Source organism: Blautia sp. AM28-27 (genome assembly GCF_003480905.1).
In the GTDB taxonomy this organism is placed as follows: Bacteria; Bacillota; Clostridia; order Lachnospirales; family Lachnospiraceae; genus Fusicatenibacter; species Fusicatenibacter saccharivorans.
The window spans coordinates 115,344-173,014 of the sequence record NZ_QUJK01000006.1 but is presented as its reverse complement, the minus strand read 5'-3'; the positions used below and the strand labels follow the sequence as shown (position 1 = coordinate 173,014).

General features: G+C 48.5%; 45 protein-coding genes, 1 pseudogene and 1 riboswitch (2 of these 47 cut by a window edge). Of the genes and pseudogenes, 35 read left to right on the top strand and 11 right to left on the bottom strand.

Annotated features, from left to right (window positions below; translation table 11 throughout):
* The 3 genes from DW743_RS10660 to DW743_RS10650 all read left to right on the top strand — a co-directional run.
* Positions 1-283 carry the 3' portion of a peptide ABC transporter substrate-binding protein gene (locus DW743_RS10660; protein WP_117761472.1) on the top strand. The gene continues 1,382 nt to the left of window position 1, outside the view, so only the last 283 of its 1,665 coding nucleotides appear in the window; its start codon lies off the left edge, out of view; the stop codon is at positions 281-283.
* A 122-nt stretch (positions 284-405) separates the two neighbouring features.
* The gene (hisC, locus tag DW743_RS10655) at positions 406-1,488 is read left to right on the top strand and encodes a histidinol-phosphate transaminase (RefSeq protein WP_158565853.1); all 1,083 of its coding nucleotides are present in this window, start codon (positions 406-408) and stop codon (positions 1,486-1,488) included.
* Positions 1,489-1,766: 278 nt separating this feature from the next.
* Positions 1,767-2,372 (top strand): type IV toxin-antitoxin system AbiEi family antitoxin domain-containing protein, encoded by a 606-nt coding sequence (locus tag DW743_RS10650; protein WP_117761470.1) that lies wholly within the window; start codon positions 1,767-1,769, stop codon positions 2,370-2,372.
* A 91-nt stretch (positions 2,373-2,463) separates the two neighbouring features.
* On the opposite strand, the gene DW743_RS10645 is transcribed toward DW743_RS10650, so the two are convergent.
* The 3 genes from DW743_RS10645 to DW743_RS10635 all read right to left on the bottom strand — a co-directional run bounded on the left by DW743_RS10645 (position 2,464) and on the right by DW743_RS10635 (position 4,486).
* Positions 2,464-3,585, bottom strand: coding sequence for a radical SAM/SPASM domain-containing protein (locus DW743_RS10645; RefSeq protein WP_117761469.1), 1,122 nt, complete (start codon positions 3,583-3,585; stop codon positions 2,464-2,466).
* A 176-nt stretch (positions 3,586-3,761) separates the two neighbouring features.
* The gene (locus DW743_RS10640; RefSeq protein WP_117761468.1) at positions 3,762-4,151 is read right to left on the bottom strand and encodes a hypothetical protein; all 390 of its coding nucleotides are present in this window, start codon (positions 4,149-4,151) and stop codon (positions 3,762-3,764) included.
* Positions 4,148-4,486 carry a PqqD family protein gene (locus DW743_RS10635; RefSeq protein ID WP_117761467.1) on the bottom strand — a complete coding sequence of 113 codons (339 nt, stop codon included), beginning with the start codon at positions 4,484-4,486 and terminating at the stop codon, positions 4,148-4,150. Before DW743_RS10635 ends, DW743_RS10640 begins: the two co-directional genes overlap by 4 nt.
* 309 nt (positions 4,487-4,795) lie before the next feature.
* Here DW743_RS10635 and DW743_RS10630 point away from each other — a divergent pair, with 309 nt between their 5' ends.
* The 14 genes from DW743_RS10630 to DW743_RS10565 all read left to right on the top strand — a co-directional run bounded on the left by DW743_RS10630 (position 4,796) and on the right by DW743_RS10565 (position 24,618).
* Positions 4,796-5,719: a hypothetical protein gene (locus DW743_RS10630; RefSeq protein ID WP_117761466.1), complete on the top strand. Its 924-nt coding sequence runs from the start codon at positions 4,796-4,798 to the stop codon at positions 5,717-5,719.
* Positions 5,716-6,207, top strand: a complete 492-nt coding sequence (locus DW743_RS10625; protein ID WP_117761465.1) for a S24/S26 family peptidase — start codon at positions 5,716-5,718, stop codon at positions 6,205-6,207. The genes DW743_RS10630 and DW743_RS10625 overlap by 4 nt, the downstream gene beginning before the upstream one ends.
* Positions 6,204-7,520, top strand: coding sequence for a nucleotidyltransferase domain-containing protein (locus DW743_RS10620; RefSeq protein WP_117761464.1), 1,317 nt, complete (start codon positions 6,204-6,206; stop codon positions 7,518-7,520). Before DW743_RS10625 ends, DW743_RS10620 begins: the two co-directional genes overlap by 4 nt.
* Positions 7,492-9,282: an ABC transporter ATP-binding protein gene (locus tag DW743_RS10615; RefSeq protein ID WP_117761463.1), complete on the top strand. Its 1,791-nt coding sequence runs from the start codon at positions 7,492-7,494 to the stop codon at positions 9,280-9,282. Before DW743_RS10620 ends, DW743_RS10615 begins: the two co-directional genes overlap by 29 nt.
* Before the next feature lie 142 nt (positions 9,283-9,424).
* A complete protein-coding gene (locus DW743_RS10610; RefSeq protein WP_117761462.1) occupies positions 9,425-10,951 on the top strand; it encodes an ABC transporter substrate-binding protein in 1,527 nt (508 codons plus the stop codon).
* 150 nt (positions 10,952-11,101) lie between these two features.
* Positions 11,102-12,040: an ABC transporter permease gene (locus DW743_RS10605; protein WP_117761461.1), complete on the top strand. Its 939-nt coding sequence runs from the start codon at positions 11,102-11,104 to the stop codon at positions 12,038-12,040.
* A gap of 12 nt (positions 12,041-12,052) precedes the next feature.
* Entirely contained in the window at positions 12,053-12,955 is a 903-nt protein-coding gene (locus tag DW743_RS10600) for a carbohydrate ABC transporter permease (protein ID WP_117510373.1), read from the top strand.
* 195 nt (positions 12,956-13,150) lie between these two features.
* Complete coding sequence (locus DW743_RS10595) at positions 13,151-14,893, top strand: sensor histidine kinase (protein ID WP_117761478.1); 1,743 nt, start codon at positions 13,151-13,153, stop codon at positions 14,891-14,893.
* Positions 14,871-16,466, top strand: a complete 1,596-nt coding sequence (locus DW743_RS10590) for a response regulator transcription factor (protein ID WP_117761460.1) — start codon at positions 14,871-14,873, stop codon at positions 16,464-16,466. Before DW743_RS10595 ends, DW743_RS10590 begins: the two co-directional genes overlap by 23 nt.
* Before the next feature lie 188 nt (positions 16,467-16,654).
* Positions 16,655-18,874 carry a beta-glucosidase BglX gene (gene bglX, locus DW743_RS10585; protein WP_117761459.1) on the top strand — a complete coding sequence of 740 codons (2,220 nt, stop codon included), beginning with the start codon at positions 16,655-16,657 and terminating at the stop codon, positions 18,872-18,874.
* 200 nt (positions 18,875-19,074) lie between these two features.
* On the top strand, positions 19,075-20,445 hold the full coding sequence (locus DW743_RS10580) for an MATE family efflux transporter (RefSeq protein WP_117761458.1): 1,371 nt from the start codon (positions 19,075-19,077) through the stop codon (positions 20,443-20,445).
* 45 nt (positions 20,446-20,490) lie between these two features.
* Positions 20,491-21,798: an alpha-L-fucosidase gene (locus tag DW743_RS10575; RefSeq protein ID WP_117510370.1), complete on the top strand. Its 1,308-nt coding sequence runs from the start codon at positions 20,491-20,493 to the stop codon at positions 21,796-21,798.
* A gap of 380 nt (positions 21,799-22,178) precedes the next feature.
* Positions 22,179-22,904, top strand: coding sequence for an ABC transporter ATP-binding protein (locus tag DW743_RS10570; protein WP_055221955.1), 726 nt, complete (start codon positions 22,179-22,181; stop codon positions 22,902-22,904).
* Positions 22,897-24,618, top strand: coding sequence for a putative ABC transporter permease subunit (locus DW743_RS10565; RefSeq protein ID WP_117761457.1), 1,722 nt, complete (start codon positions 22,897-22,899; stop codon positions 24,616-24,618). Before DW743_RS10570 ends, DW743_RS10565 begins: the two co-directional genes overlap by 8 nt.
* A gap of 288 nt (positions 24,619-24,906) precedes the next feature.
* Here the strand turns inward: DW743_RS10565 and DW743_RS10555 are convergent, their stop codons facing one another.
* The 5 genes from DW743_RS10555 to DW743_RS10535 form a co-directional block, all read right to left on the bottom strand.
* A complete protein-coding gene (locus DW743_RS10555; RefSeq protein WP_022461231.1) occupies positions 24,907-25,548 on the bottom strand; it encodes an ECF transporter S component in 642 nt (213 codons plus the stop codon).
* Positions 25,549-25,762: 214 nt separating this feature from the next.
* Positions 25,763-25,891, bottom strand: a riboswitch (FMN riboswitch).
* A gap of 78 nt (positions 25,892-25,969) precedes the next feature.
* Entirely contained in the window at positions 25,970-28,933 is a 2,964-nt protein-coding gene (locus DW743_RS10550; protein ID WP_117761456.1) for a beta-glucosidase, read from the bottom strand.
* A gap of 195 nt (positions 28,934-29,128) precedes the next feature.
* Positions 29,129-30,847: an extracellular solute-binding protein gene (locus DW743_RS10545; protein ID WP_117761455.1), complete on the bottom strand. Its 1,719-nt coding sequence runs from the start codon at positions 30,845-30,847 to the stop codon at positions 29,129-29,131.
* A 102-nt stretch (positions 30,848-30,949) separates the two neighbouring features.
* The gene (locus DW743_RS10540; RefSeq protein WP_117510366.1) at positions 30,950-31,813 is read right to left on the bottom strand and encodes a carbohydrate ABC transporter permease; all 864 of its coding nucleotides are present in this window, start codon (positions 31,811-31,813) and stop codon (positions 30,950-30,952) included.
* Positions 31,814-31,825: 12 nt separating this feature from the next.
* Positions 31,826-32,761 (bottom strand): ABC transporter permease, encoded by a 936-nt coding sequence (locus tag DW743_RS10535; RefSeq protein WP_173841824.1) that lies wholly within the window; start codon positions 32,759-32,761, stop codon positions 31,826-31,828.
* A gap of 363 nt (positions 32,762-33,124) precedes the next feature.
* On the opposite strand from DW743_RS10535, the gene DW743_RS10530 reads away from it, so the two are divergent.
* The 4 genes from DW743_RS10530 to DW743_RS10515 all read left to right on the top strand — a co-directional run bounded on the left by DW743_RS10530 (position 33,125) and on the right by DW743_RS10515 (position 39,763).
* Positions 33,125-33,838, top strand: coding sequence for a response regulator transcription factor (locus tag DW743_RS10530; RefSeq protein ID WP_055266899.1), 714 nt, complete (start codon positions 33,125-33,127; stop codon positions 33,836-33,838).
* The gene (locus tag DW743_RS10525) at positions 33,804-35,564 is read left to right on the top strand and encodes a sensor histidine kinase (RefSeq protein ID WP_117510364.1); all 1,761 of its coding nucleotides are present in this window, start codon (positions 33,804-33,806) and stop codon (positions 35,562-35,564) included. Before DW743_RS10530 ends, DW743_RS10525 begins: the two co-directional genes overlap by 35 nt.
* Before the next feature lie 90 nt (positions 35,565-35,654).
* Positions 35,655-36,746: a glycosyltransferase family 2 protein gene (locus DW743_RS10520; RefSeq protein ID WP_070103713.1), complete on the top strand. Its 1,092-nt coding sequence runs from the start codon at positions 35,655-35,657 to the stop codon at positions 36,744-36,746.
* Positions 36,743-39,763: a YfhO family protein gene (locus DW743_RS10515; protein WP_117761454.1), complete on the top strand. Its 3,021-nt coding sequence runs from the start codon at positions 36,743-36,745 to the stop codon at positions 39,761-39,763. The genes DW743_RS10520 and DW743_RS10515 overlap by 4 nt, the downstream gene beginning before the upstream one ends.
* 39 nt (positions 39,764-39,802) lie before the next feature.
* Here the strand turns inward: DW743_RS10515 and DW743_RS18950 are convergent.
* A pseudogene (locus DW743_RS18950) lies at positions 39,803-39,964 on the bottom strand (DUF6783 domain-containing protein); the annotation flags it as partial.
* On the opposite strand from DW743_RS18950, the gene DW743_RS19075 reads away from it, so the two are divergent.
* The 4 genes from DW743_RS19075 to DW743_RS10495 all read left to right on the top strand — a co-directional run bounded on the left by DW743_RS19075 (position 39,914) and on the right by DW743_RS10495 (position 41,918).
* The gene (locus tag DW743_RS19075) at positions 39,914-40,027 is read left to right on the top strand and encodes a DUF6783 domain-containing protein (protein WP_416388108.1); all 114 of its coding nucleotides are present in this window, start codon (positions 39,914-39,916) and stop codon (positions 40,025-40,027) included. The pseudogene DW743_RS18950 and the gene DW743_RS19075 overlap by 51 nt on opposite strands.
* Positions 40,024-40,155, top strand: coding sequence for a hypothetical protein (locus DW743_RS19070; protein WP_334295184.1), 132 nt, complete (start codon positions 40,024-40,026; stop codon positions 40,153-40,155). Before DW743_RS19075 ends, DW743_RS19070 begins: the two co-directional genes overlap by 4 nt.
* Before the next feature lie 358 nt (positions 40,156-40,513).
* On the top strand, positions 40,514-40,792 hold the full coding sequence (locus DW743_RS10500; protein WP_055227803.1) for a helix-turn-helix domain-containing protein: 279 nt from the start codon (positions 40,514-40,516) through the stop codon (positions 40,790-40,792).
* Positions 40,779-41,918, top strand: coding sequence for a type II toxin-antitoxin system HipA family toxin (locus DW743_RS10495; RefSeq protein WP_055227801.1), 1,140 nt, complete (start codon positions 40,779-40,781; stop codon positions 41,916-41,918). Before DW743_RS10500 ends, DW743_RS10495 begins: the two co-directional genes overlap by 14 nt.
* A gap of 209 nt (positions 41,919-42,127) precedes the next feature.
* Here the strand turns inward: DW743_RS10495 and DW743_RS10490 are convergent, their stop codons facing one another.
* The gene (locus DW743_RS10490; protein ID WP_055220843.1) at positions 42,128-43,951 is read right to left on the bottom strand and encodes a S8 family peptidase; all 1,824 of its coding nucleotides are present in this window, start codon (positions 43,949-43,951) and stop codon (positions 42,128-42,130) included.
* Between the two features lie 114 nt (positions 43,952-44,065).
* Between DW743_RS10490 and trkA the strand changes: the two genes are divergently transcribed.
* The 7 genes from trkA (at position 44,066) to DW743_RS10455 (ending at position 51,525) form a co-directional block, all read left to right on the top strand.
* Positions 44,066-45,496: a Trk system potassium transporter TrkA gene (gene trkA, locus DW743_RS10485; RefSeq protein ID WP_264466079.1), complete on the top strand. Its 1,431-nt coding sequence runs from the start codon at positions 44,066-44,068 to the stop codon at positions 45,494-45,496.
* A 15-nt stretch (positions 45,497-45,511) separates the two neighbouring features.
* Positions 45,512-46,954 carry a TrkH family potassium uptake protein gene (locus DW743_RS10480; RefSeq protein ID WP_117761452.1) on the top strand — a complete coding sequence of 481 codons (1,443 nt, stop codon included), beginning with the start codon at positions 45,512-45,514 and terminating at the stop codon, positions 46,952-46,954.
* A gap of 163 nt (positions 46,955-47,117) precedes the next feature.
* Entirely contained in the window at positions 47,118-48,197 is a 1,080-nt protein-coding gene (gene hisC, locus DW743_RS10475) for a histidinol-phosphate transaminase (RefSeq protein WP_055220840.1), read from the top strand.
* Between the two features lie 160 nt (positions 48,198-48,357).
* Positions 48,358-49,734 carry an MATE family efflux transporter gene (locus DW743_RS10470; RefSeq protein ID WP_117761451.1) on the top strand — a complete coding sequence of 459 codons (1,377 nt, stop codon included), beginning with the start codon at positions 48,358-48,360 and terminating at the stop codon, positions 49,732-49,734.
* A 136-nt stretch (positions 49,735-49,870) separates the two neighbouring features.
* Positions 49,871-50,155: an HPr family phosphocarrier protein gene (locus DW743_RS10465; RefSeq protein WP_117761450.1), complete on the top strand. Its 285-nt coding sequence runs from the start codon at positions 49,871-49,873 to the stop codon at positions 50,153-50,155.
* Between the two features lie 240 nt (positions 50,156-50,395).
* Positions 50,396-50,608 carry a small, acid-soluble spore protein, alpha/beta type gene (locus DW743_RS10460; protein WP_117761476.1) on the top strand — a complete coding sequence of 71 codons (213 nt, stop codon included), beginning with the start codon at positions 50,396-50,398 and terminating at the stop codon, positions 50,606-50,608.
* Between the two features lie 113 nt (positions 50,609-50,721).
* A complete protein-coding gene (locus DW743_RS10455) occupies positions 50,722-51,525 on the top strand; it encodes an alpha/beta hydrolase (protein WP_117761449.1) in 804 nt (267 codons plus the stop codon).
* Positions 51,526-51,641: 116 nt separating this feature from the next.
* Here the strand turns inward: DW743_RS10455 and DW743_RS10450 are convergent, their stop codons facing one another.
* Positions 51,642-52,913, bottom strand: coding sequence for a prolyl oligopeptidase family serine peptidase (locus DW743_RS10450; protein WP_117761448.1), 1,272 nt, complete (start codon positions 52,911-52,913; stop codon positions 51,642-51,644).
* Between the two features lie 369 nt (positions 52,914-53,282).
* Here DW743_RS10450 and DW743_RS10445 point away from each other — a divergent pair, with 369 nt between their 5' ends.
* The 3 genes from DW743_RS10445 to DW743_RS10435 form a co-directional block, all read left to right on the top strand.
* Positions 53,283-54,746 (top strand): alpha/beta hydrolase domain-containing protein, encoded by a 1,464-nt coding sequence (locus DW743_RS10445; RefSeq protein ID WP_117761447.1) that lies wholly within the window; start codon positions 53,283-53,285, stop codon positions 54,744-54,746.
* A 146-nt stretch (positions 54,747-54,892) separates the two neighbouring features.
* On the top strand, positions 54,893-56,506 hold the full coding sequence (locus DW743_RS10440) for an apiosidase-like domain-containing protein (protein WP_117761446.1): 1,614 nt from the start codon (positions 54,893-54,895) through the stop codon (positions 56,504-56,506).
* Positions 56,507-56,681: 175 nt separating this feature from the next.
* A protein-coding gene (locus DW743_RS10435; RefSeq protein ID WP_117761445.1) for an ABC transporter substrate-binding protein crosses the window boundary here: on the top strand, positions 56,682-57,671 show its 5' portion. 564 nt of this gene lie beyond the right edge of the window; the window shows 990 of its 1,554 coding nt (coding positions 1-990); its start codon is at positions 56,682-56,684; its stop codon lies beyond the right edge, outside the window.

Sequence of the window (57,671 nt, the reverse complement as noted above, 5' to 3'; positions counted from 1 at the left end):
GTACCGTTCCAACGACAGCTACAACGATAACAAGACCAATTGCCCGGAGTATGACGAACTGATGGCACAGTCGAATGAGGAAAGCGATCCGACCGCCAGATTTGAGCTGCTGCACCAGGCTGAGAGCGTACTGGTAAACGACTACTGCTTCGGCGTACCGGTACTGAACTCTTCCAATATTTATCTGGTAAGCACCGATATCACAAACTTTGAGATTGACCCGTCCAGAAACATGATCCGTACCAAATATCTGGTATTGGGAGACAGCTCTTCTGAGTCTTAAGCAAAAAATCGGAAAACGGGAAGGCTCCGCAGATGGCTTAGCAGCTGTTTCGAGGGGAGCCGTAAAACGGTAATTTTCCGGAAAAAAAACAATAGAAGCCGTGGAAACAGGAGGAAATGAATATGGAAGTAAATAAAATCATCAGCCACGCATTACAGAGTATGCCGCCGAGCAAACGTCAGAAAGCATTTGCGAAGGACACCTCAAAACTGATCCATATGGGATTAAACGAAAACAATTACGGAATGTCACCGAAGGCAGTGGCGGCACTGGAGGACTCCATGGCGGGAAGCCATTTTTATCCTGACTTTGCGGCAGTACTGCTGAAACAGAAGGTGGCAGAACAGTACGGATTAAAAGCAGAAAATGTACTGACCGGAGCCGGATCGAGTGCGATGATCGATATGATCGGACTGACCTTTCTGGACGAGGGAGATGAGGTACTGTTTTCCGCTCCGACCTACGGGGCATTTGCCGACATGGCGTATTTAAATGGCGGTGTGCCGGTTTCCGTACCGGTAACCGAGGAGCAGAAATTTAATCTGCCTGCCATGAAAGAAAAAATCGGTGAAAAAACAAAAATTGTGGTGATCTGCAATCCGAATAACCCGACCGGAACGTATGTGCCGATCGGGGAGCTGGAGGCATTCGCAGATACCCTTCCGGAGGACGTGCTGCTGGTGATGGATGAGGCATACATGGAGTTTGCTACCGAGCCGGACTGCTGCAGTATGGTTGATTATATGAAAGCGCATCCGGAAAAACCGATTCTGGTTCTCCGCACCTTTTCCAAATATTATGCGATGGCAGGCCTTCGTGTCGGCTATGCGCTGGGATCCGAAGAGCTGATTGGAATCATGCGGAAATGTTCCGCTTCCTGGAACCTGAATGTCTGTGCCCAGAAAGCGGCAGTGGCAGGCCTGGCAGACCAGGAATATTATCAGGAGCAGAAAGCCAAAATCGTGGAGGGAAGAGAATATCTGGAAAAAGAGATGGCAGCGCTTGGCTGCAGGGTTTATCCGTCCCAGTCGAATTTCATCTACTTCGATACCGGAAAAGATCCTGCCTGGATTCAGGAACAGCTGATGGAAAAGGGCATCCGTATCGGCGCTTTTGAGATGAGCCGTGTGAGCGTGGGAACGATGGAAGAATGTCAGCTGTTTCTTCAGTACCTGAAAGAGATTCTGGAAACGGCAAAGGAATAAAAAGCCGGTCGGATGCGGCATGGCATGAAGAGAGACTCTGAATGGTTACAGAGACCGTACAGAGAAAGAAACAGTACCTAAAAAAGAGAGAAGAGACCGGGTTTTCATAGTGAAAAATCCGGTCTCTTCTCTCTTCTTTTGCAGGAATGACAAAAATACAGAGAAAAAACAATCTTTCGGAAATTAAGGCTTGCCATTCGATGAAAATTGGAATATTATATGTGCAAACGCCTATAGATGAAAAACGATGTTACACATCCTGAAAGGGGAAAAAAGATATGCTTTTTAAAACATACCAGAAGATTACGACTTTATTTAAACAACATCATGGCTATATGAGCTTTTCAGACCTCCGCGATCATCAGGTGACCGTACTGCAGCTTGCAGAAATGGAAGAGGAAGGAAGTCTTGAACGTTTTGCACGCGGATGGTATTGGTGCAAAGAGTGCGGCTATGAAAAGCCAAAAGACTATCAATATATAGAAATTGCAAAGGTAAACCCGCGCGCGGTGATCTGTATGGACAGCGCTGCATGGCTTGCCGGAATGCTGGAAAAAGAGCCGGAAACCATTGCGGTTGCCACATCCCGCACAGACCGGAAAAAGATGGAGCTGGAAAATTTTGAAATCAGACGTTTTTATTTCCAAAATGCAGGTCTTCCGGGCGAAATCTGTGAGAAAGAAACAGAGTTCGGATCTTACCGCTATTATGCACCGAAAAGAACCTTCTGCGACTGTCTCCGCATGAACAACAAAATGCCGGAAGAGGTAAAAGAAGAAATCTTAACCTGGTGTCGGAAACAGAATTATCCGAAGGAAGAGATCCTTGCCTATGCAAACAAGCTTCGCGCTGTAAAAAATATTGAGGAAGAGTACCGGGAATAAGAAAAAGGATACGAAACCGCAAAGAGGCTCCCGCCGGAAAACCACCAAATGGATTCCGGCGGGAGTTTTTGTTTTTTTGCTCAGATACAACTTATGACGGATCGGAAGAAAAGGAAGCGAGCTCGGCGAGCAGCAGATCATAATAATGTTCAGCATAGCGGCAGAGATAATCGGGCGCGCCCTGATACGAACCGGTCTCTAAAAAGGAAGCTGCTGCGCAGGTGCGGCAGATCGGCCGGAAACGGCATTGCCGGCATTTTGTGCTAAGCGAAAGATTCCGGGCTTTTGCGGAAACCGTTTCCCAGGCTGCCAAAAAGCCGAGATCAAAGACCGGCGCCGACAGCTCTGAAAGCATCACACAGGGGAAAAGCCGGCCCTGCCAGTTGATAAAGAAGGAGCAGTTCCCGGCAAGACAGGAAATGTGGCCGTCCCCCCGCGGGAAAGCCGGGTCGCTGACACGACGGACGGATTCCCGGACATATTGCCGGAAAATATCGGCGTCCAGCTGCAGCTTCAGCGCCTGAAAGGCCAGCGCGGCAGCGTCCCCTGGGTGCAGGCGTACCTGCGCATCGAAGGGGAGGGAGCGTTCCCGGACGGCGGGCATCATATAGTGATCGGCGTGAACAGGGACACCGAGCTCTTTTCCGAGGGCAAAAATCCTGGAAAAATCCTGCGGATTCTTTTTGGTTACAGAGCAGCTGATCTTCACATCCACGTTTCGCGCGCGGAGCAGCCGGACTGCGCGAAGGGTCTGATCGAAGCCCTGCGGAAAATGACACAGACGGTCGTAGGAAGCGGCATCGGCACCATAGAGCGTGATGTTGATGCGGCGCGGCGGGTATGTGGCAAAAAAATCAGCCCAGGCTTCGTCCAGCAGAGTTCCGTTTGTATTGATAGTAAGAATCATGCCCAGATTTCGAAGCCTGCGATACAGCGTTTTAAAATCCGGAAAGAGCAGCGGCTCCCCACCGGTCAGAAGAAGAAAAACGGTACCGGCCTTCTGCATCTGTTCTGCAAGGCGAACCCATTCCTCCACCGTGCGAAGCCGTCCCTGCCGTTCCATTTCTGAACGGGACAGACGGACATAGCACATGTCGCAGTTCATATTGCAAAGCGGCAGAAGCTCAAGCGCGCCGGTAACGGGAATGTGCTTCTGGCGGGCTTTCTGGAGAAGGGAATGCTCAAAGGTCGAAGCGTCGTCCATATAGTTCATAAAAATTCCTCCGAAAAAACAAAAACCGGTCCAGAGGACCAGGGATGAACTGAATCAAGCAAGTAGCGAAGCGGATTGCGAATATCCGCTTTGCCTGGGAACAGAAAGAAAAGGATCGAAACGGTTGGTTCGATCCTTTTACAGTCGTTTGAAAAAATATGATGTTGTGGGAACAATCAGGATTTTGCGGTCGCCCAGGAATTCATGTTTAATTCGATGGTTGCATGTCCGTTATTATTGTTTGGACCGCGCCATACAATGACTCCTTCGTTAGGATCCTGCCGTCTGTTATGATTGTAATCAACAAATCCATCGTAAAAGTCACTTGTTACACTGGCTTCGTGTTTAGCATCGCATGGGTGATAGAAGAGACCTAACAATTCTGCAGATCCATGGCCAGTGTATTCTCCATTAATTTTACCATCACCCTCAGGATAATAATACAACGGTCCTCCAGGAGCATCACAGGTAAATTTATAAACCATTCCGCTTTCACAAGCCGCCACATACTCATTTGCAACAAATTCCTGAACCTCAATGACAGGTTCCATCCACTCTTTTCTCATAATGAAACAACCTCCTCTAATAATTGATATTTTAAAGTATCATGCACAAAGTTTAATACGGAATCTTGAATTTTTTTCTCCGGAGCCTCATACTCTTCTGCAGCCTGTGCAACGACCTCCGAAATGGTATGCGGCTGCAAAAATGTATTCCAGAGGAATACGGCGGTATCGTTTGGAACCATTACAGCATTCGAAATCTGAGACGCTGCCCCGACGGGAATGATCGCGTATTCTCCTGCGATTTCACGCAGCAGATAATCGGCGCTGACACGATATTTCTTTTCTCTTATCGTTTGTAACAGATCCGACCGGGTCGGAGAAGCCATTGGTTCCATCAAAACCTCCTCTTGCAAAGTGCCGTGCCTTTTCGGGCGAACACCATTTCTGCCGTCAAACCGGTAAAATAGGAGAAAGCGCGCAGAAATGCAATTACAGTTATCATTACAAGTAATTATAAGAGAAAAAGGTGGAAAAGTCAAGGAAAAGCAGGAAAGAAAAGGAAGTAAAAAAATTACAAGTTACATTACATAACAGGAGTAAACAATTGACTGAGCATCTTTTTTTTGCTATCATAAATGCGGAAAAAGGGATCGTGACACGATGTGTGGAAAATGGAAGATCACAGAGAAAAAAGAGGAGTTTTTATGGAAAAAACATTTCAGACAGGAAGCTTTTCCTTCCGGCTGCGCTTTCCGGAGGAGCTGGTCCTTCCGGCGGATATGGAAAAGTTTGCGGTGGAAAAGGAGTCGACAGACTATACCTATACCATTACTATTGTCGATATACTTCCGGAGGCGGAGGGTGAGTTACTTGTAAACCGGGTCGATTTGCAGGTGTTTCGTAACGGGGAAGGGCTGGAGAGCCGCCTGATCGGTGTGAAAGGAGAAGAGCGTCCCTATGCACTGTATCGTGAGACGGCACAAAAGCATGCACAGGTGTTTGTCGGGAGATGGTATCTGGATGGAGTTGCAAAATATGAGGTTGTATTTCTGTCTCTTCTTGCACTGGAACGCCGCCTGTCGGAGCGGCCATGCCTGATTCTGCACTGTGCATACCTGGAGTATCAGGGGAAGGCCATGCTCTTTTCAGCACCATCTGGAACGGGCAAAACTACGCAGGCGGGCCTTTGGGAGCAGTACCGGGGAAGCCGCACCGTAAACGGTGATAAGGCATTGCTTGAATACGATGGCAAAATGTGGACAGCAAACGGCTGGCCGGTCTGCGGAACGTCGGAGGTCTGCGAAAACAAAAAACTGCCAGTCGGATGCATCGTGATGCTGAGCCAGGCGAAGCTGAACCAGGCGTGGCGGCTTCGCCCGGCAGAGGCATTTACAAACCTGTACGGACAGATCACCATGAACCGCTGGGACAGGGAGGGAATGGTGCACAGTCTCGACCTTCTCGAACAGCTTGCTGGAAAAGTTCCGGTGTATCATCTGGCGTGCGACATTTCAGAAGATGCGGTGAAAACGCTGGAGCAGGAGATCGGGGCCGGTTCGTTCGAAAGTGAAACATATGCAGCTGCACTGCACAAAAACATGATTCAGAAAAGGGAGAAACATGCATGAAAATGATGGATACACGTGCCTATGTCGGAATGCTGAAAGAACTTGTAGAGCAGGGCAGAGAAGTGCGTATGGTGATTTCCGGGAGCAGCATGGCGCCGTTTCTGATTCATGGACGCGACAGTATTTTCTTCCGAGCGCCGGAGCGGGAACTTTGGAAAGGTGATATCGTATTTTACGAGCGGCCGGGCGGACAGTTTGTCGTGCATCGGATCTGCCGCGTTCATGCAGACGGTTATGACATAATCGGGGATGCACAGACGGAAATCGAGCATCATGTGCAACGGAAGCAGATCTTTGCACGGGTGACAAAAGTGGAGCGAAAAGGAAAAATACTTGTACCGGGAACGTTCTGGTGGGAGTTTTTTGCACAGGTCTGGATTCGCATCATCCCGCTTCGCCCGATTCTGATGCATGGATATGCCCGGTTATTCGGTGTGGATAAAAAGAAAAATGATGCGTGCAGAGAAAATGAAAGGAAAAGAAGATGATTACAGAAACAGAAACCGCATTCCTTGCGGTGATTTGTGCGTTTTTGACAGAAGAAAAAGCATCGCCGGCGGAAATTCAGGCGCTGACAGAAAAACAATGGAATCATCTGTTTGTCCTCGCGGCACAGCATTCGCTGCTGTCAGCGGTCTACGATGTTGTGGGCAAAACACCGGAATTTGCAGAGCTTTCGGACGAGCTTCGCAGACAGGTAAAAACGCAGGCGATGCAGAGTATTTTGCAGCAGGTTTCGCGTACAGCGCGGTTTCTTTCCGATGAAAAGGAGCTGACGCAGCTGGGCGTGCAGCCGCTGGTGATGAAAGGAATTGTGTGCAGAAATCTCTATCCGAAGCCGGATCTGCGCCCGTCCGGGGATGAGGATCTGCTGATTCCGGAAAAGGATTTTGCAGCAGTGGATGCCTATTTTATGCGGAAGGGCTTTGTGCGGGACAAAGAAACCGCAATGCCGGATGGCATCAAAGACGGTGATGTCCCGGAAGAGATGGGCTATATTCATCCGAAAACAGGAGCCTTTTATGAAATACATACCAGGCTGTTCAGCACAGAATCCTCTGCCTATAGTTATCTGAATCGTGCATTTTCCGATGTTTTTGCGCATCCATCCAAAGTGGAAGTGCGGGGGCAGAGCATCTTTACCTTAGAAGAAACGCATCATCTTTTCTATCTTCTCTGTCACAGCTTCAAGCACTTTCTTCACGGCGGCGTCGGGATCCGTCAGATCTGTGACATGGTACAGATGATTCGTGTATATGGAAGAAAAATAGACTGGGAAATGTTCTGGCAGCTGTGCGAAGAGTATCATATGACGTGCTTCTGTATCAATCTGCTGGATATCGGCGAGCGGTATCTGGGCTTTTCTTATGAAGCAAGTGGGGCAGTCCGTGCCGCAAAGAAGCTTCACCCGGATTCCGAAGCGCTTCTGATCGATATTCTCGATGCCGGTTCGTTCGGAAAATCGAGCGCGGGGCGGATCCACAGCGCAAACATTACCCTGTATGCGGCAGAGAACGGGGCGGAAAAGCACACGGCGGGGGGAATCTGGAAATCGCTGGTTCCGGAAGCTTCCTATATGAAAAACAAGTATCCCTATGCGGCGAGGTATCCGTTTCTGCTTCCGGCTGCATATGTGCAGCGGATCCTGAAATGGCTGGGACAGGGAGAAAAAGAACAGAAATCGAGCATTGAAGTGGGCGCGGGACGTGTCGAGCTGCTGAAAAAATACGATATGATCCGCACCGCAGACTGGAAAAAGAGAGGAGACGCGCATGCAGGAAGAATCCAAAGAGAAAAGTAAAGACGCTTCCTTTGAGTCTCTCCGTATCCTGTCGGAGCGATGGAAAAACGGAACGTTCTCGGAAATCATCGATGACTGGAAATGGATTTTTGGCTACAGCGCGCGCTATAAGGGTGCGATTGTTTTTTATACGATTCTCGGTATCTTAAGCACTTCGCTTGGGCTTGTCGGCAGCGTGGCAGGAAAATACCTGATCGATATCATTACCGGATACCAGATACAGAAGCTCCCGCTGCTGCTTTGCATCATGATCGGAAGCACCGTGTTCAGTCTTGGATTTGAGAGTGTCATCAACCGTATTTCAACGAAGCTTGGCATCGCGATCAACAACGACATCCAGGCGGATATTTTCGACAAAATCGTCGATGCGGACTGGCTGGAAATCAGCAAATACGCAAACGGTGACGTACTCAACCGGTTTAACGGCGACATTGGAACGGTCAGCGGCAACGCAATCAGCTGGCTCCCGACGATTATCATTGCCGTGTATCGGTTTATTGCCACCTTCTTCGTGATCCTGCATTATGACTGGGTCATGGCGCTGATTGCCTTTTTAAGCGCACCGTTTCTGCTTCTGATGTCCCGTTTTATGATCCGCCGTCAGCGGGAATACAGCAAAAAAGTGCGCGAGATGAGCAGCAACCTGATGAGCTTTGAGGTAGAAGCATTCTACAATTTTGATACCATCAAATCGTTTGGCATTGCGCCGTATTACAGCAAAAAGATGCGCTGGTGGCAGGGACTTTTCAAAGACATCAGCCTAAAATATAATCTGTTTACGATTAAAACCAATATCGTAATGTCTATTCTCGGGAGTGCGGTGGAGTTTACGGCGTTCGGATACTGCCTGTTCCGTCTGTGGACGCACGACATTACCTATGGAACCATGACACTGTTCCTGCAGCAGCGGAGTAACCTTTCCGGCGCATTTGGAAACGTGATTTCGATTATTCCGTCCTTCCTCAACAGCTCCGTCTCGGCGCACCGGATCCGTGAGCTCGTAGAGCTGCCAAAAGAAGTCCATATCCCGGAGAGTGCCGCGCTTGATCCGCTGGCAAAGGATGGTTTCCGGGTACAGATGCACGGGGTAGAATTTTCCTATATAGAAGGAAACAAAGTAATCACCAGATCGGAGTTTCAGGCCGCCCCCGGCGAGATTGTAGCGTTGGTTGGCCCGTCCGGCGAGGGAAAAACAACGATGATTCGCCTGATTCTCGGCCTTATCCGCCCGCAGGAGGGGGAAACCGTGATCATTGCCTCAAACGGAAAAACGGTTCCCATGAACGCCGAAACGCGTCATCTCTTCGCCTATGTTCCACAGGGAAATACGATCCTTTCCGGCACAATCGCCGAAAATATGCGCATGGTAAAAGAGGATGCGACCGACGAGGAGATCATTGAAGCGCTCAAAATCTCCTGCGCCTGGGATTTTGTTCAGCATCTGCCGGACACCATCAACAGCCGCGTCGGGGAACGTGGCCGCGGTTTCTCCGAAGGTCAGTCCCAGCGGCTTGCTATCGCCCGCGCCGTTCTCCGTGATGCTCCGGTGCTGCTTCTAGATGAAGCCACCTCGGCACTGGATGTCACGACGGAACGAAACGTCCTCCGAAACATCATCCGTCAGCGTCCCAACAAAACCTGTATCGTTACGACGCACCGTCCGAGTGTCCTCAGCCTCTGCCAGAGAGTTTACCGTGTCATGAATGGAACCGTGACCGAACTCGATGGGGCAGAAGGGGCAAAGATGGTGGAAGATTTTTGACAGAAAAAAGACACAAAAAAGACACAAAGGTCGGAAGAGTGATACTTCAAAGTCAAATCAGTTATAGAGTTGCAAGTCAAAATCCTGCTATAATACAACCATCAAAGGTCACACAACACGATACGTGAAAAGGAGAAAAAGTATGAAGAAAAAAGTGTTAGCAGGCATTCTTGCGGCAACCATGGCATTTTCCATGGCAGCATGCGGAAGCACAGGATCCAGTTCTGATTCCGGTTCCTCCGCAGCTTCCGGAAGTACGGCAAAGACAGAGGAAAAAGGCGAGCCGTACACCGTAACTATGGTACTGCAGGGAACTACACAGCCGGATGAAGAAAGAATCGAAGAAAAAATCAACGAAATTCTGGAGCCGGAGCTGAACGCAAAGCTCGATATCGTTGTTCTTCCATGGGCAAGCGCAACACAGCAGTTACAGCTGATGCTTTCCGGCGATGAGAAAATCGATCTTCTGTACACAAATGCATCAACAGCCGTACAGTATATGCATTCCGGACAGATCATGAATATGTCTGAACTGATTGATAAATATGGAACGAATCTGAAGGATGTTTTTGGCGAGGATATTGCAAAAACCAATCAGATTGATGGATTTGTCTATGGCGTTCCGAACCAGATCGAGCGAGGAAGTATCCCGGCAATCTTCATGAGAAAAGACCTGGTAGAGAAATACAACATCAATACCGATGATATCAAAGAACCACAGGATATGGAGAAAGTATTTGAAACCGTACAGGCAGGCGAGCCTGACATGACCATGTTGTACTCCATCAACGAAGGTGATACCCCACTGACCCGTCTGTTCCGTGGCGATGGACTTGGTGATTCTAATTTCTGCGGCGTTCTGATGGATCAGGCAAACAGCACAACCGTAGAAAACTTCTTTGCAACTGACTGGTTCAAAGACACCACAACAATGCTGTATGACTGGTATCAGAAAGGCTATATCAGCAAGGATGCCGGAACAAACACAGAAAACTGGAGAACCGTATGCAAAGCAGGAAACCTGTTCTCCCTGTTCTTCTCCTATCATCCAGGTACCCCGGTTGAGTTCCAGAGCTCCACTGGATATGATTTTGAAATCGTACCATTCTATGATGAGCCAATGATTAATTCTTCCTCCTATAGCGGAATTATCTTCTCTGTAGCACAGAATTCCGAAAACCCGGAAAAAGCAATGCAGGTTCTCGATTACATCTACGGCAGCCCGGAGATCATGAACCTTCTGAACTGGGGCGAAGAGGGAACCGACTACGTAGTAGAAGATGAAGAAAACGGAATCATCAACTACCCGGACGGTGTAACAGCAGACAACGTAGGCTACAGCTTTAACTGTGGATGGGAGCTTCCGAACCAGTTCATCGCATACAAATGGGATGGATCTGACCCGCAGCTCTGGGATAAAATGCAGGAGTTCAACGCTTCCGGTATCGAGTCGAAAGCACTTGGATTTATCTTTGATAACAGCGAATATACCAATCAGGTATCGGCTCTGTCTAACGTTGTAAAACAGTACAGCGGAGCACTTTACAGCGGTTCCGGTGATCCGGAAGAACTGATTCCACAGTTCCTGGAAGCACTGGACGATGCGGGAATCAATGATGTTATTGCTGCAAAGCAGGAGCAGCTGGATGCATTTCTTGCAGACAAATAGGCACCATGATTTGTAAAAAGAACACGACCGGGGCAAAAGAAAATCCGGTGTGATACAGTAACCGAAGGCTCCACTCTTACCAGAAAAGATGTGGAGCTTTCTCTGTGAAAGAACCTGAAAAAACAGCCCTCATAAAAGGAGACACGCTTTATGAAAAAAGCAGAGGTTAAAAAAGAGAAAAAGAAAAACGTGCTGAAGGAATACTGGCCGCTTTATCTGATGATGCTTCCGGCACTTCTGTATCTGCTGATCAACAACTACATCCCGATGGCAGGTATGGTGATTGCGTTTAAAAAACTGAACTTTGCAAAAGGTATCTGGGCAAGCCCGTGGGCAGGACTTGACAACTTCAAATTCCTGTTTTCCTCGAAGGATGCATGGATCATTACAAGAAATACGCTGCTGTATAACGTTGCATTTATTCTTGTAAACATGGTAGTCGGAATTGCCATTGCGATTCTGATTACGGAGGTAAGAAATACAAAGCTCAAAAAAGTGTACCAGAGTGCAATTCTTCTTCCGTTCCTGATGTCCATGGTTATCTTAAGCTACATCGTATATGCGCTTCTGAGTGCGGAAAATGGTCTTGTCAACAATTCGATCCTTCCGTTCTTCCATATTGACCCGATCCAGTGGTACCAGAAACCGAAATACTGGCCGGCGATCCTGATCATCGCGAACTGCTGGAAGGGCGTAGGATACGGATGCCTGATTTATATCGCATCGCTGATCGGTATTGATCCTTCCTTCTATGAGGCTGCCAGACTGGACGGTGCAAGCAAATGGCAGGAGATCACAAAAATCACACTGCCGAGTCTCGTTCCGACCATCATTACCCTGCTGCTTCTCAGCATCGGAAGAATTTTCTATTCCGATTTCGGTCTGTTCTATCAGGTACCGATGAACTCCGGTGTTCTGTTCCCGACCACAAACGTTATCGATACCTACGTATACCGTGCCCTGATTGAACAGGGAAATATCAGTATGTCATCTGCAGCCGGTGTATACCAGTCTCTGGTAGGCTTCTGTGTCGTAATGTTGAGCAACTGGATTGTCCGCAAAGTAGACAAAGACCAGGCATTATTCTAGGAGGATGGAAGTATGACAAATTCAAAAAAAGCAAAACGTTTCCAGTTCTGGATTAATGTAGTACTCATTCTGATTACCTTATCCATTGTACTGCCGTTTGTACTCGTATTTATTTCCTCGCTGACCGATGAAAACACACTGATCCGCAACGGATATTCGTTCTTCCCGGAGAAATTCAGCTTCTATGCTTACTCCTATATCATCCGCCAGGGCGAGAAAATTCTGAGAGCATACGGAATCACCATTTTTGTAACCATCGTCGGTACCGCTGCAAATATTGCGATGTCCTCTCTTCTGGCGTATCCGCTTTCGGTTAAAAAACTGCCGTACCGCAGAGCAATTACCTTTTTCGTATTCTTTACGATGCTGTTCAACGGCGGACTGGTGCCGACCTACCTGATGTATGTAAATTATCTTCATATCAAAAACACGATCTGGGCATTGATTGTTCCAGGCTTCCTGTTAAGCGCAAACAACGTGCTGATGATCCGAAGCTACTTTAACACCAGTATCCCGGACGCGCTGTTCGAGGCGGCCAAAATCGATGGCGCAGGACACATGAAGATTTTCACCAGCATCACACTGCCGCTTGGAAAACCGATTCTGGTAACCATGGGACTGTTTTCCGCACTTGGCTATTGGAATGACTGGACAAATGGTTTATACTATTTATCAGGAAATGACGGTCAGAAGCTTTACAGTATCCAGAACCTGCTGAATCAGATGATCACCGATATTCAGTACCTGGCAAGTGGAAAAGTAACCGGAAATATCGGTGCCGAGGTGGCAAAGCTGCCGACAACCTCGATCCGTATGGCAATCGCATTTATCGCCATGCTGCCGCTGTTTATCATCTATCCGTTCCTTCAGAAATACTTCGCAGAAGGTATCACACTTGGCGCGGTAAAAGGATGATTCACATGCGGAAATGAAAAAAGAGAAACACGTTTGTGTTTCCGGCATACAGCAGAAAAACAGTACAGACTCATGAAAACATGAGGTGTGCTGTTTTTCTGCTGTATTATCATAGTCAGTAAAAAAGATTCGTTCGCAAAAACAAACATGGAAAGATTCCGAGCGTACCGGAACAGAAAAAAAGGAGGAAACTTCATGCGTATTTCAAAACAGACGAAAAAAACAACACTGGCGCAGCAGGGGCGTTATCTTTTGATCTGCATGCTGAGTATGCTGCTGCTTTTTCTGGCTGGGAGCGTGCTTATTCTGAACCGGACGCAGCGGCAGGTATATGAGCAGCTGGAAGAGATTTCAAAGCTGTATACGGATGAGCTGGACAACCGTTTTTTTCGAATCAGCCGAAACCTGTTCTCGACTGTAATGGACAGCTCCAACCCGGATTCTGCTTTCTGGAAATACATGGATCTGATGGAGAAGGATCAGTATGAGGAATATGTCATCACACAGCTGCGAAGGAACTATGTATCTGCAGCGTGGGATTTTGGAACGGATTACAATGTTTTTCTCTATACGCAGAAGGATGAGAGCTTATATCAGCTGAGCATTTCCTCCGACGGGCGTTATTCCATTGATCCGTATCTGCAGGAAGCGCTGAAGCGCCGGATCAGGAGTCTGTCCCAGCAGACGTATGCAGTCAAGAAAAAATGGACCGTGATACGCCAGGGCAATGAGGTTTATATGCTCAAGGTAGCACAGAGTCAGGGCGTCGGATTCGGCTGCTACGTCAATCTGAAGACAATTCTGGAGCCGTTCTCTGAACTGTCTCTTGGAAAGAGCGGCTATGTCAGTCTCGTTGACCAGAACGGGAAAAGCATCGGAACACTGACGGAAAAAGGAATTGTAACGGACAATTCGAAAATTAATACCGACAATTACACCTTCCGGCAGGAACTTTCGCAGGCGCCGTTTGAAATCCGGATTAAAATCTCCTGGACGGGAGTCTTAAATCTGATGACGGGAAGTGTGTTTGCCCTTCTTGGCGTTGCTTTTCTGATGGTGATTGCCGGTTCCGTGCTGTTGTTCCACCTGGAAACAAAAATCCTGAAGCCGGTCGGTATGTTTACGGAAAATCTTCAGAAATATGACAATGGGGACCTCACCTATCAGATGTCGGAAGGAAACCTGGTAGAGCTGGAGCAGATTGACGATAAATTCCGAAACATGATTCATCAGATCCGACGTCTGAAGATCACGCTGTATGAGCAGGAGCTGGAAAAACAGAAAATCGAGATGGATTACCTCAAAATCCAGATTCGTCCGCATTTTTACATGAACTGTCTGAACTTTATTTACAGCATGATTGACTTCGGACAGTACGACCATGCAAAGTCGATGAGCCGTATTACGTCCGATTATCTCGCCTATATTTTCCGCAATACAAGCGAGATGGTGCCGGTGACGGCGGAGACGAACCACTGCGAAAATTACCTCAAAATTCTGCTGCTGCGCTATCCGGAAAAATTCACCTATTATTTTGAAGTCCATGAAGAAGTGAAAGACGCGGTAATCTTCCCGTTTCTGATTCAGGTGTTTGTAGAGAATGCGGCAAAACATGCCCTGACGCTGGAGACGGTTCCGCTGATTTCCGTGACGGTTTACCCGGAGGACCGCGGCGAAGAAAAGTATGTCAACATTTATATTTCGGACACCGGAAACGGCTTCCCGGAGGAGACGCTGCAAAGGCTGAAAGCAGGGGAAGATATTTCCGAGCATGGAAAGCATATCGGGATTGAAAACTGCCTGAAACGATTCCGTTATTATTATGGTGATACAGGAGAGATTCATTTCGATAACAGCCCGCTCGGCGGAGCGATTGTAGATATCCATATTCCATACAAGACAGGGGGAGAAGAACATGAAACTATTGCTCGTGGATGATGAAGAGTACGTGATTGAAAGTATCAAAAGAAATCTCGATCTTACAGAGACCGGGGTGAGCGAGGTGTACACTGCGTTTTCCGTACAGCAGGCGAAGAACATCATGGGAATGGTGGATATTGATATTGTAATCAGCGATATCGTGATGCCGGGCGGAACGGGATTCGATTTTGTGGAGTGGGTCAGGAAAGAGGAGCTGAAGGTCCAGGTCATCTTCCTGACAAGCTATGCGGAGTTTGACTATGCCAGAAGAGCGATACAGCTGAACAGTGTCGATTATCTGCTGAAGCCCATTGATTTTGAAAAGCTGAAGGCGGCCGTGCAGCGTGCGGCGGAATCTGTTGCGAAAGAAAAGAAAATACAGGATCTCAGGCAGGAAAGCATCAAGTGGAATCAGAACAGAAAAATTCTGCAGCAGGATATCTGGAAAAATGTGCTGAAAAGCGGCTTCTCCGAGGAAAAATTCTGCGAAACGGCAGCACAGCGCCAGCTTTCATACGGACCGGGACACTATTTCCGGCTGATTTGTCTGATGCCGGAAATAAAGAGCAATAAGCGGGAAATGTGGGATACGGCGACCATGGAATTTGTGATCGAAAATGTGCTGTCGGAACTGTATGAGGAAACGGACATTGCGGTAGATACTGTTTTTTATCAGGAACCGGGCATCTACTGGATTGTTACGCAGTCAAGGGAAAAAGCATTCCCGCAGGACGGCGGGCGGGACTGTGAAATTCTGCAGCAATTTGTTGCGTGGATGAATGAAAAAATCTATCCGGAGCTGTGGTGCGGCGCCGGGCAGTGGGAATCTGTACTGGGGATGCAAAAGCAGAGCCGGAATCTTCAGAAAATGCGGGAGGGAAGCCTTTCCGTGCGGAACGAGGTGCTGTTTCTGAATGAATTTCAGGCTCCGCAGACCAGCTACGAAAATAAGGAGCTGGATGTGTGGAAAACTCTGCTTTCGGAGGAAAAACCGGAGGAGCTGCTGGAGCGGCTGCAGAAATACCTTGACCGGACGGAACGGGAAGGAATGATTACCAGAGAATTTCTGGTAGCGCTCCGTACCGATCTGACCCAGGTGGTGTATGCATGGCTTTCGGAACGGGAGATCAAGGCGTACGCGCTGTTTGCAGATGCGGACATGGAAAACCTGCATCGGAATTCCCTTTATGGCAGAGAAGAGATGATGGAATATGCCGGGGTACTGGTTCGGAAAGCAGTTCAGTACAGACAGTACATCAACAAATCAGATTCGGTTACGAGTCAGGTATGCGCTTATATCGATGCACATTACCGGGAGGAGATTCACCGGGAGGAGCTTGGGGAGCTTGTCTTTTTGAATACGGATTATCTGTCCCGGATTTTTAAAAAAGAAAAGGGTATTTCGATCAGTAATTATATCATCCAAAAGCGGGTGGAGGAGGCAAAAAAGCTTCTGACACAGAGCACGCTGCCGATCAATACGGTGTCGCTGTATGTGGGGTACAGCAATTTCTCGTACTTTACGAAGATGTTTAAGGACAATACGGGATACGCACCGCTGGAATACCGAAGAAGCTTTGGAGAGCAATAGCGGAACAGCAGTAAACAGGTCAGAATAGTGAAAGAAAAAGGTCAGATCAGGGAATATTTTTTTCGGATCAGATGTGGTAAAATTTCAGTATAAAATTCAGAAAAATAACGGAAAAACGGTATTTTTCTGACGTTTTAGGGGTTTCTGAAAAAGCAGATACAGCAAAAACGAGGTATGGAGGAGAAAAAATGACCGAGCAGAAATTAAAAGAGCTTCTGGCCGACATGACGCTGGAAGAAAAAGTAAACCAGATGAGCCAGGTGGTGGGTGCCTTTTTCAATAAAGATATGGACATCACGGCGATGGGACCGATGGCAGATAAAGGCTTTACGCCGGAAAATGTAGCGCTTTCCGGTTCCATCCTGGGTTCCATGGGCGCAGAAACATTAAAGAAAATCCAGAAGGATTTTGTGGAGCAGCACCCGCATCACATCCCGATGCTGTTCATGCTGGATGTCATCAACGGCTTCAAGACTATTTTCCCGATTCCGCTGGGACAGGGCGCAACGTTTGAACCGGAGCTCTCCGAAAAGTGTGCGGCAGTTGCTGCAAAAGAGGCAGCCGTTTCCGGCCTTCACGTAACCTTCGCACCGATGACCGACCTGGTCCGCGATGCAAGATGGGGCCGTGTCATGGAGTCTACCGGTGAGGATCCGTATCTGAACGGTCTGTTCTGTGCCGGAATGGTGCGCGGATTCCAGGGAGACGATCTGAAGGAGCCGTACAAGATTGCTTCCTGCGTGAAACATTTTGCAGGCTATGGCGCTCCGACAGCGGGAAGAGACTACAACACCGTAGAGCTTTCCGAGCATACCTTCCGTGACTTCTATCTGCCATCCTATAAAGCCGGCATCGATGCAGGAGCAGCGATGGTAATGACTTCCTTCAACACGGTAAACGGTGTTCCGGCAACCGGAAACAAGAAACTGATGCGCGGCATTCTGCGTGACGAGATGGGATTTGACGGCGTTCTGATTTCCGACTGGGCGGCAATCGAGGAGATTATTTACCACGGCTACTGCGCAGACCGTGAGGAGGCAGCTGTCCGCTCCGCCGAGGCAGGCGTTGACATTGATATGATGACCGGTATTTACTGCGAAAACCTGTGCCGTCTTGTAAGAGAGGGCAAGATTTCCGAGGATCTGATCAATGAGTCCTGCATGCGTATTCTGGAACTGAAAAACAAACTGGGACTGTTTGAAAATCCGTATAAAGACGCAGATGAGACGAAAGAAAAAGAGGTCATTCTCTGCAAAGAGCACCGCGCCCTGGCAAGAGAAGCCGCAAGAAAATCGTTTGTCCTGCTGAAAAACGAAGAGAAAATCCTGCCGCTTGGCAAGGAGAAGAAGATTGCCTGGGTCGGACCGTATGTCCACAGCAGAAACCTGATGGGCGCCTGGTCCTTTATCGGAGATGCAAAGGATGTGACAAATCTGGAAGAGGCCGTAAAAGCGCAGGCAGATACGACAAACATGAGCTTCCATGCAGGCTCTCCGATGCTTGGCTCCGACATCCGCCTGGAGGGCTTCGGCGAGGCGATGGAGCAGTCCCATACACCGGAGGAAGAGGAGGCAATGCTTCTTGAGGCTGTAAACGCAGCAAAGGAGGCCGAGGTTGTCGTTCTTGCGATCGGTGAGGACCGTCTGCAGTCCGGCGAGGCAACCAGTAACGCGAACATCCGCATTCCGGAAATCCAGCAGAGACTGCTTGAGCGCGTTTCAGAAGTCAATGAAAACGTTGTCGTTGTTCTCTTCAACGGTCGTCCGCTCGACCTGCGCGATGTCGTATCGAAAGCAAAAGCCGTTCTTGAAGTATGGATGCCGGGTACCGAGGGTGCCAATGCAATCGCAGACGTTGTTTTCGGTGCATACGCTCCAAGCGGCAAGCTGACCATGAGCTTCCCGTACTCTGTAGGCCAGGTGCCGGTTCACTACAACGAGTATTCCACCGGAAGACCGCATGTGCCGGGCAAGGACAAAGACCGTTTCCGTTCCAAATACCTCGACATCCCGAACGCACCACTGTTCCCGTTCGGATATGGCCTTGGCTACACCAGCTTTGCAATTTCAGATGTGAAACTGGACAAGGCAGAGCTTGGCATGGAAGATGAGATTAAAGCCTCCGTAACCGTGAAAAACACCGGCGATACAAAGGGAACCGAGACCGTACAGCTTTACATCCACGACGTAGCCGCATCCGTGGTACGCCCGGTGAAAGAGCTGAAAGATTTCTGCAAGGTAACCCTTCAGCCGGGAGAAGAAACCGAAGTCATCTTCAAAATCACAGAAGAAGAGCTTCGCTTCCTGACAGAAAATGAGCGTGTAGAAAGTGAAAACGGTGCTTTCGAAGTCTTCATCGGAAGCGACAGCACGACAGAGAATAAGGCAGAATTTGTGCTGAAAAAATAAGAAGCAATACTGGGATGTAGCGTAAGCGGAATCAAGATGGGGGTCTGAATCGCTACGGAAAGATAAAAGAAAAGCCAGCCACAAAAAGCGAAAAGAATTTTGCTTTTGCGGCTGGCTTTTTTCTGCCGGTACCGTATTGACCCTTCTGTTAAAACAAAGTAAAATAGAAATTGGTATTGGGACGAAAGAGAGGAAAAGAAATGGGGTACTTAGGAAACAAGTTACAGGGGAAATACCACAAAGACACATTCCAGACCGCCGTCAACATGGCGTGGCCGGCGATCGTGGAGTCGTTTTTTATTGCATTTGCGGGTCTTGTGGATTCGCTGATGGTAAGCTCGCTTGGCTCTTACGCAGTTGCCGCGGTCGGCCTGACGACACAGCCGAAGCTGCTTGGCCTGGCGTTTTTCTTTGCACTGAATGTGTCGATTTCCGCCCTTGTTGCGCGGCGGCGAGGGGAACAAAGACAGAGTGCGGCGAATGAGACCCTGGTAACTGCGCTTGTATTTATTATCCTTGCGGCAGCTGCATTCAGTGTTGGATTTGTGGCGTTTGCAAGTCCGATCATCCATCTGTGCGGCTCAACGGCGGAGACGCATAACGGCGCAGTAACATATTTCCGTATCATCATGGGCGGTATGATTTTTAACTGTATCCAGATGGGGATCAACTCGGCACAGCGCGGTGCGGGCAATACAAAAATCACGATGCGCACAAATGTAACATCAAATACGATTAATATTATTCTGAATTATCTTCTGATCAACGGCCATTTCGGGTTCCCGGCACTCGGCATTCAGGGTGCGGCACTGGCAACCGTCACAGGAACGGTTGTCGGATGTGTGATGAGCATCCTTTCCATCACAAAGCAAGACGGATTCCTGAACCTTGGCTATATTCTGAAGAACAAAATTAAACCGACGCTTGCAGCGTTCATCAGCCTGGTCAGGGTCGGGTACAGTGTGTTTTTCGAGCAGGTTTTCATGCGGATCGGCTTTATGATGACGGCGATCATGGCGGCCAAGCAGGGAACCGATGCGATGGCGGCACACCAGGTCGGCATGAATATTATGTCGCTTTCGTTTGCGTTCGGCGATGGCCTCCAGTCCGCAGCGGTTGCACTGATCGGCCGGAGCCTCGGCGCAAAAAAGCCGGATCTTGCGAAAGAGTACGGCAGAACGTGCCGTCTGATCGGCGCGGGCATCGCAGTATGCCTCGTTGCGATTTATCTCTTCGGCGGAAGATGGCTGTACAGTCTGTTTTTCGAAGAACAGCATATCATTGAAATCGGTGTCAGCATCATCCATGTCATTATTTTCGTCGTCATTTTCCAGATCTGTCAGGTTATTTACATGGGATGCCTGCGCGGTGCGGGAGATACGCTTTATACGGCAGTTGCATCCATGATCAGCGTTACATTTATTCGTACGATCGTTTCGTATCTCGGCGGTTACACGCTGGGGCTTGGCATCGTCGGAATCTGGTTCGGCGTGCTGGCGGATCAGATGTCACGGTTTATCTTTGCGACGATCCGATTCAAACAGGGAAAATGGGTGAAAATCAAGATTTAACCGAATCATTACCAATATAAAACTAAAACAGGAGGAAGCAAAACGATGTACAAATTTGACAGAGAAGCCTATGACAGGCGGATGGAGTGGTACCGCGACGCCCGTTTCGGCATGTTTATCCACTGGGGGCTTTACGCCATCCCGGCGCGCGGAGAATGGGTGCGGAGTACCGAGCAGATTCCAAAAGAAGATTACATGAAATATTTTGAGGAGTTCAATCCTGTTGATTTCGAGCCGCGGAAATGGGCCAAGGCGGCGAAAGAGGCCGGTATGAAATACGTGGTTCTGACTGCCAAGCATCACGATGGATTCTGCCTGTTTGACAGCCAGTATACCGATTTCAAATCCACCAACACGAAATGCGGCCGCGACCTCGTTGCAGAGTACGTTGATGCCGTCCGCGCAGAAGGACTGAAGGTCGGTTTGTATTTCTCCCTGCTCGACTGGTTCCACGACGATTTCCCACATTACGGCGACCGGAACCACCCGATGCGGAACAACCCGGCATACAAAAACGATGACCGCGATTTCGACCGCTACCTGACCTACATGCACAATCAGGTACGCGAGATCTGCACAAACTACGGAAAGCTCGATGTGCTGTGGTTTGACTTTTCCTACGATACGCTGCGCGGCGAAGCATGGAAAGCGACGGAGCTGATCAATATGGTGCGGAAGCTCCAGCCGGATGTCATCATCGACAACCGTCTCGAGGTGAGCGGAGAGGGCTACGGTTCTCTGGCGGCCGGAAATCCGACCCCGTACCACGGCGACTTTGTGAGCCCGGAGCAGATGATTCCGCCGAATGGCATCCAGGATGTAAATGGAAACGATATCGCCTGGGAATCCTGCGTTACGATGAACAATCACTGGGGCTATTGTGCCAACGACCACTTCTTCAAACCGGCACCGATGCTGATCAAAAAGCTGGTCGAGTGCGTATCGAAGGGTGGAAACCTGCTTTTGAATGTCGGCCCGGACGCCAGGGGAAATATCCCGGAGGAGTCGATCGAACGGCTGGCTGAGATTGGAAAGTGGATGAAGAAAAACGGAGAGAGCATTTACGGCTGCGGAAAAGCCGGTATTGAGAAACCGGACTTTGGCCGTGTGACGCGCCACGGAAACCATCTGTATTTTCATGTCTATGAAAATACCGTTGGGCCGCTGCCGCTGCCCGGCGTGAAAAAAGAAGAAATTCAGGCGATCCGCTACGTCGCAACCGGCGCGGAAATCCCGGTTTCCACAAGCTGGGTACACAGCGATTATCCGACCATGGCATTCGCCGATCTCGGCGAAGACCCGGTATTGCCGGATGGAGTCGATACAGTCATTGATGTGATTCTGAAAAAGTAGAGGGTAAAATCGGATTTGATCCTGGAGCGTGTCTGAAAAAGCATTTCCGCAATCTGCAGGCTTCACTTTGCGGTATCTTTTTTTTCAGACACGCTCTAAAAGTCTTACAAGTTCTTACAAAATTCTGTATTTTTCGTTCCGCTGATTGACAGTTCTGGCAGAAGAATGCATACTGAAAAAAACACAAGATCACAGCCCGTGCTTCGAAATTTAACCGAATCAAGCAAGTAGCGAAGCGGATTGCGAATATCCGCCTGACTCCTTTTCCTGCGCAGGGAAGGATAAGAGCTTTCGGAGTGAGAAAAGGGCAGTCTGTTTTTAGAAACGAAGCAAGAGAGTCACAGTTTCGTTTTACAAGAAAAAAAGAGGGGGAATAAAACATGATTCGTCTGAACCACGTCAGCAAAATTTACGGCGATGGAAGCAAAAAAGCCGTCGATGATCTTTCCTGGGATATCGAAGATGGAAAGATCACCGGATTTATCGGCCCAAACGGAGCCGGGAAAACGACAACATTAAAAATGATCACCGGCATCCTGGCACCGTCCGAGGGAACGATTGAAATCAATGGAAAAGATATCCAGAAGGATCCGCTCGAAGCCAAGCGCCAGTTCGGTTTTGTGCCCGACGACCCGGATGCGTTTCTTCGCGTCAGGGGAATTGAATATCTGAATTTTATGGCAGATATCTACGGTGTCGGAACGGAAGAACGTCAGCGTTTTATCGAAGAAACCGCAAAACGCTTTGAGATGGAAGAGAACCTTTCGAGCCGTATCATGAGCTACTCGCATGGCATGCGTCAGAAAATCATGGTGATGGGCGCACTGATCCACAAGCCGCCGGTCTGGATTCTCGATGAGCCGCTGACCGGCCTTGACCCGCGCTCCGCGCACGAGCTCAAACAGATGATGCGTGAACACGCCGATGCCGGAAACGCCGTGTTGTTTTCCACCCATGTGCTGGAAGTAGCGGAAAAACTCTGCGACCGCATCGCCATCATCCATCACGGCCGCCAGGTATACCTGGGTACCCTGGAAGAATTAAAAGCGGCCTATCCGGATCAGACACTTGAAAATATCTTTCTGGAGATCACCGAACATGCGTAACTTATGGATTCTCACCCGTTTCCTTCTGAAAAGCGGACCAGGAAAAAGCAATCAGAAGAGCGGAAAAAAGAAAGCATTTTCGGACGGAGGACGTATCGTTGTATACCTTCTGCTTGGTGTCTGCCTCCTTCCCGTGTCGGTCTTACTGTTTCTTCTGGGATATTCCGGCTATACCTTCCTGCAGCCGCTCGGGCTGGAAACCCTGCTGATCGAGTTCGTCTGTGCCATCGGCATGATGGTCATTTTCTTCTATGGCCTGCCGCTGTTTCTGAGCGAGTATTACATGGACTCTGACCTCGTAAAGCTTTTGCCGCTGCCGTTTACCCCGGCGCAGATTGTCGGTGCGAAAGGCTTCTGCTGTCTGCTGAACGAATACTATCTTATTGTACTGCTGTTCTTTCCGTTTCTGTTAGGGTACGGGATCAGCGCCAAAATGGGCATTTTTTACTGGATCAATATGATCCTCGCCTGCCTTATTTTCCCGGTTGTGCCGCTCGTCTACGCCGCAGTTTTGACGATGCTCGTGATGCGTCTTTTCAAAAATATCCGAAACAAGGATTTCTTAAGCTACCTCGGGTTCGCCGCATCCCTGATTTTTGCGATCGGCATCAACGTATTTTCGCGCAGTATCGGAAATTTTGAAATGCAGGATATCATGAACCTGATGGAAAGCCAGAAGGGCACTCTGCGCGCCTTCCGGACCATTTTTCCGAACCTGCCCCTGATGACCGGAAGCCTTGCAGATGCATCCTTTCTCAAAATGATACTCTACATCGCTACAACAGCCGTCATCCTTGCTGTCTTTTTCGCTCTCGCCTGGAAAATCTACCTCCCGGCTGTCCTCGGCATGAGCGAGACCACCAGCGAAAAACGCATTTTATCCAAAGAAGAAGTGACCCGAACCGTCAAAAGCAAAAATCCGGTCCGCACCTATGCGATGATTGAATGGAAAAAACTGTACCGCACACCGGCCTGGTTCATGAATTGTGTTCTGATGCCTCTCATCTGGCCGGTCTTCATGCTTGGTATTGCCCTCATTTCAATCATTTCCAGCCTTGGCATGGCTAAAACCACCGGCCTTTGGACCCGGCTTGTCGCCGATGGCACCATATTCCGCCTCCTGAAAGGGGAACTGCCCGTCGCAGTTGCCGTCCTTACCGCCGCCGGAATCGCCGTCATGATGTCCATGTTCTGCGTAATCTCCGCCACAGCGATGTCCCGAAAGGGCAGCGAATACATCTATATGAAATGCATTCCGATGAGCTATCACGACCAGATCCGTGCCATGCTGGTAAGCGGCATCCTGATCAGTCTCCTTGGCACCTTGCCGTACGCTCTGGTCTTCAACATGATTGCTGTCGTCTTCGGTCTGCACCCGGCGACCCTTCTTTACACCACGGTGATCACGGTTTTATTTACCCTGTTCGTCAACTATGAACAGCTCCTTTTTGACCTTGCATTTCCGAAATTAAACTGGGAAAACGAAACCGCCGCCATAAAATCCAACAACCGCTCCCTGATCTCCGTCCTCATCGACCTCACCGTCGGCGCAATCCTGATCGGAGCCGGCTACCTGCTGTACGGAAAACTTCACCTCAACATCCACATCACCACGAGCGTGATGATTCTGCTTACCGCAGTCCTGACCTTCGCCATGCGAACCGCCCTTTTTAAATGGGGCGTTCAAGTGATGGAACATCTGGAAAGCGCTTAACAGTTTCGAGACATAATAACAATATTAAAATGTGATAGAAAAGAGATTTCAGCCAATGTGCGGATCTCTTTTTTTTGCGCTCCTTTCCAATTTCGCTGTGTATTTTCTTTTATCGATTATGCTTCATTGTACTACTAAAAGACCTGTGTGGGCAATCCATTGCCGCCATTCCCCGAAAATTTTAAAAGACGGACAAAAAACAGAGGATTTCTCTCTGCATTTTGTCCGTCTCTCTACAATGTATTTATTGGATTCTCCGTTTACAAAAATGATTTCGGAAATGATGAACTAATTCATCGCCTCACCCTTCAGCAGTCTGCTGATGTGCTTGTACAGAAGCATGGTTACCAGTGATACCACAACACCTTTGATGATATTAAACGGTACAACGGCAAACAGAACAAAGGTCGGAAGGCTTGTAATTGCTTTGTTGACTGCGGATCCCATTCCCACAAGGGCATCCATCGGCATTCCAAAGGCTGCTGCATAAGCCGGAAGCAGTACAAAAGCGTTCAGAAGACCGCCGGCTGCTGCCAGAAATACAGTTCCGACTGCCATACCGATCATGGCATTTTTCTTTGTTTTCTGTGTTTTGTAGATCCATGCGGCCGGCATAACATACGCGCAGCCGATCAGGAAGTTTGCTACTTCACCAACACCTGCGGTGGTACTTCCTTTCATAACAAGGTTCAGCAGAATCTTAATCAGCTCAATCGCAGCTCCGGCAAGAGGTCCCATCGCAAAGGCTCCGATCAGCACCGGAACTTCGCTTAAATCAATCTTGTAGAAACTCGGGGCAAACGGAAGCGGGATGTCAAAAAACATCAATACGACTGCGGCGGCGCCGAGCATTGCCACCTGTACCATGTAACGGGTTTTTCCGATTTGCGACATCTTTGATGTCTGTTTTGCTGTTGTCTGTGCATTCATAACTGTATTTCTCCTTTTTTTTCTGGAGATCTTGACCGGTTCTGCCGGAAGTAACGAGTCCAAATACGCTCCACGAATTTGAACTCGTTTTCGCGGCAGTCGCCAAGGTCTCGTGCAAGCACGGACTTTGGCTCGTTGCCCGCGAAAAAAAGTGCCCTGAATTCCTTTTCTTGAATTCAGGGCACCAAAAATATTTCCATGCAAATAAACTTTATTTCATCTTCTTTCATCCAGACTTTAACTGTTGGTCCCGGAGTTGCACCGAGTCAGCCGCTGTTTGATATCGCAGCGGGTCGCGGACTATACCGCCAGTAGGGAATCACACCCTGCCCTGAAGATCTCCGTATTTTGTTTTTACAGGAATATTTTATTCATATTCACACAATTTGTCAATACTTTTTTCAGACAATACATGATCTGGTTAGTTTGCTACGCCCATCTGAATTTTTCCTGTGCTCTTATTTTTCAGCACACGCAGATAGCAGATCCGCATATCTCCCTTCAGGACGAGACGGATCTCAGATGCGCCGTCCGTCTGCGGTCTGTCTGCGAGGAAAATTTCAACATCCTCATAAACCGGCTCGCGGTACCGGTTGCGCTCTTTTACTTCTTTCTCCGCATAGCGGTCCAGTTTCGGAGCACTGCGGAACTCGCAGGTTCTTGTGTCACCGGTAAAGCTTCCCATTGAAACACCGTCCACAAAGGCTTCCACACTGCCGCCGCGTTCACTCTTCACATGAAGTGCCAGAACAGCAGCATCGGAAAGATCACAGTCACGGTAAACGAGAACACCTTCTTTCGTCTCATCCTGCACGCGGACTGCCTTGAAATTGAAGTGGTCTTCCGTCAGATACATGTTTTCGTAATCATCGTAGTGGTCTGCCGCGGTAAATGCACTCAGATCGCGTACTCCCCTTTTTCCGCCCGGAATAAAGATTTCTGTGGAAACGGCTTTATCCTTGCAGGATGCGCCTGCATAGATTTCATACGTTCCCTCTTCTACCATCAGTCTGCGGCTGATAACATCGTAGAAGCGAAGCTCCTCTACCGGGATTTCCAGTGCAACGTGTCTCGTCTCGCCCGGGGCAATGTTTTTCACACGAACAAAATCAAGCAGCTGGCAGATTGGTTTCTTCACGCAGGATTCCAGAGCGGAACCGTAGATCTGGACAACCTCGTCGCTTGCGGTATCGCCCGTATTTCTCACATCGAGAGAGATCTGCAGCAGACGGTCATCTTTTAAGGAAACCTTATAGTTCTCATACGCAAATGTGGTATACGTCAGGCCATAGCCGAATGGATACAATACCTTCCCGTCGAAATAGCGGTACGTTCTTTTTCCTTTGATGATGTCGTAATCGTCAATGTCCGGCAGCTGATCGATATTCTCATACCAGGTCATATTCAGACGGCCGGCCGGTGCATAGGTTCCAAGCACAGCTTCTGCCATTGCGCTTCCCATATCCTGGCTTCCCGTTGCAGACATGATGATCGCCGGCAGTTTTTCCATCGCATTCTGAAGTGTATACGGATAATTCGTAAACAGCACCAGAACGGTATTCGGATTGACCTCTGCGATCCGGTCAAGCAGCATCTCCTGCTCCTCTGGCAGCTCCAGTGTGTTGCGGTCGATCTCCTCTTTCGCATTGATCACGGAGTTACAGCCGAGCGCAAGTAAAACCTGCTTTTTGCCCCGGACTGCAGCAACTGCTTTTTCAATTCCGTTTTCGACAACCTCCATCGTAATCGGAATTCCCTCCGTCTGCTCAAAGGAGAAAAATCCTTCTGCATCCTTATAAACCGGGTAATGGAAACGGTTGGTCAGCACAACGCTGCCATCCTCCTGTGGCTCCACGTGGAAAATCTCCATCACGAACCAGTCGAAGGCTTCCTCCCGGTCTGCCGCAATCTGTCCCATTTTCGGCTTTTCTCCCTGCGACTCTGAGAGTCTTGCGCCGAGGTATTTTCCGGTACGGACACTCTTGAACGTATAGCTTCCCTCACCCCAGTATTCCTTGATAAACACATCTGGCTCATCTGCCATCTGAAGTGTTCCGTCTTCTGCTACGGCAAGACCTTTTCCATCACAGCGGAAAACAACGCGATCCAGACCATCCGCGAATGTAATGTTCTCCTGCTTCAGTACTTCCATCCCCTGCAGGAAGGTTGTGCGGTATGGTGCCGTTCCGCCGTACCAGTCCTGATACCATGCATCACCAAGCGGTCCGACAATGGCAATATCTTCTGCTTTCAGGGCTTTGTCAAGTGGCAGCGCTCCGTTCTCATTTTTCAGAAGTACGATCGATTCGCGGCTCAGCTCTTTACAGATTTCACGTGCCTTCGGGGAATCGATATCGTCCTCGGTCACACGGTCATACGGATTCAGATTTTCCCGATCATAAACGCCGAGACGAAGCTTCGTCTCCATCATACAGCGAATAGAGCGGTCCATATCCTCTTCTTTCAGAATGCCAAGCTCATATGCCTCGCGTGCCGCCTGCTCTACCATACGCGGATCGTCAGACATGGCATCCACACCGGCTTTCAGCGCCGTTGCGATCGTCTCCGCATGCTGTCCGAAATAGTGATGCAGCGTCACGACAAGTCCCATCGCACCGCCGTCGCTGACAACGTGACGGAGACCGTACTGTTTTTTCAGAATATCGGTCACTTCCGGATTCAGGATACCGATCGTTCCGTTGATCTTGTTATATGCCGTCATAATGCCCTCTGCGCCGCCATCCTCAATACATCTGCGGAATGGCTCCAGATACAGCTCATATTTGTTCCGCGGGTCAATGGAAGAATTTTTCCATCCGCGGCCGACCTCCGTGTTGTTTCCATAGAAATGCTTTAAGGTCGCTGCACAGCGCAGATACTTCGGATCATCGCCCTGCATTCCCCGGATATAAGCACCGGCCATTTTTCCGGTCAGCACAGGATCCTCTCCGTAACCTTCTTCGTTTCTTCCCCATCTCGGATCGCGCTCAAGATCAACGGTCGGAGCCCATCTGCTGAGTCCATGGCCCTGATGGCGGTGCCATACGACGCGCGCCTCGGTTCCTGTTATTTCACCGGCCTGTCTGATCAGCTCCGGGTCCCAGGATGCACTCATACCGATCGGCTGTGGGAAGGATGTTGTCACATCCGGTTTCCCAAGACCATTCTGATCGTTTCTGCCCTCAACGCCGTGTGCCGCCTCACCGCCCACAGAGACGCCCGGAATGCCAAGGCGCGGCAGATCCGGGGAAGAGCTGGCGAGGTATCCCAGTTTTTCTTCGACCGTCATTTCCTTTAACAGCCAGTCGATTCTTTCCTGATCCGTCAGTGATGCATCCCAGAACGGTGTGTTTTTGTTTACCTGAAACTCCTTCTTTTCTGTCATTTTTCAAAAACCTCCCTATGATTTTGTCTCATGAAATTGTTTGCAGATTTTCCATATACTGTTATCTTTTTACAATGTTTCACATTTCCCATTACTGTCGCTGTATTTAAAAACATGGCCTGACATTTAATAATATCAGACCATGTTTTTGTGCCGCCTTCCGTTCAACGGCAAAACCTTATGTTTTTGCTTTACTTACTCTACATCAACAAGTTTGGTAGCAAGGAACTCTGTCATAGCTTCTTCTGCATCTGCCAGACCATTGTCTGTCAGCTCCTGTACCATGCTCTCCCAGTTTCCATCAAACTCATCTTCGGTACCAGTTACGCATTTAACAAGTCCCGGCCAAGCAATTTCGTCCAGAATTGTCTGTTTCTCAGCAAGTTCCTGTGGCTGCTGATATGCCCACAGTGCAGAGTATGGAAGAAGATCGAACTCTTCCGGCTGTGCAAACATGTCGGTCAGCATCTCAAATCCCATCGCTTCGCATCCTTCTTTTTCTGCTGTATTGTAGTTTGCAATAACAGACTCTTTGGTAGTTGGAGTGTATGGGAATCCGTCTTCAGAGTAGGAACCTGTTCCGTAGATCGGGAATCCAGTGTAGTTGTCAATACCGGTGTTCTTTGCATAATCCGGATCAGACTGAGCTTTTGCAACTTCTTCATCGGTACGATATGGCTGTCCGTCATCATCGAGGAAGTAGTTCTCGCCTTCGATACCCCAGTGATACAGGATCTGTCCTTCATCGGAGCACAGATAGTCAAGGAATTTGATGGCACGAACCGGATCTTCACAGCTCTTGGTAATTCCAATACCCCAGCCAACGGTAGTTCCCTGATACAGAAGGGCTTTTTCTACCTGATCTTCTCTTAAGGTTACAGGAAGTCCAACATAAGTCTGATCTACTTTTCCATCTGCTACCAGAGTAGCTTCGCACTGGCTGTAATGCCACTCAGCATCGGTGATGGCAACAACACGGCCGCTGGCAACTTTTGCAATATAGTCATCATCTGTCTGCGTTGCAAAGTTCGGATCCAGGATACCTTCGTTGTACATACGGCACAGCCATTTGAAGTATTCTTTCTCTTCATCTGTTACATGTTTGTAATGTACGTTGTACTCGTCGTCAATAATCCACTGTCCATTATCCGGGGATGCATCAGCGATCAGTCCTGCCGGGTTTCCAAGGGTAATCATCCAGTGCCAGTCAGAAGCACTCATGGTGATACCGATCATATCCAGACCATCTTCTGTTTTTGGATGTGCTGCAAGATAGCTCTTGATCATTTTTTCATACTCATCCAGTGTCTTCGGATATTTATAATCGTTCTCTTTTAATGCAGCCCACTGAATCTGGCAGCTTCCGCCTGTTGTCAGGGTTTTCTGGTTTACACCTGCGTAGGAAAGCTGATAGATTCCAGGATCATCCTGGCTCCATTTCAGTTTTTCCATCTCTGCTCCGTACATTTTTTTGATGTTTGGACCATATTTTTCAATCAGGTCTGTCATATCAATCAGCGCGCCTGCCTGATACAAATCCGTTGCTGAGCCTTTTGCATAAATCATGTCCGGATACTCATCATTTGCGATCATCAGCGCAACATCTTCTTTTGCATCACCCTGGGATGCTACCGGATAGGAAACATCAAGTGTAACGCCTGTTGCCTCTGTGATTGCTTTTGCTACCGGGTTATCCCAGTTGCCGTTTTTACCATCAGCGTTAAAATACTCAAAGGTAATCGGAGATTTGTCATCTGCATCATCTGCTGTCTCGCCTGAAGAACTTGCCTCTGCCGCTGATCCAGTCTCTGTGCTGGAACCTCCCTTGCTGCTGCCACTGTCGGAACCGCATCCTGCGAGCATTCCGGCCACCATAGCAGATACTAACATGAGTGATACTACTTTTCTTTTCATAAAAGCCCTCCTTAAAATGGTTTATGTCATCCTGCACTCTTTCTTTCGCCTGGCAGGAATAAACATCATCTTTTTCTAAAAATTTTTTAATACTGTTTTTTATCAGTCTTTAACAGAACCAAGTGTCATACCGCCGATAAAGTATTTCTGAAGGAACGGATATACAATAACGATCGGCACAGTTGCTACAATCGTTACGGCCATACGTACGGACATTGGTGTTACGGCCGTCTGTACATTGGTTCCTGCATGAACGTCCATTTTCATGGTCGCCTGGTTCATAATCTCATACAGTTTGTACTGCAGAGTCGGGAGTTTTTTCGCATACAGGTAAGTATCCATGAAGGAGTTCCACTGTCCTACTGCATAGTACAGACCTACGGTTGCGATAACCGGTTTACAAAGCGGCATAACGACTTTATACCAGATCTGAAAATCGTTTGCTCCGTCGAGCTTTGCTGCCTCCTGCAGAGCCATCGGCAGTCCGTCGATATAAGAGCGGACCAGAATCATATTATAAACCCACATCAGACCAGGCAGAATGTATACCATGAAGTTATTGCCCAGCTTTAAGGTACGGATAATCAGAAGGTATTCCGGAATCATTCCGCCACCGACATACATGGTAACAACGAACAGAAGCTGGAATGGTTTGCGGAGTACGAAGTCTCTGCGGCTTAATGTGTAAGCAACCATCGAGGTACATACAATACCTACGATTGTTCCGATGATGGTTCTTGTTACAGAAATCACAGCCGGCATTGCAATGCCGCCGTCTTTAAATACATATTTATAGTTGCTTAATGTAAACTTTCTCGGAATGATGAAGTTTACATTCTTAATGGTATCCGTAGAATCGTTGAACGAAATCGCCAGTACGTTCAGGAACGGATAAATGGTGATGATGACGAGGAATACGAAGATTACCGCCAGTACGTAGTCAAATTTTTTTGCTTTCTTGTTCATATTCGCGTCCTCCTACATAAGTTTATCTTCGCCTACCAGACCGGCAATCTTATTGGCGATCAGCAGCAGGGTAACGCTGACTGCAGACTGGAATACACCGATTGCGGTACCAAGACCGTAGTTGCTGTTTCCGATACCTCTCTTATAAGAGAACCAGGAAAGTACCATCGTGTGATCCTCAACCAGCGGGTTACTAAGAAGCATCTGACGCTCCATACCTACGTTCAGGGCGCCACCGATGCTCATAATCAGCAGTACGATGATGGTCGGTCGGATACCCGGCAGAGTGATATGCCAGATCTTCTGCAGACGGCTTGCACCGTCCATATCAGCGGCCTCGTAAAGACCAGGATCAATACCTGCCATGGCGGACAGATAAATAATTGCGTTCCAGCCAACCTCTTTCCAGCAGTTGATCAGGATAATGGTTACCCAGATAAGCGGTGAGTTGGAACTCATCAGGTGCAGGTTCTTGCCGAAGATACTGTCAACAACACCGCCGTCGTTGAAAATATTCTTTGCAATACTTGCAATGATAACCCAGGATACAAAGTGCGGCAGATAAGAAATGGTCTGCGTTACTTTTTTGAACTTCATAAAGAACATCTCGTTCAGAAGAACCGCAAATGCGATTGCTGCGATCGTTCCAACCGCGATGTCAAGGAAGCTTACTCCCAATGTGTTGATTAATGTCTGTGTGAACAGACGGTCTTTAAATGCATCTGTAAAGTTCTTAAATCCAACCCAGGTTCTCTCCCAGATCGGAAGTGCGAACGTTGCCGGTTTTACCTCCTGAAACGCCATCGTCCATCCCCAAAGTGGAATATACTTGAAGATAATCAGCCAGATTACAAATGGTACTGACATTACAAGCAGCCAGCGCTGTTTCCACAAAATTGCAGGTGTGATTTTCTGTCCTCTTTTCTTTTTCACCTTTTCCTTCGCCATGCTCCCCATCCTTTCCGTTGTTTTGTGCGTTTTTATTACGCATTTTCTTTGCTTATTTGTGATATTTACATCATATCAAATAAAATCCCAGTTTGATATTGTGTATTTTGTCCACTTATATTGACTTTTTTTATCTTTTTCCACATTTTCAGGTGCTATGGCAGGCATTTTTACTAATTTATATGCGTTTGTTTTTATTTTTTACACCAGCTTACAATTCTACCAATCAGTGTTTTTTTTGTAAAAAAAGCAGGAAAACGTAATGGGGGATTACATTTTAAGAAAAATGTCAGTTTTTTATCCAAATAATCTCCGTTTTCTCTGCTATGATAAACACCATAGAACCAAGAGGGGAAAAACGAGATGAGCCAATACAACATATTAGTCGTAGACGACGACCGGGAAATCGTAAGATCTCTCGGCAAACTATTAGAACTGGAAGGCTACAGGGTAAAAAAAGCCTACAACGGCATGGAGGCACTCGACATCCTCATGACCGAACAGATCCATCTGATCCTGCTCGATGTCATGATGCCCAAAATGAACGGCCTTTCCGCCCTGATGAAAATAAGAGAAAAAAACAACATCCCGATTATCATGCTTTCCGCGAAAACCGAAGAGAGCGATAAAGTCATCGGACTTTCGATGGGCGCCGATGATTACGTGACAAAGCCGTATAATACCGCCGAACTCATGGCCCGTGTTAAATCCCAGCTCCGCCGTTACTTCTCCTTAGGCGCCGCAAACGGAACCACACAAAGCCAGGATATCCTGAAAAACGGCGGTCTGCTGCTGAACCGAAACACCAAAGAACTCCTGGTGGACGGTGAACCTGTTCGCCTGACCGCAACCGAGTACAAAATTATGGAGCTTCTGATGGAGCATCCCGGCTATGTATTCTCAGCCGAAGAAATCTACAGCCAGGTCTGGCAGGAGGATGCTTACAGCGTAGAAAATACCGTCATGGTTCATATCCGGCGCATTCGTGAGAAAATCGAAATTACGCCGAAAAATCCAAAATATTTAAAGGTGGTGTGGGGAATTGGATACAAAATTGAAAAAATTGACGGAAACTGAAAAACGCATCCTGCTGTGGATGCTTACCGATCTTTCTATGGTACTGATTTTGTGCGGAAAGCTTCTGCGGAAATGGGCCAGTGAATTCGAATGGGGAATGTGGCGCAACATCGAATGGGGTATCGGCATTGGAGTGACGGTAGTCGGCGTTTTGGGCATAGCCGCAGCCTTGTATCTGGTATGGAAATTCCGAAAAAATACCGGGAACTCGAAAATGACTGCTTTTGCCGGCAGCGAACCGGAAAAAGCGGGAAAAACAGCAAAAAGCAGCGAAGGGGCAGCCGCAGATAAGTCCGAGACAGATGAAATAGAAAAATCCCGGCAGATGCAGTTTGAGGCAAGAGCCGCTGCGGAAGCAGAGAAAGAGCAGCTGTTTCTGAAAAAATCCGAAAAGGTGCCAAATGAGCTTCTGGTTCTTGTCGGAGGATTTGCTTTTTTCGGATGGCTTCAGCCGCTCCGGCACAGCTATGCCAGATACCGCATTGTTGCCGAATGGGGTACTGTAATAGAGTGTGTGCAGACAGGTCTTCTGTTTTTTGGAATCTGTGGCGTTTTCCTTCTCAGTGCCGGCATTCTTGTCTGTCGCTATGAAAAGAAACAACTGAGAGAAATGTCCTTTTTTTGCAGAGAAAGGAAGCGTTACAGAGATCGGACCAGCCTGGAACGGCAGCTTGCCGGTCAGAGTAAATGGCCGTTCCGTGTGGCACTGATTGCGGAACTTCTAATCGTGATTACCATGATCACCGGACTGATAAACGGAATGGATGGCGAGGTGCTGTTTGTCATTCTTCTTGGGCTGACCACGCTGATTTTAATTCTGTTTGCCTGGAAAACATACCGCAGTCGCCTGAACCGGGAGATGGGCCTTTTGATGGAACAGATCCATACGATGGCAGAAGGCAGCATGGAAAGCCGGATCCATGAAATATCCGAAAAATCCCTGCTGTATCCGGCGTTTGCAGAGCTGGAAAATATTGAGAGCGCTATGCAGAAGAGCGTAGAAAAACAGATGCAGGCGGAGCGTCTCAAAATTGACCTGATTACCAACGTATCGCACGATCTGAAAACCCCGCTCACCTCGATGGTCGGCTATACGGATCTTCTGAAAAAAGAGGATCTGACACCGGCGGCACAGGATTACGTCGAAGTGATTTCTGTGAAACAGGAACAGCTAAAGGAGATGATCCAAAGCCTCTTCGAGCTCTCCAAATCGACAAGCGGAACCGAAAAATTCCAGATGGAAAAAATGGATATGAAACGGTTGATCGAGCAGACCCTCGCCGATATGGACGATGCGATTGCGCAGAGCAATCTGTCGTTCCGCACGGCGCTCGGAGATGAGCCGCTGCCGTTCCTTGGGGATAATGGGAAAATGTACCGCGTGATACAGAATCTCGTGGAAAATATCCTGAAATACAGCCTGGGCGGAACGAGAGTTTACATTGACGCAGGGAAGGAAAAAGGGGAGATTTTCGTGACGATGAAAAACATTTCCGCCTATGAGATGAATTTTGAAGCGGAGGAAATGATGGAACGCTTTGTGCGCGGCGACGAATCACGGACGAGCGAGGGGCACGGCCTTGGCCTTGCGATTGCATCAAGCTACACGGCCAACATGGGCGGCCGCATGGAGCTTGCGGCAGACGGCGATCTGTTTAAAGTCATCCTGCGTTTCCCGGAGGCAGGCGAGGATTCTGCAGCGGGAGAAACAGCCACAAAAACCTGACTTGCATAAGAATGAGACAGAAGCGGGATTGCAGCAGGAAGGATCTGCAGAAGGATTCTGAGAGAGTATGTAATCCCCGGGAGGAAAAAAATGGAGACAATCAGTATTATCATACCATGCTACAACGAAGAGGAAGCAATTCCGGTTTACTACGAGACGATGGTACGTCAGATGGATGAGATGGAAGAACAGCAGAAGGTTCAGTTCGAGCTGATCTTTGTTGACGACGGCTCGAAGGATCACAGTCTGTTTGAGATGCGCCGGCTTGCGCAGAAGGATATGCGCTGCCGTTACCTCTCGTTTTCGAGAAATTTCGGAAAAGAGGCAGCCATGTACGCCGGACTGCAGGCGGCCAAAGGCGATTACGTAACGGTGATGGATGTCGACCTTCAGGATCCGCCGTCCCTTCTTCCGAAAATGTACGCGATGCTGCAGAGCGGCACCTGTGACTGTGTAGCGGCACGCCGCAGTTCACGGGAGGGCGAGGGAAAAATCAAATCCTTCTTATCAAATGCCTTCTACGGTGTGATCAACCGCCTTTCCAGAACAGAGATTGTAAGCGGTGCACGGGACTACCGTCTGATGAGCCGCAAAATGGTGGATGCCGTGCTGGAAATGAGTGAGTACAACCGCTTTTCCAAAGGGATTTTCGGATGGGTCGGTTTTCACACAGAATGGCTGGAATTTGAGCACGAGGACCGCTGCGCCGGGACGTCGAAGTGGCCGCTTCGAAAGCTCCTCGCGTACTCGGTCGACGGCATCACAGGCTTTTCCGTAGCCCCGCTGTCACTTGCATCTGTCATGGGCGTGCTTTTTTTCCTGATTTCTATGATTCTGATCGTGTTCATCATCGGAAGAACGCTGCTGTTTGGCGATCCCGTTGCGGGCTGGCCGTCGATGGCATGCATCCTTTTTCTGGTGAGCGGTGTACAGCTTTTCTGCACGGGCATTGTAGGCATTTATCTTTCCAAGACATATCTTGAAACAAAGCACCGTCCGATCTATCTCTTAAAGGAGACGAGTGAAGAGACGGTCAAGATGCACAGTGTGCAGCCGGTGAAAAAGCAGGAGAGTGCTGCAAAGAGAAGAAAAGATACCCATACGGCAGAAAAGAAAAACGTGTATTTTCCAGAGTATGCCGACAAACGCCATGCGTCTGAAAGAGGAGAAATCCGGGCATGAAAAAGGAAATCTTAAAGGAAATAAGAGAGCCGGGAAAATCACGGAAAAAGAAAGGCCAGCCGAAAGGACGGCGGAACGGCTTCTTGGAAGGTCTTACCGGAAAGGATTTTACGGCGGCTGGTCTGTTTTTCTTTTCTTTGCTTTTGTGCCGGCTGTTCGTCCTGCAATACGGCGTATTCGGCTCCTCGATTGACTGGATCAGCCAGCACAGCACCCTTGCCGATTACTTCCGAAAGCGGTTTTACGCGACCGGAAACCTCTTCCCGGATTTCGCATGGAATCTGGGAGGAGGTCAGAATATTTACCATTTTGCCTACTACGGACTGCTGAGTCCGACCATGCTGTTATCCTACCTTTTCCCGTTCATCCCGATGGACCTGTGGGTGATGGGTTCCTCCGCGCTGCTGTATGCGGCGGATGCAGTGCTTTTTTATCAATGGATCAGCAAAAAGGGTCTGCATTACGGCAACTGTCTTTTTACATCACTTTTCTTTACGTGTTCTACCGCACTTCTATATCATTCCTATAATCAGCTTATGTTTGTCAATTATATGCCGTTTCTGCTGCTGGCTCTGCTGGGCGTGGATCGCCATTTTCAGAAGAGAAAGAGCGGTCTTCTGATTCTTTCCGTTCTTGGGATGATTCTGACCAGCTTTTATTTTTCTGTCGGCGGGCTGCTTGCGCTCACGGCGTATGCGGTGACGGAGTATTTGAAATGCGGTACAGAAAATGCTGCGTATGAAGCGGAACAGGAGAATCGAAAAGTGTCGCGGAATCAAAAGGCCGGGGCAGAGAAAAAGCAGATGGCAGGTGAAAAATCTTCAGGAACAGTCGAAGCTTTGGCGGGTTTGCGGAGCTTTTTTGGCGCAGCAATCCGCTTTGCGCTTCCGGTCCTCGCAGGAATCCTTCTTTCCGGTATTCTGCTGATCCCATCGGCTGCCGCCTTGTTCGGCGGCAGCGGCGAGGGCGGACGCGGCACCGCAGCGGGCGGCATTGCAGGACTTTTTACCGATCCGGCGATGTGGAAACCGCAGTTTCTGATCCTGCGTCTCTGCTACACGCCGTATGGCATTGGCCTCTCCGCATTTGCGGGGGTGGCGCTTTTGGGCAGAGTGATCGGAAAGAGCCGGTTGCGTGAGAAACTGTTGTCCTTCCTTTTGCTGGTATTCTTTTGTATTCCCCTGTTCGGCTATCTGCTGAACGGTGGCCTGTACAGCAAAGATAAAGTATTCATCCCGTTTCTTCCGGTCCTCTGTGCAGAAGTCGGGCTTTATGTGGAAAACCAGCTTGTCCGGAAGCGGGAGTGTGGAAAAAATCGAAGCACCGGGAATTTTAAGCGCAAAGTCATGACAGAGCTGCGAGAATTGTTTCCGTACCTCATAGTTCTGATTCTGATGTGGAATGCAAAGCAAGAGACATACTTTGAACCATACTGGCATCTCGGCATACTGGATGTGATCTGTGTGACTGCGTGCTATCTGGCATGGCGGTGGTTTCCGGCAAAAAAACAGCTGCGGGGCAGAGAGCTTCCGTTTCTACCGCTCGTCTTTAGTGCTGTGATTCTTGCATTTGCCGGAAAAGCAATCAATCAGGAAAAGCATGTGATGATCCCGCGCAAAACGTATGAAGCTCTGACGGACAGCAAGATTGCAGCGGCAATCCGCGAGATCCGTGCGGAGGATCCCGGCTGGTACCGTATGGAGCAGTATGGAGACGGCGGACAGAACCTTGCGAACGTCAACCGGATATGGGATATTGGGCAGAATGTTTCGACGATTTATTCCTCGGCATACAATGCAGAATATAAGAAATTCCGGGACGAGACGTATGGGATTAATGAAGCCTTCCGCAACCGCATGATGCAGACGGTTTCCGATGATCCGCTGTTCTGGCAGCTCATGGGCGTGAAGTACATTCTGGCAGAAACACGGCCGGAAGGGTATGAACTGTACCGGGATTACGGGGACTTTCAGGTTTATCGTGCCATATCCGCAGCGCCGGTTGCCTACGTGACAGACCAGGTGGTTTCCGAGACGGAATACAAATCGTTACCTTATCCGCAGAACCAGGAAATACTGGAGACGGCAGCCGTGATCCCGGATCAGGAAATGCGGAAGACAACAGCGGCAATCACGGATCAGGAAAAATCGGCGGAATCTGTGGATAATTTCAGAGCCGCTGCAGATTCAGATACAAAGAATGGTTCTGTAGGACCCCTGTTTCACAGTTGTTTTCAGAAAGTAAACCTTGAAATTCCAGAGACCGATCAGGAAGATCTGCGCATTCAGAAGACAGCGGACGGATATGAGATTGAGACGAAAAAATCCGTGACCGTCTCAGCAACGCTGCCGGGTGCCGCAGAGGGAGCAACGCTGCTCGCCGTTTCTTTCGAGGTGGAGAATCAGAAAGCGAGTCATGATATGTTTATCCGCATCAACGGCCAGACCAACCGCCTGACCGGCATCAACCATACGTATGCCAATGGGAATACACAGTTTAACTATCTTGTAACGATGAAAGAAGATGGAACCGTATTCATTCGGATGGGAAAAGGCCATTATATCCTGAAAAATTTTGAGACATGGACTGGTATGGCACAGCCGTTGGAAAAAACGGAGCAGCTGTACAGTCAGGCGGTTACCCTGATTGGCGGAACAACAGCAACATACGGCGGCGACGGCATCACAGGCGTGGTTTCCGCGGAAAGAGACGGATACCTCATCACCAGCATTCCATACGATGAAAATTTTGTGCTGAAAGTGGATGGGAAAGAAACACTGCTGTTCCGCGCAAACACGGCATTTCTCGGCGCAAAAATCCCATCAGGCGAGCACAAAATTGTTCTTGTGTACCATGCGCCCGGACGGACGGCTGGCAGTTGGTGCAGCCTGATGGGAGGAATGCTGGCACTCATCCTTGTGATCTGTGAAAAAAAGAAACAGCAAAACGGCAGCGAACGGGCAGGAGAGAGCAAAATGTTGCAAAAACAGCGGAAATATTATATCATCAGAGTGTAAAAATAGTTGTAGTGACACTTGGTGGAATGGAGCATATCTTTACAGCCGCAGGAAGAACTGGCAGCGTTTGCCCGGTTTGGAAACGCCGTTGCAAGCCTTTGTGTGGAGAAAAAAGGTGCTAGAGCGTGTCTGAAAAATCATTTCCGCAATCTGCAAGCTCCACTTTGCGGTATATTTTACCCTCATTCGGTTGCCGTAGCCCGCTACGCCGCCCTTATTCGGATAAAATCTCCCACGAACTGGGACTCGCAGTTCACGAAATGATTACCGGGGCCGGTCTGAATACGACGCAGGATGAAGTACATTTCCTTCCGTTCTGGGAAAATGGCGTCCGTTTCTTCACGATCGAAGGACCAAATAAAGAAAAAGTGGAATTCAGCCAGTATTTGTAACGATTCCAAGCCATGCGAAATGGAAGAAAAATCGCGAATCATGCTTGCATGAATATCCGTTTGACCAGCAAAGCCTCTGCCGGAAAGCAAAATTTTTGCCCGGCAGAGGCTTTTTTACTTACTCTGAAACAAATACTACCGGATAGTCAAAAAAGCGCAAATTATCCCTATAGAGTAAAGGAGATGCAAAATTTATCTGCAGTTACAAAAACGGGGTGGAGTTTTTATGGAAACAGGGCAGGAAATCATTGTGCTTTCTGCACGTGAGTGGTAAAATAGAATAGATAATATATAATCTGTTTTGAATAAAAACAGGATATTTTAGATAACATATAATCTGTAACAAGAAGGGGAAAAAATGGAACAATTTATATGGGAAACTCCGGAAGAACTGGATCAAAAACTTGCGCAGCGAGTGAGAAAAATCAGAAAGAGACGTTCAATTACGCAGGAAAAATTAGCATCTATAAGCGGAGTGAGTTACGGCTCAATCAAAAGATTCGAAACGACAGGACAAATTTCCCTGTTATCTTTAACGAAAATTGCAATCGCACTGGATCTTGCAGATGAGCTCAGAAATATTTTCACGCAGGTACCGTATAAAGATATTCAGGAGGTTATCAATGAAACAAGATAAAGTACTGCAGGTGTGTTATGAGGATCAAACGGTGGGAACATTAGCTATGACGGCAGACCACAAAGTGGCATTTCAGTACAGTGATGAATGGCTGGAAACCGGATTTTCGATCAACCCATTTTCATTGCCTTTGCAAAAACAGGTATTTGTTCCAGTTAAGGATCATTTTGAAGGATTATTTGGGGTTTTTGCGGACAGTCTTCCAGATCATTGGGGCAGATTACTGTTGGATCGCCTGTTACGGGCACATAAACAAAATCCGGATGAACTGACCGTACTGGATCGTCTGGCGATTGTGGGCACATCGGGGATGGGAGCGTTGACATATCACCCGGAAAAGAATTTTCCAGAGGAGCAGAGCAGTGCAGATCTGGACAAACTGGCGGAAGAGTGTCAAAAGATACTGAATACAGAGTATTCGGATAAACTGGACGAATTGTATCTGCTGGGAGGTACCAGCGGCGGAGCAAGACCTAAAATCATGACAACCATTGATAATGAAGAATGGATTATCAAATTTCCAGCGCATGTGGACGGAAAAGATGCAGGAAAAATGGAATATGACTATTCCTGCTGTGCCAAGGCCTGCGGAATTATGATGAGTGAAACGAGATTGTTTCCATCAGAAAAATGTAAAGGATATTTTGGAACTAAAAGGTTTGACAGGAGAAACTGTTTGAAAGGGAAAAAGAAAGTGCACATGTTGACGACAGCTGCAATTCTGGAATTGGATTTTGAGCAGCCAAGTCTGGACTATCATGGATTAATGAAACTGACAAAAATCATGACACGCAATTGCGATGAAGATGTTGAAAATATGTTCCGCCGAATGTGTTTCAATGTTTTTGCACATAACAGAGATGATCATTCGAAGAACTTCACGTATTTGTACGAAGCAGACGAAGATAAATGGCATTTAAGTCCGGCATATGATCTTACTTACAGTAATACGTATTATGGCGAACATACTACGTCAGTAGATGGAAATGGAAGAAATCCAGGCAGAAAAGAGTTACTGGCGGTAGGAACTGGTGCAGGGATGAAAAAGACAAGGTGTGAAGAGATCATAGACGAAATTGAGAAAAAAGTAAAGGAAATGTTGGAAGAATATCTTTTGGGTAAGTGATTCTCTTTGCATTCAAAAAATTTTAAACAGCAAGTTATTAACAGTTAAATAAAAAAGAGTTGCCCGACAAATGAACACTATAAGTACCTTGCTACGAGTTTTATTTTCGTAGCAAAGTACAAGATAGTACAGAGATAAAAATATGTCTCATTTGTCGTTTAACTCTTTACATTGCGCTTTTATTTCTTCTATCGAATCCTTCAATAACTTTAATCTGGCAGGCTACTTTCTAAACAAAGTCGTCCCCATCCCACCCGCCTGTTCGGGTATTCGCTCTCGGATGCGATGGGTTTTGCACCTGCAATGAGATAAGCTTTCAGTTTTTCACCATATAAAAACGGGTCATTTCCGCGCAGAATGCCCCATTCCATCATAAGCGCGGCGCTTCCCGATACAAAAGGCGTGGCAAACGAGGTGCCGGTGAAGGAAGCATAGCCGCCGCCGGAACGGGGAGCTGGGATATTGACACCCGGGGCGGCGAGATCAGGTTTGATTTCGTGGAGAATACGGGTATAGCCGCGGCCGGAGAAGCTGGCATAGGAGGAGAGGCGGGGATCATAGGCACCGACCGTGATAGCGGAGCGGGCGGTGGAAGGGATGGTGAGTGTGGTGTCGGCAGTGGGAGAGAAGAAGCGGGTCTGTAGACCGATGGCATTTCCGCCGGGAAGCCAGAGGTCAAAGGAACCAGAGATCAGGCGGCCGGGGGTGAGACGCAAGGTCCAGATGCCGTTTTCGACGGACAGATGGTTTCCTGTGCCCTGAAAGGTCAGGTAAATTTCCTGCGCCTGGCTGTAGGGGGATGGCATGCCATAAAACAGGAGAAGTTCTGTCGGACCAAGCGTCAGACGCGCCGTGCCGAGGACAGGAGAGAGCGTGCCGGAGCGGATGCCGCCGGGGGAAATCAGTTCGATCGAGATTTCATCCCCATAAACCTTCCAGATCTGGAGACTGAACGAGGATTCATAAGCACCGACCTGAAATTCGACGGAGACAGCGCGGTCAGCCGTTGCCGAGACCGCAGACGTCGCAGCCGGATCAGATGTCGCACGGACTGTTTGCGTCTGACCGGACGACTTGCGATCCGACTTTAGGTTCCCGGCATAATGGCGTCCGGTATCCCCTTCATTTCCTGCCCCGATACAGATCACGTTCTGCCCTAAATTTGACACTGCATTCAAATACGTTTCAAGTAAGGAATCCCCGCTGTGCGAACCGTAATTATTCCCGAAGCTCAAATTAATCACAAGCGGCCGCTCCACCAGAAGTGCATATCTTACGCAGAAATCCACCGCCTGCAGCAATTGCGATGTCCGCGGCAGATCCGCCGGATCAGGATTCCCAAGCTTTACGACCACGAGTGTTGCTTCCGGTGCCACGCCCCGCATGGCCGCATATGCCGAGGATCTCCCATTTCCCGCTGCGATTCCGAGCACCGCTGTCCCATGCCCCGTTACATCGCGGGACGGCACGAGGGCAAACCGTTCTTCCGGCGTAGAAGATGCAAGTGCCTCATTGATCTGCTGCCGTGTATATACCGACCCAAGAGCATACCCCATCGGAGGATTCCCCGGAATCGTCTGATCCCATAAAATTGCAATTCGGCTTGTCCCGTCCGGTGCGCAGAAATCAGGATGCGCATAGTCCACGCCTGAATCAATGCATGCAAGCAGCACCCCATTCCCAGACAGACCCATAACCCCCTCCTGCACAGGCGTAATACAGGATATGCTCCGCACAAATGCATCTGCGAAATAAAGTAATTTCGGTTTCTCCAGATAGGTAATCTGCGGCAGTCCTGTCACGTAATCCATCAGGGACTCCGGAACCAGAAGAATGGCATACGAAAACAGCAGCAGCGTCACACGAACTCCCTGCCCCTCCAGAAAAGCCAGGTCTCCCTGATACTGTACAATTACTTCCCATGTTTTGCTGTAAGAGTTATAACCTGCCGAAAGCTCCGGCACACGCCGCCGTTCGACTTCCGTTGCGGCCAGCGCAAGGTTCAACAGGTTTTCCCTTTTTTGATCAGTCATTACAAAAACTCCGTCCAAAATGTTGTTAAAATCTATTCCGCTTTTCCGGGAAATATGATATAATCGCCATCGTACAATAGGGGTACAGATCTGCTTTTTGGAGTGCATCGAAAAATGGTTTTACGATGCCGCCTGGCGGGTCTTTACTATTTTACGCAAAATGCTTTTGCATTGAAGGGAGAGAACATGAAAATTATCATTGTGGGCTGCGGAAAAGTCGGAACCGCACTGACCGCCCAGCTGAGCCGCGAGGACAACCTTGTGACGGTCATTGACACAGACAGTATTGTCGTCCGCAACGTCTCCAACACCTACGACGTTATGGGAATTGTAGGAAACGGAGCAAGCTATCAGGTGCTTCAGGAGGCGGATATTGAGCATGCGGATCTGATGATTGCCGTAACCAAAAGTGATGAAATGAACCTGCTTTGCTGTGTCATCGCCAAACAGGCGGCAGACTGTCACACCATCGCCAGAGTCCGAAACCCGATGTATCGGGAGGAGAGAGAATTTATCCGTAAAAAGCTGGGTCTGTCCATGATCATCAACCCGGAGCACGCGGCCGCCATGGAAATGGCAAGACTGCTGCGGTTCCCATCTGCGATTGAGATCGACAGCTTTTCCCGCGGAAGAATCGAAATGCTGCGCTTTAAAGTGCCGGAAACATCGAAAATTGTCCATATGTCGCTGCGTGAGCTGGCCGGAGCGCTTCAGTACAGTCTGCTGGTCTGTGCTGTTGAGCGAAATGGCGAGGTTTACATACCGGATGGAAATTTTGTGATCCAGGCAAAAGACAGCCTTTCCATCATTACCACACCGCAGAACGCAGAGAGCCTGTTTAAGAAAATTGGTGTTCATACAAACAAGGTACACAATACGATGATCGTCGGCGGCGGTGAAATTACGTATTATCTCGCAAAATCACTGGCAAATATGAACGTCGATGTCAAGATTATCGAGAAAAATAAGGATCGCTGTGAGGTTTTAAGCGAAGCACTGCCAGATGCAACCGTTATTTACGGTGACGGAAGTGACCAGGAGCTCTTAAAAGAAGAGCGCATCCAGAATATGGATTCCTTTGTGGCCTGCACCGATATGGATGAGGAAAACATCATTCTGTCGCTGTATGCGAAAGAGAAGGTATCCTCAAAGGTTGTAACGAAAATCAACCATCTGGAATTTAATGATGTTATCCACAGCCTGAACCTGGACAGCCTGATCTACCCGAAACACATCACCGCAGAGTACATTCTGCAGTATGTCCGGGCAATGAAAAACTCCATCGGAAGCAACGTTGAGACGCTGTATAAGCTGATGGAAGACCGTGTGGAGGCTCTTGAGTTTATCGTGAACCAGAATTGCCGTATGATCGGCATCCGTCTGCAGGATATGAAAACACGGCCAAACCTTCTGGTAGCAGCGATTAACAGACAGGGAAAGGTCATCATTCCGGGTGGACAGGATTCCTTTGAGGCAGGAGATTCCGTCATTATCGTAACAACGGAAACCGGTCTTCAGGATATCCATGAGATTCTGGCAGAGTAACGGGGGAAGCGGATTATGAACTATAAAATGATTCGTTTTGTCATCAGCTGGGTGCTGAAAGTGGAAGGTATGCTGATGCTACTTCCGGCGCTGGTCGGAGCCATGTATCAGGAAAAGACAGGCTTTGCGTATCTTATCTGGGGACTGCTCTGCATTGCGGCCGGTCTGATTCTCTGCTTCAGAAAACCGTCCAATATGGAAATCTATTCCCGCGACGGATTTGTCTGCGTTTCGTTAAGCTGGGTTGTCCTTGGTGTTTTCGGAGCGGTTCCGTTTGTAATTACGGGGGAAATTCCGTTTTATATCAATGCGCTGTTTGAGATCGTTTCCGGTTTCACAACGACAGGAGCCAGCATTTTGAGCGATGTGGAAGCACTTTCACACGCCAGCCTGTTCTGGAGAAGCTTTTCCCACTGGATTGGCGGTATGGGCGTTCTTGTGTTCATTCTTGCATTGCTTCCGATGAAGGGCGGTTCCGTCATGAACCTGATGAAGGCAGAGAGCCCGGGACCGACTGTTTCCAAATTTGTTCCGAGAGTGCGCGGAACCGCTAAAATTCTGTATCAGATTTATCTTGGCATGACACTTTTTACCATTGCTGCCCTGTTGCTTTCCGGCATGAAGACATTTGATTCTGTCACACTCGCCATGGGAGCTGCCGGAACAGGAGGCTTTGCCGTGTTGAACAGCGGTTGTGCAGTGTACACACCACTGCAGCAGTGGATTCTGACAATCGCCATGATTGCGTTCGGTGTGAATTTTAACTTTTATTATCTGATGCTTTGCAAAAAGGGAAAGGCCGCCATTTCGTCCCAGGAGGTAAGAGCGTATTTCCTGATTATCCTTCTGGCAGGAGGCGTGATTTCCTGGAATACCTATCCGATGTACCATTCCATCGGTGAAGCGGTGCGGACTGCCTTTTTCCAGGTTGGATCGATTATCACGACAACGGGTTATTCCACGACGGACTTTGACCTCTGGCCGGAGCTGTCAAAATGTATTCTGGTGATGCTGATGTTCATCGGAGCCTGTGCCGGTTCAACGGGAGGCGGAATCAAGGTTTCGCGAATCCTGATTCTCTTAAAAACCGTGAAAAAAGAGCTTGGTTCGATCGTACATCCGCGCAGTATCAAACGCATCCGTTTCGACGATCACCCGGTAGAGCATGAGGTTCTGCGGGCGATCAACGTATTTTTGATTGTTTATCTGGTGATCTACAGCTTTTCCATGCTGATCATCAGTGTGGATGGATTTTCCTTCGAGACAAACTTCACGGCAGTTGCCGCAACACTGAACAACATCGGACCGGGTCTTGACCAGGTAGGACCGACCAGTAACTTCTTTGGATACGGTCCGGTTTCCAAGCTGATTCTGATTTTTGATATGCTGGCAGGCCGTCTGGAACTGTTTCCGATGCTGATTCTTTTCTATCCGTCTACCTGGAAGAAGAGAGGATAAAGCGGTTCACCGGGAAGAAAAGGGACTTTGCGTCGGCGGGAAACTGCCGGGAGCAGAAGGAAAAGAAAAAATGGTTACGATTCACAGGGTTTTCCAAAAAAAACAGAAAGACGGAATAAAGTCAGGGTGCATTTCCTGACCACAGGCAGAAAGGAAGGAACTTATGAGTAACTGGGAAAAGAATGTAAGAAAAGTTGTGCCGTATGTACCGGGCGAGCAGCCGCATGAGGCTGATATGATTAAGCTCAATACGAATGAGAATCCGTATCCGCCGTCACCAAAAGCCGCAGAGGCGATCAGACGGGTAGCAGAAGAGGATACCCTCCGTCTCTATCCGGATCCGACCGCGGCAGAACTGGTGCAGGCGATCGCGGATGTCTACCACGTAAGCCCGAAGCAGGTTTTTGTCGGCGTCGGTTCGGATGATGTTCTGGCGATGGCGTTTATGACGTATTTTAACTCTGACAAACCGATTCTTTTCCCGGACATTACGTATTCCTTCTACGATGTCTGGGCGGAGGAATTCCGTATTCCGTACGAGCAGATCCCGCTCGATGAAAATTTCTGCATTGTGCCGGAGCAGTATTTTGCAGAGAACCATCCAAATGGCGGAATTGTGTTCCCGAACCCGAATGCACCGACGGGTGTGGAGCTTTCGCTTTCTGCGATCGAATCGATATTGCAGCATAACCCGGATGTGGTTGTGATCGTAGATGAGGCATATGTCGATTTCGGAGCAGCCACTGCGCAGCCGCTGCTGGAAAAATATGAAAATCTGCTGGTTGTGCAGACAACATCAAAATCCCGTTCGCTTGCCGGCATGCGCATCGGCTATGCAATCGGAAATGAGAAGATGATTTCGTATCTGAATGATGTGAAATATTCTTTCAATTCGTATACCATGAATCAGACCACGATCGCAGCCGGAGCCGCAGCGATCCGCGATGTGGAATATTTCCGCAAGACGGTGAAAAAAGTGGTGGAAACGAGAGAGTGGTCGAAGGAAGAGCTGAAAAAGCTGGGATTTTCTTTCGAAGATTCGAAATCGAACTTTATTTTCGCAACGCACAAAAGCGTACCGGCCAGGAAGATTTTCCAGGCACTCCGGGAACGCCACATCTATGTGCGTTACTTTGAGAAACCCCGCATTGACAATTATCTGCGGATTACGATTGGTACGCGGGAAGAAATGCAGACGCTGTTTGATTTTTTGAAAGACTATTTAACTGAATCAAGCAAGTAGCGAAGCGGATTGCGAATATCCGCTTGGCAAGAGGGATGAAGCAGCTGAAAACATAAAACAGAAGAAGAGTATCTGCAAAGGAGCAGAAGAAAATTTTAAAGGGGGACTGCCGTCGGACTCAGCCATGAGATCCGACGGCAGTTTTAGAAGGTATTTGGGTATGAACAAAGAGAAGAAAGAAGTAGTAAAGGTAAATCAGATTACGGAAGGTGTTATCTGGCAGCAGATTCTGATCTTTTTCCTGCCGATTCTGTTCGGAACGTTTTTCCAACAGCTTTACAACACGGCAGATGCCATGATTGTCGGACACTTTCTCGGAAAACAGGCACTTGCGGCGGTCGGCGGAACGACAGGTACACTGATCAATCTGCTGGTCGGATTTTTCGTCGGACTTTCCAGTGGTGCGACAGTTGTTATTTCACAGCATTACGGAGCCAATAAAGAGGACAAGGTTCAGTGGGCAGTACATACGTCCATTGCCTTTTCCATTCTCGGAGGTATTGTGCTGACGGTAGTCGGCATTGGATGCTCGAGATGGATGCTCGAACTGATGAACACGCCGGATGACGTTGTAAACTATGCGTTGATTTATATGCGTGTTTATTTCCTTGGAACCATCGGAAACCTGATTTACAACATGGGTTCCGGTATCCTGCGTGCGGTCGGCGACTCGAAACGTCCGCTGCTGTATCTGATCATCTGCTGTATGACCAATATCGTGCTTGACTTTTTATTTGTTGTCGGTTTGCAGATGGGTGTTATGGGTGCGGCGCTTGCAACCATTCTGTCGCAGATCATCAGTGCGGTTCTTGTTATGGGTTCCCTGATGCGGACAAGAGATATTTACCGGCTTCATCTGCGGAAAATCAGCATTGACTGGATTATGCTGAAACGGATTATCCGCATTGGTTTTCCTGCAGGCGTACAGTCGATTCTGTACTCGGTATCGAATGTAATCATTCAGTCTGCCGTCAATTCGCTTGGAACCAACAATGTGGCTGCGTGGGCGGCTTACGGTAAGGTGGACGGTCTTTTCTGGATGATGATCAATGCGCTCGGTATTGCGGCGACAACCTTTGTCGGTCAGAATTACGGTGCGAAAAAGATGGATCGTGTACACCGCGGTGTGCGCACCAGCATGATCATGGCATTCCTGATGACGGGTCTGATGGTTGTGTTTATGTGGTTTATCGGCGATACCCTGATTTCTCTGTTTACCACAGATACGGCGGTGCGTGAAATCTGTCACGGACTGATCCATTTCCTGGTGCCGACCTTCTTCACCTATATTTCCATCGAAATCCTTTCCGGTGCACTCCGCGGTGTCGGAGACGCATGGATTCCGATGTTTATCACCGGAATAGGAATCTGCGGAGTACGTATCGTGTGGATGACGGCGGTTCTGCCGCATTTCCACTCCTTAAAAGGAGCGGCCTTCTGCTATCCGCTGTCGTGGGTAATCACAACGATTGCATACTTTATTTATTACCTGTTCTTCAGTCAGCTGAGTAAGCGGAAAGAATTGAGGAGTATCTAACAGAATGTTCAAACTGTTTTAACAAAACTGTGTTATACTATGATGATACCAGGGTCAAAAGGTCAAAAAATGAGTAAGTAGCCATTTTTCAAAGAAAAATGAGCGGATTACAAAGGAAAGACAGGTGGAACGTAAGATGGTAAGTGAAAAAGTAACGATTGTCAATCCGTCAGGACTGCATCTTTTAAACGCGGTAAATTTGTCAAACAGTGTAAGCCGGTACAAATCTTCCATGTCGTTTACCTATGAAAACAACGGGATGCAGGGAACGGTTAATTTAAAGAGTATTTTGAGTATCGTCGCCGCAGGAATCAGGCAGGGAGACACTATTGAGATCTGCAGCAGCGGGGAGGATGAAGAGGAAGCACTTCAGGCGGCCGTTGCCGCAATTAAAAGCGGGCTCGGAGAGACGCCGGAGTGAGGAGATAGGAACATAGAATAGAAATAAAGAAAAGGACCTCGCTTTTTGAAAAACGGAATGGGAAACCGAACCGTGTTTCAAAAAGCGAGGTTTTTTCAAATACGCTTTCGGGAAAGCTGCGGTGGTCGGTTTCGCAGACACATCGTCAGAAAAGTTTCCTAAACAGGAGGTATAAGGCCGGAAAAAATGTTCACACTCTGAATAAAGCAAAAAATGCAGAGAAAAGGAGTGCAGAACAAAATGGCAAAGCAGAAGAAAATTGATCTGGGACATATGACGGAGGAAGAAAAGATGAAATACGAAATCGCAGGCGAGCTGGGGCTTTTAGACCGCGTGCTGAACGATGGCTGGCGGTCGCTCACTGCAAAAGAGACGGGGCGGATCGGCGGCCTTGTGACACGGCGGAAGCGGCAGATGGCGGCGGAAGAGCAGAAAGAAGCAGGAGAAAGATAACCGGTTCCTTTTTAATTCGTGTCTATTGGAATATCAGAACAAAAGGTTTATACTGAATGCATGGGGCCGCAAAAGGTCAATAAAAATTCTAAAGACAGGAGAAAAATGGAGAAATGGCAAAACTTGTATGTAACTTTATTTCTTATGCGTTAAAAAGAACCGTGGATATCACGGTCGTTCTTCCGAGCGTGACGATTCCGGAAGCAATGCAGCTTCCAATGCCGGGAAAGGAGAACCCGGTGCCGCCGACACATGAGGTGAAAGAAAAATATCCGGTGCTGTACTTACTGCATGGTATGGGAAACAACCACGCACAGTGGACCGGTTATACGAATGTGGAACTGTTTGCAGAAGAGAGAAACATGGCAGTTGTAATGATTTCGGGGGAAAACAAATTCTATCATGATTCTCTGGACGGCGAACCGTTTTTCGATTTCGTAGCAAAAGAAGTTCCGGAATTTGTGACCAATTACTTCCCGATTTCCGCGGAGCCGGAGCACAGCTATATCGCAGGATTATCGATGGGTGGTTACGGCGCACTGCTGCACGGCCTTTCCAATCCGGAACGGTTTGCAGCGATTGGTTCCTTCTCCGGCGCAGTCATGCCGGTGGGCGATCCGGAAAAAGTGGAAGGTCTGATTGACGGTCCTCTCGATGTGAAATGGCTGGTGAAAAAAGCTATTGCGGACGGAAAAAAGATTCCGCCACTGTATGTGACCTGCGGCGAAGAGGATATGCTGTATGAGATTAATACAGAGTTTAAGGATTATCTGAAGGAAAATGGAGTGGATGTCACCTGGGTATCCGTACCGGGATACACCCATGAGTGGAGATTCTGGAATCTGGCAGTCGAGGAGTTTCTAAAATGGATTCCGAGAACCGACGGCTATGCCGCTGGTGGAAAGCGGCAGATCTGATAAGGCCGATGAAAACAGAAAAATGGTGTGGAGACAACCTCTTTGGAGGCGTCTCCGCACCATTTTTTTGATTTTACAGGAAACTTCATTGAAGTGTGCTATACAGTTTTATAAAATTACGCTTTTTTCTGTGCAGCCATCCACTCCAGAATCGGAGTCTCTTTTCCGTCTGTCATAACCGGTTTGCCGTCATAATCAAGAACACATTCATCGTTCAGCATCGGGATCCAGGACCAGTGGCCGATGTATTCGAATGGGGTGCCATCTGCATTTTTCTGTGTTCCGGTGTGATCGAGTACCTTGTCCCAGTAGGTGAAGTGTGCATTCGGGTTGACCTTTGCCAGACGCTCATAGGTCGGAACGACAAAGTCATCCGGAACGACAACGGGGTCGGTTTTTGCGTGTGTAAACCAGATCGGCAGATCTTTGAGCTTCAGGATGTCTTCATCGGAGATAAATGCATCCGCCAGAGCCTCGCAGACCGGATATGCGGCAGCGTAGCGGGACGGGTTGAAAATGATCTGTTTCATGGTCATAAAGCCACCGTTAGAGCAGCCGCCGATGTAGATGCGGGAGCGGTCGATCTGCGGATGGGCATCCACGAAAGCACCGATCAGGGCATCGAGAACTTCGGTATATTTGGAAGAACCGTCTTTGGTATATTCGCCGGTTCCGTCATCCATCCACATGGTCGGAGCCTGCGGAGCGAGCAGGTAGGTCTTGCCGCCGAAAATTTTCTGAACCTTTGGGGAAATCAGGTTTACAACTTTATTTCCGATTGCTGCAATCGGCGGCTCCTGTCCGCCCTCACCTGCGCCGTGCAGCCAGATGATCAGCGGGATTTTTTCATCCGCATCCATTTCCGGCTCGTAGTAAACGTAGGAGAGCGGAATCTGCGGATCCTCGTAGCGGTCTTCTTTGAGCCATTCACCGTAGATGACGCGGTTTCCGCCGTCTACGTCGAACGTCTGCGGAGAAATGGCACCATCGTCTGTTGCAATTTCAGAGACTTGTGTCACATCGTAAGCGACATTGACAAATACATTAAAATTACCATTGAATTTGATGATCGAGCCGATTCCTTCCATGATAAAACACGGCAGCTCCAGCGTCAGGCAGGTGCCGTCCTCGCACGGTGCACCGGTTTTATCAGAAACGTAAACGTTCGAAACGCGGCGGATTCCGTCCATCGAGTCATCTGGTTTGTCGCCCATAAAATTCGGCCATACAAAATCCTCGCCCTCGGTGGATGTACGGGTAACGTGTACCGTAAACTGCTCCGGAGATGGGGCCGCACCCTTCATGCTTTTGCCATAATCCAGAATTACTTTCGAAATATGCGGACCGAAATCAAAAACTTCGGTAATGGTATAATAAGTTCCGTTCATTTGTAAAAACCCTCCTTTGGTACGGAATGTACGCTCAGCGTCTTTCTGCACTCGCTTTTGCGACTGACAAAAATCATCTCACAAAATCAGGTACAGAAAAAGCTTGAGAGTACAGTTGTTTACATGGGCAGAAAAGACGGTATTGGTAATGGTAGAATTTTTTTCTGCCCGACAATATCAGTTTACTACAGACATTTCAAAAGAAAAAGTACAAATCAGAGATAAATTTGCACGGAGATGCTTTTTCATTGCTGTTTCACTGCGTAAGAAACCGCAGAAAAGTGTCAAAAAACCGCAGAATCGTTGTTTTCTGCGTTGAAGCGATATGAAATAATAAAATTATACAAGGTAAAAGGGAGGTTTTACGAGATGATTACAAGACTAGAGGAGATTCCGGTAACGAAAGAAAGCTATCCGTTTGCCAGTGCGGAGCGTTACCTGAAGCTGTCGGAGCGCGGTTATGTGGAGAAGGAATATTATATGTATGGAACGGCCAATGTCTATGAGACTGCAGACGAGCGCGGCGGCGTCCGTGTGCGCACTGTGGATGCGCCGTATACAAACCGCATCATCGTCCGTGCACCGCAGGACACTGCAAAATGCAGCGGAAACGTTGTAGTGGAGATCATCAACCCAACGAGTTTTATGGAGATTGACCGCATGTGGATTCTCGGCTGGAAGAAATTTGTGCGGGACGGAGATATCTATGTGGGAATCACAAGCAAACCGAATACGATCGCCAAAATGGTAGAGTTTGATGAAAAGCGTTACGGCCGTCTTTCCTGGGCCAACCCGACGCCGGATGTGCCGTTCTCGGAGCGACTGCAGGCCACAGGCGGCCTTGGCGATCTGAATCACGACTATGAGACCGGGCTCTTCTGGGATATGCTGACAGATCTTGCGTGGCTGCTGCGAGGTGAAGAGGAGCAGAATCCGATTCGGGAATATAAAAGAGAATACGTCTATTTGACGGGTTGGTCACAGTCGGGATCCTATCTTTTCCGCTATCTGAACAGCTTTGCCTACCGCCCGGATGCAGCACGCGGCGCGCGTGTGTTTGATGGCTATCTTTCCGGTGGCGGAGTCCATTCCCTTGGTATTCCGGTCAACCAGTATGAAACCATGGCTCCGTACCATTACAGTCTGACACGTGTGGAAAAGGCGCGCGAGCCGTTTATCGCTGTGCAGACGGAGAGTGAAAACGGAAGAATGGAAGCATGGCGCATTGCCCAGCCGGACAGCGATGATCCGGAGTTCCTGTTCCGCCAGTATGATATGACGGGTGCAAGCCATGACACTTCCTATAGCTACGTGGACTACTATCAGAACGATCCGGATCTGGTGCGGATCAATCATCTGCCATTTTATATGGGAAAAAATGAGGAAGGAAACGACTATCCGTCCCAGATTCTTTTTGCGGCAGCATTTCGGAATCTCTTTACCTGGGTACGGACAGGCGCAGCTCCGGCGCACTGTGACCGGATTGCGATTGACAGCAACGGAGAGAACAAAAAGGATGCTTTCGGAAATACAATCGGTGGACTGCGTACCTGCCTCCTTGACTATCCGACCGGAAGATACAGCAATACCAGCGATATTGAAAAAGGCCAGAATTTCCTGGATCCGGAATCGGAAAAAGAAGGATTGTTCGGTTATCAGCAGGCGTTTTCGAAAGAAATGATAAAAGAGCTGTATGGAACATTGGCACATTACCGGGAAATGGCGGAGAAAAACACGAAAGAGCAGGTAACGAAAGGCTTTGTCTGCCGCGAGGATGCGGCGGAGCTGGTTGAGATTGCCGTGGAGCTTGCAAAAAAACGCGGGCTGGAATAAAAAAATAACAAACAGATACAGCCGGCTTTTGAACAGAATAAAGGTTGCCGTTCACCGGAAGTGAACGACAACCATAAAATCAGATTTGAGGAGCGTACCCGAAAGAAAAGCCGGGCGCGCTCTGTGCAGATAAAGGAGAAAACAAAATGGGGATGAAAGCAGAACAGTGGAGACAAATTATTTTATCGTTTCAAAGTGAGAAAACATACGACAATCCATTCCTCGATGTTTCGGTCCTGGGAATTTTTACAGGGCCTTCCGGCCGAAAGATCAGAAGAGAAGCATACTGGGACGGCGGAAATACCTATCGGATTGCCTTTGCGCCGACCGAAACCGGAATGTGGAGCTATAGGCTGGAAGCACCGGAGGAGACGGGACTTTCCGGAGTGCAGGGAACAATCGAATGTATTCCATACGAAGGAAAGCTTGCTATCTATCAGCACGGATTTCTGAAAGTGCATCCATCAGGAAAATATCTGACGTATGCAGACGGAACACCGTTTTTCTGGCTCGGCGATACGCACTGGGAATTTGCTTTCGGTGAGCGCTGGGACGAGTCGAACCATCCGCAGATGATGAGCATGTTCCGCGGTATGGCGGACCGCAGGAAGGAGCAGGGCTATAATGTTTATCAGACGAACCTTCGAAGCGACAGCTGGCGGGAGCAGAAGAGCCGTTACTGGGAGGCAGATGCCGCGGACGATGTGCCGAATGTGGCATTCTATCAGAACGAGCTCGACCGCCGTATGCAGTATCTTGCGGATCTCGGCTTCGTCAACGCACTTGGTTTTGCCTGGTCCGGCTCGATCGAGCAGGGCGTGGAGCATCAGAAACATCTGGCGCGTTACATCATCGCGCGTTACGGCGCCCTTCCGGTTGTGTGGACACTGGCAGGCGAAGTGGCAGGCTACTTCCCGGGCGAGCCGCGCGAGCGTGCGATTAAGGGCTGGCGCGAGGTCGCAGAATACGTGGAGGAGATGGACGGCTACGATACCCTGCAGACCGCACATTACACGAATGAGCGTCCGTTTGCAGATTACTATTATGATGAACCGTGGTTTGACTTTGTACTGAACCAGGCCGGTCACGGCGATTTCCCGATCAATGTGTCCTGGTACCGTTCTTATCAGAAAGAGCATGGAACAAAGCCGTTCATCGAGGGCGAGTCTCTATACGAATATTGTTCCACGCTGGAAGAAAACGGAACCCGTCTCTGCACCGATGCCATGCTGCGCCGCGTGGCATACATGGCGATTCAGACTGGTGGCTGCGGCTATACATACGGCGCACAGGGCATCTGGGATAATATCTGGGAGGTAAGTGACATCAACCCGTACTTTAATGCATTCAACAAATTCGGCATCACCTGGGCAAAAGCGATTGATGGACCGGGCGGTGCGCAGATGGGATATCTGAAACGTTTCTATGAAGAGCACCACTTCGAAGAGATGGTGCCGTACGATCCGGCAGAAGCGGAAGAGAACATCAGCCCGTTTTCCAATAAGCTGGCGGCTGCCACCATCAGCCGGGATAAGACGAGAGCGCTGATTTATTACGGCGAGATGGACGGAATGAGCACACGGATTGCAGGCCTTTGCGACGGAATCTATGCAGTTTCCTGGTTTGATCCGAGAACGGGAGAGACAGAAAAAGCAGAAGAACAGGTAGAAGTGCGGCAGGAATCGTGCATTATGCCAAAGAAACCGGCGGCGGGAGACTGGATGCTGATAGCGGAATGTATAGAAAAAACGGAAAAGTGATAAAAAACTATACAAAGTGCAGAAAGAAACCGCAGAAAAGTGCAAATTCATCGCAGAATTGTTCTTTTTTGGAGGTAGGAAAGCCGATATAATAAGATCATCAAATGAGTCACGGCCGAGGCTCAAAACGAAACAGAGAAACAAAACAAAAAGATAAAAAAGCGAGGATGAAAGAATGAAAAAGAAAGTAGCAGCGATTTTCATGGCGTCAATCATGGCATTTTCCCTGGCTGCCTGCGGAAGCAACGGTGGAAGCTCTGATTCCGGCAAAACAGATTCCGGAGATAAGAGTACAGCAGCAAGCACAGCAGATACCGGAAGCGGAGAAGTAGAGAAAATCATCGTAAGCTTCCCAACCTGGACCGGCGCTCCGGCAGATACCGAGAAAGTACAGGAAGCCATCAACGATATCACACGTGATAAGATTGGCGTTGAGGTCGAGCTTTCTATCACTGATTTTGGTTCCTTCAACCAGAACACCACACTGGCACTTTCTGCGAATGAGGAGATTGATGTTCTGGCATGCGTAGGATTTTCTTACACCACAGGAGTCCAGCAGGGATATCTCTCCGATCTGGAAGAGAATGATCTGCTTGCAACATACGGACCGGACATTGCAGATGCAGTAGGACAGCAGAATATTGATGCCTGCCGTGTCGGCGGAGTTCTGTACGGACTTCCAAGCAACCGCGATATTGCACAGGGACGTGGATGTGCAGCAATTGCAACCGAGTATCTGGATGGAATCGGCTACGAAGTAAACAGTGATGATGAGATCGTAAAAATCAGCCTGGATGAATTAAACGATATTTATGCAAAACTGCATGAGGCATATCCGGACAAAGAAGTATATCGTCCGGGGACAGGCTCTATGAATCAGTTCTCCAATGTAGATGCTCTTGGCGGAAACGTATTCGGTGTTCTTCTTGACTACGGTCAGAATCTTGATGTTGTCAACCTGTTTGAGAGCGATTTCTACAAAGACTACTGCGCAAGACTGTACGACTACAACCAGAAAGGCTACATCAGTGCCGATGCATCAACGGATACTACAGCAGTCGGCGAGCTGGTAAAAGCCGGAACCCTGATGAGCTACACCACAGGTGGAAAACCTGGCATCAAAGCACAGGAGACAACCCTGACAGGCCGCGATATGACGATCTTC

Excerpts from the sequence above, each read along its gene's own strand:
- hisC (WP_158565853.1), top strand. The coding sequence starts at position 406 with ATGGAAGTAAATAAAATCATCAGCCACGCATTACAGAGTATGCCGCCG.
- DW743_RS10650 (WP_117761470.1), top strand. The coding sequence starts at position 1,767 with ATGCTTTTTAAAACATACCAGAAGATTACGACTTTATTTAAACAACAT.
- DW743_RS10645 (WP_117761469.1), bottom strand. The coding sequence starts at position 3,585 with ATGAACTATATGGACGACGCTTCGACCTTTGAGCATTCCCTTCTCCAG.
- DW743_RS10640 (WP_117761468.1), bottom strand. The coding sequence starts at position 4,151 with ATGAGAAAAGAGTGGATGGAACCTGTCATTGAGGTTCAGGAATTTGTT.
- DW743_RS10635 (WP_117761467.1), bottom strand. The coding sequence starts at position 4,486 with ATGGAACCAATGGCTTCTCCGACCCGGTCGGATCTGTTACAAACGATA.
- DW743_RS10630 (WP_117761466.1), top strand. The coding sequence starts at position 4,796 with ATGGAAAAAACATTTCAGACAGGAAGCTTTTCCTTCCGGCTGCGCTTT.
- DW743_RS10625 (WP_117761465.1), top strand. The coding sequence starts at position 5,716 with ATGAAAATGATGGATACACGTGCCTATGTCGGAATGCTGAAAGAACTT.
- DW743_RS10620 (WP_117761464.1), top strand. The coding sequence starts at position 6,204 with ATGATTACAGAAACAGAAACCGCATTCCTTGCGGTGATTTGTGCGTTT.
- DW743_RS10615 (WP_117761463.1), top strand. The coding sequence starts at position 7,492 with ATGCAGGAAGAATCCAAAGAGAAAAGTAAAGACGCTTCCTTTGAGTCT.
- DW743_RS10610 (WP_117761462.1), top strand. The coding sequence starts at position 9,425 with ATGAAGAAAAAAGTGTTAGCAGGCATTCTTGCGGCAACCATGGCATTT.
- DW743_RS10605 (WP_117761461.1), top strand. The coding sequence starts at position 11,102 with ATGAAAAAAGCAGAGGTTAAAAAAGAGAAAAAGAAAAACGTGCTGAAG.
- DW743_RS10600 (WP_117510373.1), top strand. The coding sequence starts at position 12,053 with ATGACAAATTCAAAAAAAGCAAAACGTTTCCAGTTCTGGATTAATGTA.
- DW743_RS10595 (WP_117761478.1), top strand. The coding sequence starts at position 13,151 with ATGCGTATTTCAAAACAGACGAAAAAAACAACACTGGCGCAGCAGGGG.
- DW743_RS10590 (WP_117761460.1), top strand. The coding sequence starts at position 14,871 with ATGAAACTATTGCTCGTGGATGATGAAGAGTACGTGATTGAAAGTATC.
- bglX (WP_117761459.1), top strand. The coding sequence starts at position 16,655 with ATGACCGAGCAGAAATTAAAAGAGCTTCTGGCCGACATGACGCTGGAA.
- DW743_RS10580 (WP_117761458.1), top strand. The coding sequence starts at position 19,075 with ATGGGGTACTTAGGAAACAAGTTACAGGGGAAATACCACAAAGACACA.
- DW743_RS10575 (WP_117510370.1), top strand. The coding sequence starts at position 20,491 with ATGTACAAATTTGACAGAGAAGCCTATGACAGGCGGATGGAGTGGTAC.
- DW743_RS10570 (WP_055221955.1), top strand. The coding sequence starts at position 22,179 with ATGATTCGTCTGAACCACGTCAGCAAAATTTACGGCGATGGAAGCAAA.
- DW743_RS10565 (WP_117761457.1), top strand. The coding sequence starts at position 22,897 with ATGCGTAACTTATGGATTCTCACCCGTTTCCTTCTGAAAAGCGGACCA.
- DW743_RS10555 (WP_022461231.1), bottom strand. The coding sequence starts at position 25,548 with ATGAATGCACAGACAACAGCAAAACAGACATCAAAGATGTCGCAAATC.
- DW743_RS10550 (WP_117761456.1), bottom strand. The coding sequence starts at position 28,933 with ATGACAGAAAAGAAGGAGTTTCAGGTAAACAAAAACACACCGTTCTGG.
- DW743_RS10545 (WP_117761455.1), bottom strand. The coding sequence starts at position 30,847 with ATGAAAAGAAAAGTAGTATCACTCATGTTAGTATCTGCTATGGTGGCC.
- DW743_RS10540 (WP_117510366.1), bottom strand. The coding sequence starts at position 31,813 with ATGAACAAGAAAGCAAAAAAATTTGACTACGTACTGGCGGTAATCTTC.
- DW743_RS10535 (WP_173841824.1), bottom strand. The coding sequence starts at position 32,761 with ATGGCGAAGGAAAAGGTGAAAAAGAAAAGAGGACAGAAAATCACACCT.
- DW743_RS10530 (WP_055266899.1), top strand. The coding sequence starts at position 33,125 with ATGAGCCAATACAACATATTAGTCGTAGACGACGACCGGGAAATCGTA.
- DW743_RS10520 (WP_070103713.1), top strand. The coding sequence starts at position 35,655 with ATGGAGACAATCAGTATTATCATACCATGCTACAACGAAGAGGAAGCA.
- DW743_RS10515 (WP_117761454.1), top strand. The coding sequence starts at position 36,743 with ATGAAAAAGGAAATCTTAAAGGAAATAAGAGAGCCGGGAAAATCACGG.
- DW743_RS19070 (WP_334295184.1), top strand. The coding sequence starts at position 40,024 with ATGATTACCGGGGCCGGTCTGAATACGACGCAGGATGAAGTACATTTC.
- DW743_RS10500 (WP_055227803.1), top strand. The coding sequence starts at position 40,514 with ATGGAACAATTTATATGGGAAACTCCGGAAGAACTGGATCAAAAACTT.
- DW743_RS10495 (WP_055227801.1), top strand. The coding sequence starts at position 40,779 with ATGAAACAAGATAAAGTACTGCAGGTGTGTTATGAGGATCAAACGGTG.
- DW743_RS10490 (WP_055220843.1), bottom strand. The coding sequence starts at position 43,951 with ATGACTGATCAAAAAAGGGAAAACCTGTTGAACCTTGCGCTGGCCGCA.
- trkA (WP_264466079.1), top strand. The coding sequence starts at position 44,066 with ATGGTTTTACGATGCCGCCTGGCGGGTCTTTACTATTTTACGCAAAAT.
- DW743_RS10480 (WP_117761452.1), top strand. The coding sequence starts at position 45,512 with ATGAACTATAAAATGATTCGTTTTGTCATCAGCTGGGTGCTGAAAGTG.
- hisC (WP_055220840.1), top strand. The coding sequence starts at position 47,118 with ATGAGTAACTGGGAAAAGAATGTAAGAAAAGTTGTGCCGTATGTACCG.
- DW743_RS10470 (WP_117761451.1), top strand. The coding sequence starts at position 48,358 with ATGAACAAAGAGAAGAAAGAAGTAGTAAAGGTAAATCAGATTACGGAA.
- DW743_RS10465 (WP_117761450.1), top strand. The coding sequence starts at position 49,871 with ATGGTAAGTGAAAAAGTAACGATTGTCAATCCGTCAGGACTGCATCTT.
- DW743_RS10460 (WP_117761476.1), top strand. The coding sequence starts at position 50,396 with ATGGCAAAGCAGAAGAAAATTGATCTGGGACATATGACGGAGGAAGAA.
- DW743_RS10455 (WP_117761449.1), top strand. The coding sequence starts at position 50,722 with ATGGCAAAACTTGTATGTAACTTTATTTCTTATGCGTTAAAAAGAACC.
- DW743_RS10450 (WP_117761448.1), bottom strand. The coding sequence starts at position 52,913 with ATGAACGGAACTTATTATACCATTACCGAAGTTTTTGATTTCGGTCCG.
- DW743_RS10445 (WP_117761447.1), top strand. The coding sequence starts at position 53,283 with ATGATTACAAGACTAGAGGAGATTCCGGTAACGAAAGAAAGCTATCCG.
- DW743_RS10440 (WP_117761446.1), top strand. The coding sequence starts at position 54,893 with ATGGGGATGAAAGCAGAACAGTGGAGACAAATTATTTTATCGTTTCAA.